At 61.9% G+C, this 45,872-nt stretch carries 66 protein-coding genes and 1 pseudogene; 42 read left to right on the top strand and 25 right to left on the bottom strand.

Annotated features, from left to right (window positions below):
• Nucleotides 1–82 precede the first annotated feature (82 nt).
• The 3 genes from minE to minC all read right to left on the bottom strand — a co-directional run bounded on the left by minE (nt 83) and on the right by minC (nt 2,035).
• A complete protein-coding gene (gene minE / locus APH30_RS08035; protein WP_009682849.1) occupies nt 83–337 on the bottom strand; it encodes a cell division topological specificity factor MinE in 255 nt (84 codons plus the stop codon).
• A gap of 3 nt (nt 338–340) precedes the next feature.
• A complete protein-coding gene (gene minD, locus APH30_RS08030) occupies nt 341–1,153 on the bottom strand; it encodes a septum site-determining protein MinD (RefSeq protein ID WP_003252574.1) in 813 nt (270 codons plus the stop codon).
• A gap of 120 nt (nt 1,154–1,273) precedes the next feature.
• Nucleotides 1,274–2,035, bottom strand: a complete 762-nt coding sequence (gene minC, locus APH30_RS08025) for a septum site-determining protein MinC (protein WP_009682850.1) — start codon at nt 2,033–2,035, stop codon at nt 1,274–1,276.
• Nucleotides 2,036–2,146: 111 nt separating this feature from the next.
• On the opposite strand from minC, the gene APH30_RS08020 reads away from it, so the two are divergent.
• Nucleotides 2,147–3,082, top strand: a complete 936-nt coding sequence (locus APH30_RS08020; RefSeq protein WP_054912172.1) for a lipid A biosynthesis lauroyl acyltransferase — start codon at nt 2,147–2,149, stop codon at nt 3,080–3,082.
• 25 nt (nt 3,083–3,107) lie between these two features.
• On the top strand, nt 3,108–4,259 hold the full coding sequence (locus tag APH30_RS08015) for a patatin-like phospholipase family protein (protein ID WP_054912171.1): 1,152 nt from the start codon (nt 3,108–3,110) through the stop codon (nt 4,257–4,259).
• A 54-nt stretch (nt 4,260–4,313) separates the two neighbouring features.
• On the opposite strand, the gene APH30_RS08010 is transcribed toward APH30_RS08015, so the two are convergent.
• Nucleotides 4,314–5,141 (bottom strand): VacJ family lipoprotein, encoded by an 828-nt coding sequence (locus APH30_RS08010; protein WP_009682854.1) that lies wholly within the window; start codon nt 5,139–5,141, stop codon nt 4,314–4,316.
• Nucleotides 5,134–6,432, bottom strand: a complete 1,299-nt coding sequence (locus tag APH30_RS08005) for a serine/threonine protein kinase (RefSeq protein ID WP_054912170.1) — start codon at nt 6,430–6,432, stop codon at nt 5,134–5,136. Before APH30_RS08005 ends, APH30_RS08010 begins: the two co-directional genes overlap by 8 nt.
• A 190-nt stretch (nt 6,433–6,622) precedes the next feature.
• Between APH30_RS08005 and APH30_RS08000 the strand changes: the two genes are divergently transcribed.
• Entirely contained in the window at nt 6,623–6,991 is a 369-nt protein-coding gene (locus APH30_RS08000) for a hypothetical protein (protein WP_054912169.1), read from the top strand.
• Nucleotides 6,992–7,031: 40 nt separating this feature from the next.
• On the opposite strand, the gene APH30_RS07995 is transcribed toward APH30_RS08000, so the two are convergent.
• Nucleotides 7,032–8,597, bottom strand: coding sequence for a hypothetical protein (locus APH30_RS07995; protein WP_054912168.1), 1,566 nt, complete (start codon nt 8,595–8,597; stop codon nt 7,032–7,034).
• A 197-nt stretch (nt 8,598–8,794) separates the two neighbouring features.
• Between APH30_RS07995 and APH30_RS07990 the strand changes: the two genes are divergently transcribed.
• The 3 genes from APH30_RS07990 (at nt 8,795) to APH30_RS07980 (ending at nt 11,867) form a co-directional block, all read left to right on the top strand.
• On the top strand, nt 8,795–9,655 hold the full coding sequence (locus APH30_RS07990; protein WP_009682858.1) for a glycine betaine ABC transporter substrate-binding protein: 861 nt from the start codon (nt 8,795–8,797) through the stop codon (nt 9,653–9,655).
• Nucleotides 9,656–9,894: 239 nt separating this feature from the next.
• The gene (locus APH30_RS07985) at nt 9,895–10,206 is read left to right on the top strand and encodes a DUF485 domain-containing protein (protein ID WP_009682859.1); all 312 of its coding nucleotides are present in this window, start codon (nt 9,895–9,897) and stop codon (nt 10,204–10,206) included.
• Nucleotides 10,203–11,867 carry a cation acetate symporter gene (locus APH30_RS07980; RefSeq protein WP_009682860.1) on the top strand — a complete coding sequence of 555 codons (1,665 nt, stop codon included), beginning with the start codon at nt 10,203–10,205 and terminating at the stop codon, nt 11,865–11,867. Before APH30_RS07985 ends, APH30_RS07980 begins: the two co-directional genes overlap by 4 nt.
• A gap of 62 nt (nt 11,868–11,929) precedes the next feature.
• Here the strand turns inward: APH30_RS07980 and APH30_RS27650 are convergent, their stop codons facing one another.
• Entirely contained in the window at nt 11,930–12,082 is a 153-nt protein-coding gene (locus tag APH30_RS27650; RefSeq protein ID WP_009682861.1) for a DUF3309 family protein, read from the bottom strand.
• A 195-nt stretch (nt 12,083–12,277) separates the two neighbouring features.
• On the opposite strand from APH30_RS27650, the gene APH30_RS07975 reads away from it, so the two are divergent.
• Nucleotides 12,278–13,087, top strand: a complete 810-nt coding sequence (locus APH30_RS07975) for an SDR family oxidoreductase (RefSeq protein ID WP_054912167.1) — start codon at nt 12,278–12,280, stop codon at nt 13,085–13,087.
• Between the two features lie 120 nt (nt 13,088–13,207).
• Nucleotides 13,208–13,390, top strand: coding sequence for a carbon storage regulator CsrA (gene csrA / locus APH30_RS07970; RefSeq protein ID WP_009682863.1), 183 nt, complete (start codon nt 13,208–13,210; stop codon nt 13,388–13,390).
• On the opposite strand, the gene APH30_RS07965 is transcribed toward csrA (APH30_RS07970), so the two are convergent.
• The 15 genes and pseudogenes from APH30_RS07965 to APH30_RS07905 all read right to left on the bottom strand — a co-directional run bounded on the left by APH30_RS07965 (nt 13,387) and on the right by APH30_RS07905 (nt 25,006).
• Nucleotides 13,387–13,614 carry a YheU family protein gene (locus APH30_RS07965; protein WP_039603187.1) on the bottom strand — a complete coding sequence of 76 codons (228 nt, stop codon included), beginning with the start codon at nt 13,612–13,614 and terminating at the stop codon, nt 13,387–13,389. The two genes, csrA (APH30_RS07970) and APH30_RS07965, sit on opposite strands and share 4 nt — an antisense overlap.
• A gap of 174 nt (nt 13,615–13,788) precedes the next feature.
• Nucleotides 13,789–14,973 (bottom strand): osmoprotectant NAGGN system M42 family peptidase, encoded by a 1,185-nt coding sequence (locus tag APH30_RS07960; RefSeq protein ID WP_054912166.1) that lies wholly within the window; start codon nt 14,971–14,973, stop codon nt 13,789–13,791.
• A gap of 67 nt (nt 14,974–15,040) precedes the next feature.
• Entirely contained in the window at nt 15,041–16,786 is a 1,746-nt protein-coding gene (ngg, locus tag APH30_RS07955) for an N-acetylglutaminylglutamine synthetase (protein WP_054912165.1), read from the bottom strand.
• 3 nt (nt 16,787–16,789) lie between these two features.
• Entirely contained in the window at nt 16,790–18,577 is a 1,788-nt protein-coding gene (locus APH30_RS07950; RefSeq protein WP_054890563.1) for an N-acetylglutaminylglutamine amidotransferase, read from the bottom strand.
• Nucleotides 18,578–18,613: 36 nt separating this feature from the next.
• On the bottom strand, nt 18,614–19,804 hold the full coding sequence (locus tag APH30_RS07945) for a site-specific integrase (RefSeq protein ID WP_054912164.1): 1,191 nt from the start codon (nt 19,802–19,804) through the stop codon (nt 18,614–18,616).
• A 187-nt stretch (nt 19,805–19,991) separates the two neighbouring features.
• Nucleotides 19,992–20,630 (bottom strand): ead/Ea22-like family protein, encoded by a 639-nt coding sequence (locus APH30_RS07940; protein ID WP_054912163.1) that lies wholly within the window; start codon nt 20,628–20,630, stop codon nt 19,992–19,994.
• Complete coding sequence (locus APH30_RS29455) at nt 20,627–20,761, bottom strand: hypothetical protein (protein ID WP_256221970.1); 135 nt, start codon at nt 20,759–20,761, stop codon at nt 20,627–20,629. Before APH30_RS29455 ends, APH30_RS07940 begins: the two co-directional genes overlap by 4 nt.
• A 2-nt stretch (nt 20,762–20,763) precedes the next feature.
• Nucleotides 20,764–21,495 (bottom strand): metallophosphoesterase, encoded by a 732-nt coding sequence (locus APH30_RS07935; RefSeq protein WP_054912162.1) that lies wholly within the window; start codon nt 21,493–21,495, stop codon nt 20,764–20,766.
• Nucleotides 21,492–22,022: a hypothetical protein gene (locus APH30_RS29300; RefSeq protein ID WP_218186803.1), complete on the bottom strand. Its 531-nt coding sequence runs from the start codon at nt 22,020–22,022 to the stop codon at nt 21,492–21,494. Before APH30_RS29300 ends, APH30_RS07935 begins: the two co-directional genes overlap by 4 nt.
• Complete coding sequence (locus APH30_RS07925; RefSeq protein ID WP_054912161.1) at nt 22,019–22,756, bottom strand: hypothetical protein; 738 nt, start codon at nt 22,754–22,756, stop codon at nt 22,019–22,021. The genes APH30_RS29300 and APH30_RS07925 overlap by 4 nt, the downstream gene beginning before the upstream one ends.
• Nucleotides 22,753–22,896 (bottom strand): hypothetical protein, encoded by a 144-nt coding sequence (locus tag APH30_RS29020; RefSeq protein WP_177333715.1) that lies wholly within the window; start codon nt 22,894–22,896, stop codon nt 22,753–22,755. The genes APH30_RS07925 and APH30_RS29020 overlap by 4 nt, the downstream gene beginning before the upstream one ends.
• The gene (locus tag APH30_RS29885; RefSeq protein ID WP_371262799.1) at nt 22,893–23,333 is read right to left on the bottom strand and encodes an Arc family DNA-binding protein; all 441 of its coding nucleotides are present in this window, start codon (nt 23,331–23,333) and stop codon (nt 22,893–22,895) included. Before APH30_RS29885 ends, APH30_RS29020 begins: the two co-directional genes overlap by 4 nt.
• A 106-nt stretch (nt 23,334–23,439) precedes the next feature.
• Nucleotides 23,440–23,631 (bottom strand): annotated as a pseudogene (gene csrA / locus APH30_RS29450) (carbon storage regulator CsrA); the annotation flags it as partial.
• Nucleotides 23,632–23,720: 89 nt separating this feature from the next.
• Nucleotides 23,721–24,119 (bottom strand): LuxR C-terminal-related transcriptional regulator, encoded by a 399-nt coding sequence (locus APH30_RS07910; protein ID WP_054912159.1) that lies wholly within the window; start codon nt 24,117–24,119, stop codon nt 23,721–23,723.
• Nucleotides 24,120–24,247: 128 nt separating this feature from the next.
• Nucleotides 24,248–25,006, bottom strand: a complete 759-nt coding sequence (locus APH30_RS07905) for a helix-turn-helix transcriptional regulator (RefSeq protein WP_054912158.1) — start codon at nt 25,004–25,006, stop codon at nt 24,248–24,250.
• A 98-nt stretch (nt 25,007–25,104) separates the two neighbouring features.
• Here APH30_RS07905 and APH30_RS27645 point away from each other — a divergent pair, with 98 nt between their 5' ends.
• The 14 genes from APH30_RS27645 to APH30_RS07840 all read left to right on the top strand — a co-directional run bounded on the left by APH30_RS27645 (nt 25,105) and on the right by APH30_RS07840 (nt 32,997).
• On the top strand, nt 25,105–25,434 hold the full coding sequence (locus APH30_RS27645; RefSeq protein ID WP_082416123.1) for a YdaS family helix-turn-helix protein: 330 nt from the start codon (nt 25,105–25,107) through the stop codon (nt 25,432–25,434).
• A 133-nt stretch (nt 25,435–25,567) separates the two neighbouring features.
• Nucleotides 25,568–25,885, top strand: a complete 318-nt coding sequence (locus APH30_RS07900; RefSeq protein ID WP_054912157.1) for a hypothetical protein — start codon at nt 25,568–25,570, stop codon at nt 25,883–25,885.
• Entirely contained in the window at nt 25,885–26,154 is a 270-nt protein-coding gene (locus APH30_RS07895; protein ID WP_054912176.1) for a hypothetical protein, read from the top strand. Before APH30_RS07900 ends, APH30_RS07895 begins: the two co-directional genes overlap by 1 nt.
• Nucleotides 26,151–26,630, top strand: coding sequence for a Cro/CI family transcriptional regulator (locus APH30_RS27640; RefSeq protein WP_256221969.1), 480 nt, complete (start codon nt 26,151–26,153; stop codon nt 26,628–26,630). Before APH30_RS07895 ends, APH30_RS27640 begins: the two co-directional genes overlap by 4 nt.
• Entirely contained in the window at nt 26,627–27,340 is a 714-nt protein-coding gene (locus APH30_RS07885) for a Rha family transcriptional regulator (protein ID WP_082416122.1), read from the top strand. Before APH30_RS27640 ends, APH30_RS07885 begins: the two co-directional genes overlap by 4 nt.
• Nucleotides 27,337–27,954, top strand: a complete 618-nt coding sequence (locus tag APH30_RS07880) for a hypothetical protein (RefSeq protein WP_054912156.1) — start codon at nt 27,337–27,339, stop codon at nt 27,952–27,954. The genes APH30_RS07885 and APH30_RS07880 overlap by 4 nt, the downstream gene beginning before the upstream one ends.
• On the top strand, nt 27,951–28,181 hold the full coding sequence (locus tag APH30_RS07875; RefSeq protein ID WP_054912155.1) for a hypothetical protein: 231 nt from the start codon (nt 27,951–27,953) through the stop codon (nt 28,179–28,181). Before APH30_RS07880 ends, APH30_RS07875 begins: the two co-directional genes overlap by 4 nt.
• On the top strand, nt 28,178–28,960 hold the full coding sequence (locus tag APH30_RS07870) for a helix-turn-helix domain-containing protein (RefSeq protein WP_256221966.1): 783 nt from the start codon (nt 28,178–28,180) through the stop codon (nt 28,958–28,960). The genes APH30_RS07875 and APH30_RS07870 overlap by 4 nt, the downstream gene beginning before the upstream one ends.
• Nucleotides 28,957–29,730 (top strand): ATP-binding protein, encoded by a 774-nt coding sequence (locus APH30_RS07865; protein WP_054912154.1) that lies wholly within the window; start codon nt 28,957–28,959, stop codon nt 29,728–29,730. Before APH30_RS07870 ends, APH30_RS07865 begins: the two co-directional genes overlap by 4 nt.
• On the top strand, nt 29,727–31,133 hold the full coding sequence (locus APH30_RS07860) for a replicative DNA helicase (RefSeq protein ID WP_054912153.1): 1,407 nt from the start codon (nt 29,727–29,729) through the stop codon (nt 31,131–31,133). The genes APH30_RS07865 and APH30_RS07860 overlap by 4 nt, the downstream gene beginning before the upstream one ends.
• Nucleotides 31,120–31,626 (top strand): hypothetical protein, encoded by a 507-nt coding sequence (locus APH30_RS07855; protein WP_054912152.1) that lies wholly within the window; start codon nt 31,120–31,122, stop codon nt 31,624–31,626. Before APH30_RS07860 ends, APH30_RS07855 begins: the two co-directional genes overlap by 14 nt.
• Entirely contained in the window at nt 31,623–31,910 is a 288-nt protein-coding gene (locus APH30_RS07850; RefSeq protein ID WP_054912151.1) for a hypothetical protein, read from the top strand. The genes APH30_RS07855 and APH30_RS07850 overlap by 4 nt, the downstream gene beginning before the upstream one ends.
• Nucleotides 31,907–32,296: an antiterminator Q family protein gene (locus APH30_RS07845; protein WP_054912150.1), complete on the top strand. Its 390-nt coding sequence runs from the start codon at nt 31,907–31,909 to the stop codon at nt 32,294–32,296. The genes APH30_RS07850 and APH30_RS07845 overlap by 4 nt, the downstream gene beginning before the upstream one ends.
• 191 nt (nt 32,297–32,487) lie before the next feature.
• Nucleotides 32,488–32,997, top strand: coding sequence for an acyloxyacyl hydrolase (locus tag APH30_RS07840; RefSeq protein ID WP_054912149.1), 510 nt, complete (start codon nt 32,488–32,490; stop codon nt 32,995–32,997).
• A 44-nt stretch (nt 32,998–33,041) separates the two neighbouring features.
• On the opposite strand, the gene APH30_RS07835 is transcribed toward APH30_RS07840, so the two are convergent.
• Together APH30_RS07835 and APH30_RS07830 are read right to left on the bottom strand one after the other, a co-directional pair.
• Nucleotides 33,042–33,269, bottom strand: coding sequence for a hypothetical protein (locus APH30_RS07835; RefSeq protein WP_054912148.1), 228 nt, complete (start codon nt 33,267–33,269; stop codon nt 33,042–33,044).
• Complete coding sequence (locus tag APH30_RS07830; RefSeq protein ID WP_054912147.1) at nt 33,266–33,499, bottom strand: DUF6555 family protein; 234 nt, start codon at nt 33,497–33,499, stop codon at nt 33,266–33,268. The genes APH30_RS07835 and APH30_RS07830 overlap by 4 nt, the downstream gene beginning before the upstream one ends.
• Nucleotides 33,500–33,620: 121 nt before the next feature.
• Here APH30_RS07830 and APH30_RS07825 point away from each other — a divergent pair, with 121 nt between their 5' ends.
• Entirely contained in the window at nt 33,621–33,983 is a 363-nt protein-coding gene (locus APH30_RS07825) for a hypothetical protein (RefSeq protein WP_054912146.1), read from the top strand.
• A gap of 6 nt (nt 33,984–33,989) precedes the next feature.
• Nucleotides 33,990–34,307, top strand: a complete 318-nt coding sequence (locus APH30_RS07820; protein ID WP_054912145.1) for a hypothetical protein — start codon at nt 33,990–33,992, stop codon at nt 34,305–34,307.
• A gap of 60 nt (nt 34,308–34,367) precedes the next feature.
• On the opposite strand, the gene APH30_RS07815 is transcribed toward APH30_RS07820, so the two are convergent.
• Complete coding sequence (locus APH30_RS07815; RefSeq protein ID WP_156326387.1) at nt 34,368–34,571, bottom strand: hypothetical protein; 204 nt, start codon at nt 34,569–34,571, stop codon at nt 34,368–34,370.
• 46 nt (nt 34,572–34,617) lie between these two features.
• Between APH30_RS07815 and APH30_RS07810 the strand changes: the two genes are divergently transcribed.
• From APH30_RS07810 to APH30_RS07730, 18 genes are all read left to right on the top strand, one after another.
• Nucleotides 34,618–34,848 carry a hypothetical protein gene (locus tag APH30_RS07810; protein WP_054912143.1) on the top strand — a complete coding sequence of 77 codons (231 nt, stop codon included), beginning with the start codon at nt 34,618–34,620 and terminating at the stop codon, nt 34,846–34,848.
• Between the two features lie 237 nt (nt 34,849–35,085).
• A complete protein-coding gene (locus APH30_RS29015) occupies nt 35,086–35,265 on the top strand; it encodes a hypothetical protein (RefSeq protein ID WP_177333716.1) in 180 nt (59 codons plus the stop codon).
• A complete protein-coding gene (locus APH30_RS27635; RefSeq protein WP_082416121.1) occupies nt 35,256–35,636 on the top strand; it encodes an HNH endonuclease in 381 nt (126 codons plus the stop codon). The genes APH30_RS29015 and APH30_RS27635 overlap by 10 nt, the downstream gene beginning before the upstream one ends.
• A 147-nt stretch (nt 35,637–35,783) precedes the next feature.
• The gene (locus APH30_RS07800; protein WP_054912141.1) at nt 35,784–36,266 is read left to right on the top strand and encodes a phage terminase small subunit P27 family; all 483 of its coding nucleotides are present in this window, start codon (nt 35,784–35,786) and stop codon (nt 36,264–36,266) included.
• Nucleotides 36,263–37,987, top strand: coding sequence for a terminase large subunit (locus tag APH30_RS07795; RefSeq protein WP_054912140.1), 1,725 nt, complete (start codon nt 36,263–36,265; stop codon nt 37,985–37,987). Before APH30_RS07800 ends, APH30_RS07795 begins: the two co-directional genes overlap by 4 nt.
• Nucleotides 37,987–39,387 (top strand): phage portal protein, encoded by a 1,401-nt coding sequence (locus APH30_RS07790; protein WP_054912139.1) that lies wholly within the window; start codon nt 37,987–37,989, stop codon nt 39,385–39,387. Before APH30_RS07795 ends, APH30_RS07790 begins: the two co-directional genes overlap by 1 nt.
• Before the next feature lie 14 nt (nt 39,388–39,401).
• The gene (locus tag APH30_RS07785; protein WP_054912138.1) at nt 39,402–40,283 is read left to right on the top strand and encodes a head maturation protease, ClpP-related; all 882 of its coding nucleotides are present in this window, start codon (nt 39,402–39,404) and stop codon (nt 40,281–40,283) included.
• A gap of 2 nt (nt 40,284–40,285) precedes the next feature.
• The gene (locus tag APH30_RS07780; RefSeq protein WP_054912137.1) at nt 40,286–41,500 is read left to right on the top strand and encodes a phage major capsid protein; all 1,215 of its coding nucleotides are present in this window, start codon (nt 40,286–40,288) and stop codon (nt 41,498–41,500) included.
• 41 nt (nt 41,501–41,541) lie between these two features.
• Nucleotides 41,542–41,787, top strand: coding sequence for a hypothetical protein (locus APH30_RS07775; protein WP_054912136.1), 246 nt, complete (start codon nt 41,542–41,544; stop codon nt 41,785–41,787).
• 2 nt (nt 41,788–41,789) lie between these two features.
• Entirely contained in the window at nt 41,790–42,266 is a 477-nt protein-coding gene (locus APH30_RS07770) for a head-tail connector protein (protein ID WP_054912135.1), read from the top strand.
• A complete protein-coding gene (locus tag APH30_RS07765; RefSeq protein ID WP_054912134.1) occupies nt 42,266–42,607 on the top strand; it encodes a phage head closure protein in 342 nt (113 codons plus the stop codon). Before APH30_RS07770 ends, APH30_RS07765 begins: the two co-directional genes overlap by 1 nt.
• Nucleotides 42,600–43,064 carry an HK97-gp10 family putative phage morphogenesis protein gene (locus APH30_RS07760; protein WP_054912133.1) on the top strand — a complete coding sequence of 155 codons (465 nt, stop codon included), beginning with the start codon at nt 42,600–42,602 and terminating at the stop codon, nt 43,062–43,064. Before APH30_RS07765 ends, APH30_RS07760 begins: the two co-directional genes overlap by 8 nt.
• A 6-nt stretch (nt 43,065–43,070) precedes the next feature.
• A complete protein-coding gene (locus APH30_RS07755; protein WP_054912132.1) occupies nt 43,071–43,439 on the top strand; it encodes a DUF3168 domain-containing protein in 369 nt (122 codons plus the stop codon).
• A 52-nt stretch (nt 43,440–43,491) separates the two neighbouring features.
• On the top strand, nt 43,492–43,983 hold the full coding sequence (locus tag APH30_RS07750) for a phage tail tube protein (RefSeq protein WP_054912131.1): 492 nt from the start codon (nt 43,492–43,494) through the stop codon (nt 43,981–43,983).
• A gap of 9 nt (nt 43,984–43,992) precedes the next feature.
• Nucleotides 43,993–44,331 (top strand): phage tail assembly chaperone family protein, TAC, encoded by a 339-nt coding sequence (locus tag APH30_RS07745; protein WP_054886651.1) that lies wholly within the window; start codon nt 43,993–43,995, stop codon nt 44,329–44,331.
• Between the two features lie 29 nt (nt 44,332–44,360).
• Nucleotides 44,361–44,615, top strand: coding sequence for a hypothetical protein (locus APH30_RS07740; protein WP_054912130.1), 255 nt, complete (start codon nt 44,361–44,363; stop codon nt 44,613–44,615).
• Nucleotides 44,616–44,650: 35 nt separating this feature from the next.
• Nucleotides 44,651–45,031 carry a hypothetical protein gene (locus tag APH30_RS07735; RefSeq protein WP_054912129.1) on the top strand — a complete coding sequence of 127 codons (381 nt, stop codon included), beginning with the start codon at nt 44,651–44,653 and terminating at the stop codon, nt 45,029–45,031.
• A gap of 7 nt (nt 45,032–45,038) precedes the next feature.
• On the top strand, nt 45,039–45,872 hold an 834-nt coding region (locus APH30_RS07730; RefSeq protein ID WP_256221965.1), incomplete at its 3' end, for a tape measure protein.

Genomic DNA, 45,872 nt, shown 5'->3' with positions numbered 1-45,872 from the left:
CCCACAGGGGAGTGCATAACCCTTGTGGGAGCGGCCTTGTGTCGCGAAAGGGCTGCAACGCAGCCCCGGCTTTTTTGCCGAATCACCGATCCGGCAAGGTAATGTTCAGCTCCAGAATCGAGCAGCTGCCCTGGTTCTCCAGCTCGATATGCACGTCGTCATTGCCGATGTTCACATACTTGCGGATCACTTCCAGCAGTTCTTTCTGCAGCTCCGGCAGGTAGTCCGGCTCGCTGCGCTGGCCGCGCTCGTGCGCCACGATGATCTGTAGACGCTCTTTCGCCACCGACGCGCTGGTCTGTTTCTGTCTGCCACGAAAGAAGTCAAAAAGGTTCATGGTTTATTTGCTCCCGAAAATGCGCTCGAAGAATCCTTTCTTCTGTACATCGATGAAGCGCATTGGCTTCTCTTTGCCCAACAGGCGGTCGACTGCATCGCTGTAGGCCTGGCCAGCGTCGCTCTGGTCATCGAGGATGACCGGGATACCCTGGTTGGAAGCCTTGAGCACAGCCTGAGACTCCGGGATGACGCCTTTGAGTTTGATCGACAGGATTTCTTCGACGTCGGCCACGCTGAGCATTTCGCCCTTCACCACGCGCTCGGGATGGTAGCGGGTGATCAGCAGGTGCTCCTTGATCGGCTCTTCGCCGTTCTCGGAACGGCGCGATTTGCTCGACAGGATACCCAGCATGCGGTCCGAGTCGCGTACCGACGACACTTCAGGGTTGGTCACGACAATCGCTTCGTCGGCGAAATACATCGCCAGGTGCGCGCCTTTCTCGATACCGGCCGGCGAGTCGCAGATCACGTACTCGAAGTCCTTTTTCAGGTCCATCAGTACCTTTTCCACGCCTTCCTGGGTCAGCGCGTCCTTGTCACGGGTCTGGCTGGCGGCCAGCACGTACAGGTTCTCGAGGCGCTTGTCCTTGATCAGGGCCTGCTGCAGGTTGGCTTCGCCGTTGACCACGTTGACGAAGTCGTACACCACGCGGCGTTCGCAGCCCATGATCAGGTCGAGGTTACGCAGGCCCACGTCGAAGTCGACGATGACGGTCTTGTGGCCGCGCAGTGCGAGGCCGGTACCAATGGCGGCGCTGGTGGTGGTCTTGCCCACACCCCCCTTGCCGGAAGTAACCACGAGAATCTTGGCCAAGGTGTTTCACCCCTAAAATAGTCGGGACACTTGTCCCTGCAAAAAACTGAAATAGCTTTAATAGCTCAAATAAAAGGCAACTGTAAAAAAAGTTGCACTAAAAATGCTGGCAAGTATCCGTTAAAGACGGGTGATGTTCAACACGTCACCAGACAGGCTGACTTGCACGCCGGTGCCCCACAGCGGGTCGCGGCGCAGGTCTTCGCAGACCTTGTACTGGCCAGCGATGGAGACCATTTCGGCGGTCATCTGCTGGCAGAAGATACGTGCCTTGGTATTGCCTTTGATGCCGGCCAGGGCGCGGCCGCGCATGGCGCCGTACACATGGATGTTGCCATCGGCCAGAAGTTCCGCACCCGGGCTGACCGAAGCCGTGACTATCAGATCGCCACCTTGGGCGTAGATCTGCTGGCCGCCGCGTACCGGCGAAGTGATGATGCGGGTCGGGCGTACCTCCGGCTCCGGGGCGGGGGGCGGTACTGGGGCGGGTTCGGGTTTTTTCACCGCTTCGGGTTCGGGCTCCAGCGGCCGCTCACGGGCGCCGGACGGCGGCAGCACGGGCAGGTCGATGGCGATGGCTGCGGCGATGTCCTCGATGCGGCTGGCACGAATGGCCAGCGTGCGCAGGCCATGGTGGCGGCAGATCCGCATCAAGCCGGGCAGGTCGATTGCCCCTTCATCGGCAGGCAGCTTGTCCAGCGCCAGCACCAGCGGCGTGTTACTGAAGAAGTTCGGCGCCTGGGCGACTTTGGCCGCCAGCTGGCGGTCCAGGGCTTCAAGGTCATTGCGCGCCAGTTCCAGTACGGTGATGGCAAGCATGCTGCCCTTGAGCTGGAACACGGAAGCGGTGTCGGGTGTGTGGTTTGGGCTCATGGTCTGCATAGACGGCTTGTTGCGGAAAAAGTGCCCTGACTTATAACGAGAACACCGGTTGCCCGCAACATGCGCTGATCCGTTGTAGAATGCGCAGCCTTTGTCTTTCCGGATGCTTCAATGGAACGCCCGCGTTTTCGTCGCTATTACCTTCACCCAAAGTTCTGGGGCCTGTGGCTGGGCCTGGGCCTGCTGTGGCTGGTAGTCCAGTTGCCGTACCGGGCGCTGTTGAAAATCGGTGCCGCGCTGGGCGCGGTGATGTACCACTTTGCCGGCGAGCGCCGGCGCATTGCTGCGCGCAACCTGGAGCTGTGCTTTCCGGAGCTGTCAGTCGACGAACGGCAGCGGTTGCTGAAGGCCAACTTCGCGTCCACCGGCATCGCCTTTTTCGAAATGGCCATGAGCTGGTGGTGGCCCAAGGCGCGGCTGGCACGCCTGGCCCATGTCGAGGGCCTGGAGCACCTGCAAGCCGCGCAGCAGGCGGGGCAGGGGGCCATCCTGATGGCGGTGCACTTCACCACCCTGGAAATCGGCGCGGCGCTGCTGGGCCAGCAGCACACCATCGACGGCATGTACCGCGAGCATGGTAACGCGCTGTTCGATTTCATCCAGCGCAGCGGGCGCGAGCGTCACAACCTCGATTCGCTGGCGGTGGAACGCGAGGATGTGCGTGGCATGCTCAAGCTGCTGCGTTCGGGCCGGGCGATCTGGTACGCGCCGGACCAGGACTACGGCACCAAGCAGAGCCTGTTCGTGCCGCTGTTCGGCATACCCGCCGCAACGGTCACGGCCACCACCAAGTTTGCCCGGCTGGGCAAGGCGCAGGTCATTCCGTTCACCCAGAAACGCCTGGCCGATGGCAGCGGCTACCGGCTGGTGATCCACCCACCGCTGGCGGGCTTCCCCGGGGAAAGCGAAGAGGCCGATTGCCTGCGCATCAACCAGTGGGTCGAAAGCGTGCTGCGCGAATGCCCCGAGCAGTACCTGTGGGCGCATCGCCGGTTCAAGTCGCGGCCCGAAGGGGCTGAGCGGCTGTATGACAAGAAAAAGCGTTGAACCCTGTGTCGTCGGGAAGCACGCCATGGCCCCACCTGCGGTAACCGGCCTTATCCTGTCTGGCGGTGGCGCCCGCGCCGCCTATCAGGTCGGCGTACTGGCCGGCATCGCCGAGCTGTTGCCGGCCAGCGCAGCCAACCCGTTCCCGGTGATCGTCGGCACTTCGGCAGGGGCCATCAACGCCGTGACCCTGGCCAGCGGTGCCGGCCAGTTCAACAGCGCCGTGCAACGGCTGACGCACTTCTGGCAGAACATTTCCAGCCACCTGGTGATCCGCAGTGACTGGCCTGGGGTGGTGCGCCAGGCCAGCCGGTTTGTCGGCCACAACCTGCTTGGGCTGGGCGGCCAGGCGCCCGTGGCGTTGCTCGACAGCCGCCCGCTGCGCACCTTGCTGGAGGCGCAGCTGAACCTGGATGGCATTGGCCAGGCCTTGGCCGCCGAGCAACTGCGCGCGGTAGCGGTAACCGCGTTCGGTTACGAGTCCGGCCAGGCGGTGACCTTCTACCAGGGCCGAGGCTCGATCGAAGCCTGGTTGCGCCACCGCCGCATCGGCGTGCCCACGCCGCTGGGCATCGACCACCTGCTGGCCAGTGCGGCGATCCCGCTGCTGTTCGCGCCGGTGCAGCTGGGTGACGAGTATTACGGTGATGGTGCGGTGCGGCAGTCGGCGCCGATAAGCCCGGCCCTGCACCTGGGTGCCAGCCGGGTGCTGGTGGTCGGCGTCAGCGGCAACCCGCAGCGGCCTGCGACACCCTTGCCGCCCCAGCGGGTATTCAGCGGGCAGCAGCCAAGCCTGGCGCAGATCGGCGGGCACCTGCTCAACAGCACCTTCATTGACAGCCTGGAAGATGACATCGAACTGCTGCAGCGGCTCAACCACCTGGGCCGGCTGTTGCCAGCGCACCTGGACGCACGCCGCCTGGGCCTGGCACCGATCGATGTGCTGGTGGTTGCGCCCAGCCAGCCGCTGGACGAGATTGCCGCGCGCCACCGCCGCGACCTGCCGGCGGCGCTGCGCCTGTTCCTGCGCGGGCCGGGGGCAACCCGTACCAGTGGCGCGGGGGTGTTGAGCTATCTGCTGTTCGAAGCCGGTTATTGCAGTGAGCTGATCGAGTTGGGGCGCCGCGACGCCTTGGCCAAAAAGCGCGAGCTGTGCCAGTTCCTGGGTATCGGATAACGCCTGCGCCGGCCCTTTCGCGGCATTGCACCGCCGCCAAAGGGCCGGGCCGGGTTAGTCGGCTATCTGCAGCTTGCGCGACTGGGTATACACGTAGCGCACTTTTTCATACTCGAACGGCGAGTTGAGCTGGCCATAGCGGAATTTGGTGTTGTAGCGCTTGTCCACCACGCGCAAGGCGAAGATCTCGGGGTGGTCCTTGCTGGCGTCGGCCACGTTGAGGTAGTTGATGCTCTGCTCGCCGGCGTAGTCCACTGCCAGGCCGGTGGTATCGCGCAGGTTTGAGGGGCCCAGCAGCGGCAGCATCAGGTACGGCCCTTCGGGTACCCCGTAGAAGCCCAGCGTCTGGCCAAAGTCTTCGCTCTGCCGTGGCAGGCCCATGCTGGTCGCCGGGTCCCACAGCCCGCCTACGCCAATGATGGTGTTGAACATCAGCCGTGCGGTGATCTCGGCGGAGCGTTTGGCCTTGAGCTGCAGCACGCTGTTGAACAGGTTCGGCACATCGCCCAGGTTATTGAAGAAGTTGCTGACCCCGGTGCGGACGAAGCTTGGCGTAACGTACTGGTAGCCGTTCACCAACGGCAGCAGCACCCACTGGTCGAGGCGGTAGTTGAAGTGGTAGATGCGCCGGTTGACCGACTCCAGCGGGTCGTACACGTTCAGCGCCTCCAACGTGGAGCGCTCGAACTCCCGCTGGTCCAGGCCGGGGTTGAATTTCAGCTCGCGCAGCGGGTCGAGAAAACCGTCGGACTCGGGCACCAGTGGCGCTGTGCCAACCACCTGCGGGTCGGCCTCGACCACGCTGGCCCGCGGTGCGGTTTCGGCGGCCAGGGTGTGGCCGGCGGCTAGCAGGGCAGTGGCGAAGAGGAGTTTGTTAACCACGGAAGAACTCCAGCATGGCGTCGCTGTTGACGCGGTAGTTGAGGTTGCCGCAATGGCCGCCATGGGGGTAGAGGGTCAGCCGGTCACCAAAGACCTTGCGCAGGAAGCCGATGTCGCCCGGGCCGAGGATGACGTCGTCGGCGTTGTGCATCACCGCGATCTTGTCGCTGCTGTGCAGGTAGTCTGCCAGCGCGTACAGGCTGACCTGGTTGATCAGTTGCAGGATGCTGTTGCCGTCGGTGCGTGCACGCCACATGGGGATTACCTGCTCGGTCATGTAGCAGTCGAAGTCACACTGCAGGGCACGTTTGAAGAACGGCGTGAGGCTGCTGCCTTCGGTGATCGGGTACTTCGGCGGAATGATCAGGCCGCGACGGTTGATCAGGTCGGAGGTAAAGGCAATGTCGGCCGCCGAGAAGCGGAACGAGGTGCCGATCAACATGGCCATCTGTTCGTTGGACAAATGTTGTTTCGACTGCTGGAAGTCGTATAACAGGGCATCGTTGAGGTCGATGTAACCCTTGTCCTGGAAGTAGCGGGTGAGCTTTTGCAGCATCAACTCGTAGAAGGTGGTGCTGCGGTCGATGCCCTTGACCTGTGTTTGCACCAGCTTGTCGAGGTTGTTGATCGAGGTGTACAGGTTGACCGGTGGGTTGAGCAGCAACACGCGCTTGAAGTTGAAGCTGCGGCGGGTTTCGTCCAGGTGGCTGACGAACGCCGCGTCGAGGGCCCCCAGGCTGTAGCCGGTCAGGTAGAACTCGCTGACCGGCAGGCGCGGGTGCTGGGCCCGCACGGCCTGCATGACCCGGTACAGGTCTTCGGCGTCTTCCTGGGTGATGCCGGGGGTGGCAAAGCGCGAGGCGGCGCTTATGAAGTCGTAGCTGGTAGGCGACGACAACTGCACCACGTGGAAACCGGCCTGATAGAACAGCTTCTTCAGGTATTCGTTGATGGTGCTGGTATAGGCGGCCCCGGTGCCGGCGATGATGAAGATCAGCGGCGCCGCGTGGTCCTGGCGGGCCAGGCGGTACTTGAGCTTTTTCACCGCCCAGAAGTTGTCGGGCAGGATGAACTCGCGCTCCGGGCGCAGGTTCAGGCTGTAGTCGGACTGGTCGATGTCTTCATCGCTGGGCAGGGTCGGGCGCTGCTCCGGCGGTGTGGTGGCGATGGTGGCCTCGAACGGGTTGGTCAAGGGGTAGCCATAGCTGGCGGCGTCGATATCGCGCGCTGAAGCGGCCACAGCCATGAGCAGGCCACCGAGCAAGGCAGCGAGGCGCAAAGTACGAAGCATGTAATCCCCCAAAAGAACGCAAGGTCAAGCGTATGCAGGCTAGGACCACTGCGGGCTGAACAAAGTTGCCTGGCGTAGTGGCCTTTGGTGTTCTTGTTATCTGCAACATAGCTGCAGGCCGACAATTTTGCCTTATCAGGGGCGATGGGTGATCATCGTTTTCTTCAATAGTGACTGTAGGGAAAACAGGATGTCTCGTGCCTTGCCGGCAGCCATGGTCATGCTGTTCATCGGGCTGTGGCTCGCAGCCAGTTATGCGGTGCGTTACGGGCTGATGGAAGACGGCCAGTGGGTCGGCCTGTGCACGTTACCGGCGGCGTACTGGCAGTGCGAGGTCCGGTCGTTGCTGGGGCTGGGCATTCACCACCAGGTGCTGGCCTGGGGCGGGTTGGGCCTGGCCCTGTTGGCGCAGGTGGTCGCAGGCCGTGCAGGCAGGTGGCTGGCCTTCCTGGCCCTGGTGTTCGCGGTGCCGGCGCTGGTGCTGTATACCGCCAGCATTGCGGTGTTTGCGCTGGTGCTGGCGGGCTTGCGGTTGGTCCGCTCGCAGCAGCGGGCCTGACCAGGCCAACCGCCGCATTAAAGGTGCGCCGCGGCCGCCATTACACCGCGCGCAGCCGCAAGCTGCGCCACAGCGCCACGGTCATTACCACGCTCACCACCGCCCACCCCCAGGCCTGGCGGTTCTGCAGCCCTTCGACAAACAGCTGTGGCGCCACCCCGGCACCCACGATAAACGCCAGCAATGCCACCTCCGCCCGCGGCGCGCGCACCGGCCACAGCGCGTACACCAGCGCCGGCAACGCCAGCGCCGCAGTGGGGAAGCTGCGGTAGCGCGGGTCGAACACCAGCGCCAGCATGCTCACCGCCGCAGCGAAGCCTGCTGCCAGCAACAGCCAGCCGGCGCGCGCCTGCAACCCGGCGAACAGCCGCTCGCGCCAACCGGCGCGCTGCGCCTGGGCCAACACGGCATGGGCCAGCACCAACAGGTTCAGTGCGACCAGCGCCAGCGCCCACACCCATTCCCCGGCGAAGCGCGCATGGGTGCGCACCAGCTCGCCCCACAGGCCCAGGCAACCCGCCCCCAGCGCAGCCAGCAGCGGTAACAGCAACGCCGCCCGCAGGGTGGCGGGGCGCCCGGCCAGCACCAGCATGACCAGCATCAGCGCGGCGCTGCCCAGCAACCACTGCGGCCAGTAGTGCAGGTTGCTCACCGGCCCTTCCAGCACGCCCTTGTCCTGCCGGTCGGCATCGTACAACCCCCAGTACCCGCCCACCGCACCTTCGTTGGCACGCTTCCACGGCTGGTCGAAGGCCTCGATCAGGTTGTAGTGCCAGCCATTGGCCTCTGCCATGCTCACAAAACCACGAATGAAGCGCGCTTCATTGACCCGGCTGGGCACTGCCGTCTCGCGCTGGCGGCCTTCGCTGGGCCAGCCGGTTTCACCAATCAGGACGTCCTTGGGCGCAAAGCGCGTACCGAACACCCGGCGTACATCGGCGACATGGGCCAAGGCCTGGTCGATGCCACGGGGGTTGTCCTCCCAGTAGGGCAACAGGTGAATGGTGAGGAAGTCCACCGCCGGTGCCACCTGCGGGTGCTGTAGCCAGAATTCCCAGACATCGGCGTAGGTCACCGGCACGTGCACCTGGCTTTTCACCCGGGCGATCAGCGTGGCCAGGTGCGCACCGGTCACCTCCTTGCGCAGCAGGGTTTCGTTGCCGACGATCACTGCGCTGACCACGTCGGGGTTGGCGTTGGCGGCGGCGATCAGCAGGTTGATTTCCCGCTCGGTGTCGGCGGCGTGCGCATTGACCCAGGCCCCCAGCATCACCTTCAGGCCGTGCTTGCGCGCCAGCGCCGGTATTGCTTCAAGACCGGTCATGGAATAGGTGCGAATGCACTGAAAGCGTTCGGCCAACAAGGCCAGGTCGGCATCCATGCGCTGCGGGCGCAGCCGAAACGGTTGGTCGTAGGGCGACTGGTCCTTGTCGAACGGTGTGTACGAGGCACATTGCAGCTTGTGTGCAGGGCTCGCGGCATCGGGCAGTTGCAGCGGCTTGCCAAGCCCGTACCAGAGCGCTCCCAGCCCCAGCAGGGCGAACAGGCAGGCAAACAGGTACAACGGCAGCAGCGCGCGGGCAGAACGGGGCATCAGGCGGTCCATCGTCAGGCACAAAGGGATAGATAGTAGCCCGGCGCCAAAGCTTTGGCATGCAAGGATCGCGCAGGTCGTGGTGGGCATATGGCGCTAATGGCACAGTGCTGTCGCATATGGGGCAGGTACAGGTCGCAGCTGGATCAGGTCGCCCGGGGTTGCAGGCAGATGATGGAATCTCCAAGACCTGACGAGGGGATGCTTTGATGGCGACTTTGAAAAAAATGCGACGTTTCCTGGGCGTGGGCACCGCCCTGGTACTGGGATTGAGCGCAGCACAGGCAATGGCCAAGGAAGTGAGCATTGGCTACGTGGACGGCTGGGCCGACAGCGTGGCAACCACCAACGTGGCGGCCGAAGTAATCAAGCAGAAGCTCGGCTACGATGTGAAGTTGCAGGCCGTTGCCACCGGGATCATGTGGCAGGGTGTGGCGACCGGCAAGCTCGATGCCATGTTGTCGGCCTGGTTGCCGGTGACCCATGGCGAGTACTGGGCCAAGAACAAGGATAACGTGGTCGACTACGGCGCCAACTTCAAAGATGCCAAGATCGGCTTGATCGTGCCTGAGTACGTCAAGGCCACCAGCATCGCCGACCTCAAGACCGACAACAGCTTCAAGCAGAAGATCGTCGGCATCGATGCAGGCTCGGGCGTGATGATCAAGACCGAACAGGCCATCAAGGACTACGACCTGACCGGCTACAAGCTGCAAGCCAGCTCGGGCGCCGCGATGACCGCCGAACTGGGCCGTGCCTACGCCAAGCAGCAGTCGATTGCAGTGACCGGCTGGGTGCCGCACTGGATGTTCGCCAAGTGGAAGCTGAAGTTCCTCGAAGACCCGAAAGGCGTTTATGGCGCGTCGGAAACCGTAAACAGCATCGGCAGCAAAGAACTGGCGACCAAGGCACCGGAAGTGGCCGAGTTCCTGAAGAAATTCAGCTGGCAGTCCAAAGACGAGATTGGCGAAGTGATGCTGGCCATCCAGGAAGGCGCCAAGCCTGAAGCGGCGGCCAAGGATTGGGTGGCCAAGCACCCGGACCGCGTCAAGGAATGGACTGGCAAGTAACAACCTGAAGGGCCGGTTTTGTTGCTTCGCGGGTAAACCCGCTGCCGCAGGGCTATCACAAGGCTGAACCTTGTGGTGGGCCCTATGGCAGCGGGTTTTCCCGCGAATGGCCCGGCACTTTGTTACGCAAACGGTAAAACACCGTTGCATCTAAGACTAAGGTCGTCTGGTTGGCGTCCATCGGCAGCATAAAGTAAGGGTGTGGGTGTTTCCCTACTTGTGCTGCTAGGACAAAAACAATGAACGACAGCATTTACCTCTCGATACAAAACAGCCCTCGCTTCAAGGAGCTGGTCAGCAAACGCGAACGGTTCGCCTGGATCCTCTCGGCGATCATGCTCGGCTTGTACTGCGCTTTCATCCTCCTCATTGCCTACGGTCCTCACATACTGGGCGCAAAGCTCAGCCCTGAGTCGTCGATCACCTGGGGTATCCCCATCGGCGTCGGCCTGATCGTCTCGGCATTCGTCCTTACCGCCATCTACGTGCGCCGCGCCAACGGCGAGTTCGATGAGCTGAACAAGGCCATCCTGAAGGAGGCGCAACAATGATTCGCCACGCCAAAGCCCTGGCCATACTGGCCTGCGGAGCCTTCGCACCCGCCGTGTGGGCCGCCGATGCCCTGACCGGCGAGGTGCAGAAGCAACCGCTGAACGTCTCTGCCATCGCCATGTTCGTGGCGTTCGTCGCCTTCACCCTGGGCATTACCTACTGGGCCTCCAAGCGCAACAAGTCGGCGTCGGACTACTACGCCGCCGGCGGCAAGATCACCGGTTTCCAGAATGGCCTGGCGATTGCCGGCGACTACATGTCGGCAGCCTCGTTCCTGGGCATTTCCGCACTGGTGTTCACCTCTGGCTACGATGGCCTGATCTACTCGATCGGCTTCTTGGTCGGCTGGCCGATCATTCTCTTCCTGATTGCCGAACGCCTGCGCAACCTGGGCAAGTACACCTTCGCCGACGTGGCTTCGTACCGCCTCGGGCAAAAGGAAATCCGCACCCTGTCGGCTTCCGGCTCGCTGGTGGTAGTGGCGTTCTACCTGATCGCGCAGATGGTCGGTGCCGGCAAGCTGATCGAGCTGCTGTTCGGCCTGGACTACCATGTGGCGGTGATCCTGGTGGGTATCCTGATGTGCCTGTACGTGCTGTTCGGCGGCATGCTGGCCACCACCTGGGTACAGATCATCAAGGCCGTGCTGTTGCTGTCCGGTGCCAGCTTCATGGCGCTGATGGTGATGAAACACGTGGGCTTCGACTTCAACACGCTGTTCTCCGAAGCGATCAAGGTGCACGCCAAGGGCGAGGCCATCATGAGCCCGGGCGGCCTGGTCAAAGACCCGATCTCGGCGTTCTCGCTGGGCCTGGCGCTGATGTTCGGTACGGCCGGCCTGCCGCACATCCTGATGCGCTTCTTCACCGTCAGTGACGCCAAGGAAGCCCGCAAGAGCGTGCTGTACGCCACCGGCTTCATCGGCTACTTCTACATCCTCACCTTCATCATCGGCTTTGGCGCCATCCTGCTGGTCAGCACCAACCCTGACTTCAAGGACGCCGCCGGCGCGCTGCTGGGCGGCAACAACATGGCCGCGGTGCACCTGGCCAATGCCGTGGGTGGCAGCGTGTTCCTCGGCTTCATCTCGGCAGTGGCGTTCGCCACCATCCTGGCGGTGGTCGCCGGCCTGACCCTGGCGGGTGCCTCGGCAGTGTCCCACGACCTGTACGCCAGCGTGTGGCGCAAGGGCAAGGCCAACGACAAGGACGAGATCCGCGTGTCGAAGATCACCACCGTCGCCCTCGGCGTACTGGCGATCGGCCTGGGCATCCTGTTCGAGAAGCAGAACATCGCCTTCATGGTCGGCCTGGCGTTCTCCATCGCCGCCAGCTGCAACTTCCCGGTCCTGCTGCTTTCGATGTACTGGAAAAAGCTGACCACCCGTGGCGCCATGATCGGCGGCTGGCTGGGCTTGGTCAGCGCAGTGACGCTGATGATCCTTGGCCCGACCATCTGGGTGCAGATCCTGGGCCATGAAAAGCCGATCTACCCGTACGAGTACCCGGCGCTGTTCTCGATGGCCATTGCCTTCGTCAGCATCTGGTTCTTCTCGGTCACCGACAAGTCCAAGGCCGCAGAAAACGAACGCGCGCTGTTCTTCCCGCAGTTCGTCCGTTCGCAGACTGGCCTGGGGGCTTCGGGTGCCGTGTCGCACTGAGCCCGCCCGCCCATAAAAAAACCGCGCCGAAGCGCGGTTTTTTTATGCCTAGCGTGGCGCCGCTAGATCCTGCCCAGCAGTAACAACACCAGCAGGACCACCAGTACCACGCCGACGATGCCGGACGGGCCGTAGCCCCAGCTGCGCGAGTGTGGGAAGACCGGTAAGCCACCAATCAACAGAAGAATCAGGATGATGATGAGGATCGTGGTCATGTACGTGTCCTTGCGTGGTTGGGGGTCAAGGGCCTCGGGTTGCCGGCCTCTTGTAAGTTCGGACTGGTGGGCAATGTGAAAGATTCCATTTTGTGCCGGTTCATGCCCCCACATTCACTACCCTGATGAACCCTGCCCTTGGCCAGCCCCTTGTTTAGACTCGTTTCATTCCTCAACGAGACAGGGCCAGCCACCATGCACAACCGCATCATGATTACCGGAGCCGGCTCAGGCCTCGGGCGCGAGATTGCCCTGCGTTGGGCACGTGAGGGGTGGCGCCTGGCGCTGGCCGATGTCAACGAAAGCGGCCTGCGCGAAACGCTGGACCTGGCCCGTGCGGCCGGCGGTGAGGGTTTCGTCCAGCGCTGCGACGTGCGCGACTACAGCCAGCTCACAGCCCTGGCCCAGGCCTGTACCGAGCAGTTCGGTGGCATCGACGTGGTGGTCAACAACGCCGGGGTTGCCTCGGGCGGGTTCTTTGCCGAGCTGTCGCTGGAAGACTGGGACTGGCAGATTGCCGTCAACCTGATGGGCGTGGTCAAGGGCTGCAAGGCCTTCCTGCCCCTGCTGGAGCGCAGCAAGGGGCGCATCATCAACGTCGCGTCGATGGCTGCCCTGATGCAGGGGCCGGGCATGAGCAACTACAACGTCGCCAAGGCCGGCGTGCTGGCGCTGTCGGAGAGCCTGCTGGTGGAATTGCGCCAGGTGGAGGTGGCGGTGCATGTGGTGTGCCCGTCGTTCTTCCAGACCAATCTGCTGGACTCGTTTCGCGGCCCGAACCCGGCCATGAAGGCACAGGTCGGCAAGTTGCTGGAAGGGTCGCCGATCAATGCGGCGGACATTGCCGACTACATCCACCGGCAGGTCGCTGCTGGCGAGTTCCTGATTCTGCCGCATGAGGCCGGGCGGCAGGCTTGGGAATTGAAGCGGCAAGCCCCCGAGCGGCTCTACCAGGAAATGGCCGAAATGGCCGTGAAAATGCGTGCCAAAGCTGTTTCGCGATGAAATATCTGTAGGGCGAATTACCAGTAGATGTAGGGCGCTTCTGAATCGCCGCGGAGCTATTGAGTAGCCTGATCCTGACGATGCAGTCTCCGGTTTTACCTTGTGCAGGAGGACCGGAACATGCTGGTGATAGGGCGCGAAGTGGGCGAGGTCATCATGATCGGTGAGAACATCCGCCTCGTGGTGGTCGAAACCCGTGACGGGGTGGTGCGCTTTGGCGTGGACGCCCCACGGGAAGTGCCGGTGCACCGGTCCGAGGTGTACAAGCGCATCAAGGAAGCCAAGAAAGCCGAGGCCGGCTAGTCGAGCAGTTCCCGCGGCACGTCATGCTTGGCCAGCAACTGGCACTGCTGGCTTTCGGGGTCGAAAAGGATGAAGGCCTGGCCCTTGGCCAATGCCTGGCGTACCCGCAGTACCCGTGTTTCGAGCGGGGTATCGTCACCATTGTCGGTACCGTCGCGGGTGACGAAGTCTTCGATCAGGCGGGTCAGTGTTTCGGCTTGCAGGTGCTCGTAGGGGATCAGCATGGGGCGGTGTCTCGGGTTACGGTGGGGGCATGCTACGCGAAACTTTGGGGGTTTGGGGCCGCGTTGCGGCCCATCGCGACACAAGGCCGCTCCTACAACGACAGTGCAATTTTTGAGCTGTGGGAGCAACGGTCTTGTATTGCCTGCGATGGGCCGCAAAGCGGCCTCAGGGCCTCAGGCCTTGTTACCGACCAGGCTGTCGACCGCCGGCACGCGCGTGTCGCTCTCCATCTGCGCATCGTGTTCCAGCTGGTGGCTGAAGCGCTCCAGCGAGGCATTGGCCGGCTGCGAATCGCTGGCAAACACCGGCGGGCTGAGCAGGTACGCCGATAACAACTGGCTCAGGGCCGCCAGGCTGTCGATGTGCGTCCGCTCATAGCCGTGGGTGGCATCGCAGCCGAACGCCACCAGCGCGGTGCGAATGTCGTGCCCGGCCGTTACCGCCGAATGGGCATCACTGAAGTAGTAGCGGAACAGGTCGCGGCGTACCGGCAGGTCGTGGTCGCCGGCCAGTTTCAGCAAGTGCCGCGACAGGTGGTAATCATAGGGCCCCGACGAGTCCTGCATGGCCACGCTCACGGCGTGCTCGCTGGAGGCTTGCCCGGGCGCCACCGGCGCAATGTCGATGCCGACGAACTCGCTGACGTCCCAAGGCAGGGCACCCGCTGCGCCCGAGCCGGTTTCCTCGGTAATGGTGAACAGCGGGTGGCAGTCGATCAACGGTTGCTGGCCGCTCTCCACCACTGCCTTGAGCGCGGTGAGCAGCGCCGCGACACCGGCCTTGTCATCCAGGTGACGGGCGCTGATGTGGCCGCTGTCTGTGAACTCGGGCAGTGGGTCGAAGGCCACGAAGTCCCCAATGCTCACCCCCAGCGCCTCGCAATCGGCGCGGGTGGCGCAATAGGCGTCCAGGCGCACTTCCACGTGTTCCCAGCTGACCGGCATCTGGTCGATGGCGGTGTTGAAGGCGTGCCCACTGGCCATCAGCGGCAGTACGCTGCCGCGGAACACGCCGGTGTCGGTGAACACGCTGACCCTGCTGCCCTCGGCGAAGCGGCTGGACCAGCAGCCAACCGGCGCCAGGGCCAGCCGGCCGTTGTCCTGCAGTTGGCGCACGCTGGCGCCGATGGTATCGAGGTGCGCGGATACGGCGCGGTCGGGCGAGGTTTGCCGGCCCTTCAAGGTCGCGCGAATGGTGCCGCGACGGGTCAGCTCGAAGGGGATGCCCAGTTCGTCCAGGCGTTCGGCCACGTAGCGCACGATGGTGTCGGTGAAACCGGTCGGGCTGGGGATGGCCAGCATCTCCAGCAGCACGCGCTTGAGGTATTCGAGATCGGGTTCGGGGTGTCGCTCGGACATGGTTGAGTACTCCTTGCTCCTGTGCCGGCCTTTTCGCGAGTGAACCCGCGAAGAGCCCGGCACTGGTTTACGCCAAAGGCCGGCTATGCGGGAACAGCAGGTCGATGAAACGCTCGGCCGTTGGCTGCGGTTCGTGGTTTGCCAAGCCGGCGCGCTCGTTGGCTTCGATGATCACGTACTCGGGCTGTTCGGCATCACGCACCATGAAATCCAGCCCGACCACCGGAATTTCCAGCGCCCGGGCAGCGCGCACGGCGGCGTCGGCCAGCACCGGGTGCAGGCGGGCGGTAACGTCTTCCAGGGTGCCGCCGGTGTGCAGGTTGGCGGTGCGCCGCACGGCCAGGCGCTGGCCGGGGGGCAGTACGTCGTCGTAACCCACGCCAGCAGCGCGCAGGGTACGTTCGGTTTCTTCATCCAGCGGGATACGGCTTTCACCCGCCGTAGCGGCCTGGCGACGACGGCTTTGGGCCTCGATCAACTGGCGCACACTGTGCTTGCCGTCACCCAGCACCTGGGCCGGGTGGCGAACGGCCGCTGCCACCACTTCATAGCCGATCACCACGATGCGCAGGTCGAGGCCGGCATGGAAGCTTTCCAGCAATACCCGGCTATCGAACTGGCGGGCATGGGCGACCGCCTGGGTCACGTCGTCGATGCAGGTCAGGTTTACCGCTACGCCCTGGCCTTGTTCGCCGTCAACGGGCTTGACCACCACCGCGCCATGCTCGTCGAGAAAGGCCAGGTTATCGTCGGCATTACCGGCCAATTGTTGCGCCGGCACCTGCAGCCCGGCAGTGCGCAGGGCATGCTGGGTCAGGCGCTTGTCCTGGCACAGGGTCATGGTCACGGCGCTGGTCAGGTCGCTGAGCGACTCTCGGCAGCGGATGCGCCGGCCGCCCAGGCTGAGGGTGAACAGCCCGCCGGCGGCGTCATCCACATGTACCTCGATGCCGCGGCGCAATGCCTCGTCGACGATGATGCGTGCATAGGGGTTGAGGTCGGCCTGTGGGCCGGGGCCGAGGAACAGTTGCTCGTTGATGCCGTTCTTGCGCTTGACGGCGAAGGTGGGCAGGTTGCGAAAGCCAAGCTTCTGGTACAGGCGCTTGGCCTGGCGGTTGTCGTGCAGCACCGACAGGTCGAGGTAGGCCAGGCCGCGGCTCATGAAGTGCTCGATGAGGTGGCGCACCAGCACTTCACCCACGCCGGGGCGGGTGCAGTGCGGGTCGACTGCCAGGCACCACAGGCTGCTGCCGTTCTCGGGGTCATCGAAAGCCTTGGCATGGTTCAGGCCCATGACGCTGCCGATCACCGCGCCGCTGTCTTCGTCTTCAGCCAGCCAGTAGACCGGGCCGCCCAGGTGCCGAGGGGTGAGCAAGTCGGCATCGACCGGTAGCATGCCGCGCACCTGATACAAGGTGTTGATGGCCTGCCAGTCGGCCGGGTTCTGCGCCCGCCGCACGCGAAAGCCGCGGAATACCCGCTGCGCCGGGCGGTAATCGGTGAACCACAGGCGCAGCGTGTCGGATGGGTCGAGGAACAACTGTTGTGGCGCCTGCGCCAGCACCTGCTGCGGTGCTGCCACATACAGCGCGATATCGCGTTCGCCTGGGCACTCGCCCAACAGGTCGTCGGCCAGGTCGGCCGGCGCGGCATAGGTGTGGCCAATCAGCAGCCGGCCCCAGCCGCAGTGCACGGCACGCGGCTGTTGGTGGGGCTGGCTGCCGTCGCCGGCCAGGCGCGCCTGCAGGCGCTCGTAGGACGGCGCCTGGCCACGCAGCAGGCGCTGACCGTAGGCGATTTCGTGGGGTTTCATCGGTCAGAGTCCTTGTTCGCTCAGCCACAGGTTCAATGCTGCCAGTTGCCACAGCTTGGAACCGCGCAGTGGCGTCAATTGGCCGTGCGGGTTGCTAAGCAGGCGGTCGAGCATGGCTGGGTTGAACAGCCCACGGTCCTGGCTGGGGTCGGTCAGCAGTTCGCGTACCCAACCCAGTGTGGCGCCTTCCAGGTGCTTCAGGCCCGGTACCGGGAAGTAGCCCTTCTTGCGATCGATCACTTCATGCGGGATCACCCGCCGTGCGGCTTGCTTGAGCACCTGTTTACCGCCGTCTGGCAGCTTGAAGCGCGCCGGAATGCGTGCCGACAGCTCTACCAGGCGGTAGTCGAGGAACGGGGTGCGTGCCTCCAGGCCCCAGGCCATGGTCATGTTGTCGACCCGTTTGACGGGGTCGTCGACCAGCATCACGGTGCTGTCCAGGCGCAAGGCCTTGTCCACCGCCTGCGGCGCGCCGGGGCGGGCGAAATGCTCGCGCACGAAATCGCCAGCGGCATCGGTATCCAGCAACCATGGCGCCTGCACGGTATCGCGGTACTCGTCGTGGCTGCGGTCGAAGAAGGCGTTGCGGTACGCCGCGTAGGCATCGTCGGCGCCGTCCACCTGCGGGTACCAGTGGTAGCCGGCGAACAGTTCGTCGGCGCCCTGGCCGCTTTGCACGCCCTTGCAATGCTTGGCCACTTCCCGCGACAGCAGGTAGAAGGCGATGCAGTCGTGGCTGACCATCGGCTCGCTCATGGCGCGGAAGGCGGCAGGCAGCTGGTCGATGATTTCGTGCTCGGCAATGCGCAACTGGTGGTGGCGCGTGCCGTAGTGCCGGGCGATCAGGTCGGAGTACTGGAACTCGTCGCCGCGCTCGCCGCCGGCATCTTCAAAGCCGATGGAAAAAGTCGACAGGTCGTCCACACCGACTTCACGCAGCAGGCCGACCAGCAGGCTGGAGTCGACACCGCCGGACAGCAGCACGCCCACGTCCACGGCGGCACGCTGGCGGATGGCCACGGCTTCGCGGGTCGCGTCCAGTACGCGGGTGGTCCAGCCTTCCAGGTCCAGCTCACGCTCATCGGCGTTGGGCCCGTATTGCAGTTGCCACCAGGTCTGACGCTCGATTTCGCCGTGGCGGTCGATACGCATCCAGGTGCCGGGTTCCAGCTTTTGCACGTTCGCCAGCAAGGTGCGCGGTGCCGGCACTACGGCATGGAAGTTGAGGTAGTGGTTGAGCGCCACCGGGTCGAGCATCGGGTCGATGTCGCCGCCCTTGAGCAGCGCTGGCAGGGTCGAGGCAAAACGCAGCCGCTCGCCGTTGCGTGACAGGTACAGCGGCTTTACGCCCAGGCGGTCGCGGGCCAGGAACAGGCGTTGGTTATCGCGTTCCCAGATGGCCAGGGCGAACATGCCGTTGAGTTTCGGCAGTAGCGCCGCACCCCAGGCGTGGTAGCCCTTCAGCAGCACTTCGGTGTCGCCGTCCGACCAGAACTGGTAGCCCAGGGCCTGCAGCTCCTGGCGCAACTCGGGGAAATTGTAGATGGCACCGTTGAACGCCAGGGACAGGCCCAGGGTGTTGTCGACCATGGGCTGCGCCGAGCCGTCGGACAGGTCCATGATTTTCAGGCGGCGGTGGCCGAGGGCTATCGGGCCCTGGCTATGGAAGCCCCAGGCATCCGGGCCGCGTGGGGCCAGGTGATGGGTAATGCGCTCTACCGCAGCCAGGTCGGCTGGGCGTGGCGCTTGGCCGATGGGGGTGAAACGTAACTCTCCTGCTAATCCGCACATGTAACGTAAACCCTTTGAGTTTCGGCACTCATGGCGCTACTGGCTTTTGCTCCGTACCAATTTTGTACCACTTTCCAGCGATTTCAGCTTATCAAGCTCAGCCCAGTCGTTCGGCGAGTTGATCCACTTCGCATATGTCGAAAGCAGCACCTGCACGCTGTGCCCGAGTTGCGCGGCGATGAATGCCGGGTTCATGCCGGCCATCAGGCACATGGTCGCGTACGTATGGCGCGTGTCGTACATCCTGCGGCGGCGAATACCAAGCTTCCGCAGGGCTGCAAGCCAGTAGCGTTTTTGACTCGTCTCGGAGCGGATGAACATCTCCGAACGGTCGCCCGTCCCACTGGGCGCGAACACGTAATCTGAACGCGCCTCTGTGAGCGGTCTGGCTTTTTCGAGCGCATGCATGGCGCGATCGTTCAATAAGACGCTCCTGGAGCGCTTCGTTTTGGTGCGATCCTCGATCACTCCCCGGATCTGAATCCGGCAGACGTGCGCGATTTTTGATCGCCTGTCAATCTCGCTCCAGCGCAGCGCCATCACCTCTCCCGGGCGCATCCCAGTGTAAAAACAGAACTCGAAATAGGCGGCGTAAATCACGGTTAGACCGCTCGTCGATTCATATAGGTGAGCTATCAGTGAGTCGGCCTCTTCCTTGGTGAAGGGGTCAACCTCGCGTTTGGGTACCTTCGCCCCAGGTATGGAAAGTGCTGGGTTACGCGTGACAAGCTCGTCGGCCAGCGCCTGCTGGAAGATGGATACCAGAATGCCCACCACGCCTTTGCGGCGGCTGGGTGAGGTCCATTCGATCTCGTTCATGATCTTGCGTAGGCGGACAGACGTGATGGTGTCGATTGGAAGCTCCGCCAGGTACGGTATCCAGTACGTCTGCAGCGCCGATCTGTATCCCGACCTGGTGCCCTCAACGATCTGCAGGCTGTTCAGCCAGTCCTGGGCATAGTCGAAGAAGATCGGCACGGGCTGCTCCTGCACCACCACGCTGCGCGTGTTGGGGAACAGCTCGGCGTACTTCTCTGCGGTAAGTGCGCCGAGCTTATCAAGGCCCTTTACTTGAGCACGTAGACTCGCGGCTGCTGCGATCCCTTTCGCGGTCTGAGGGAGGGGGAGCGTCTCGCAGTAACGCTTCTTGTTCCAGGTGAAGCGGATTCGGATTGATCGCCCGACAAATTCAACCCCGGCCGGCAGGTCCACAGGCTTTCGATCCATTCGTCATATCTCCTTTTGCTGTACATGATCCTGCCGTTGATCTTCATCCACACCCAGTTGGGGATGATGCCCTTCTCACGCTTCCGCTGAAGCGCCTTCGCTGTACACCCCACCAGCTCGCCCATCCGCTTTTCGGTGACCTTGTCGTGCACATGGTCTTCGGGAAGATTCTCTGCTGCTGCCATCGCTATTCCTCCTGATTCGTCAGGTTCTGGTTGTCACGCCGATCTGTCACGTCAGCCTCTGCTGCCATGGCAGCGTCGATGTGCGCATCCGTATGGTTCATTGGCACATCAGCAGCCTCTTTCCACGCTCTTGAGCGCTGCAGCTTCAGCCACCTATACCGCTGGGCATCCTGTCGTAGGGCCTCAACGGTTGTGACCAGATCATCAAACGGTCCGACACCAGCCGCCAGTTTGGCGTTGTCCAGGTGGCGCCGGCGCGCATCGTTGGCTGAGGAGAGCGCTTCGTTCGCTGCCCTGACCCGGTCAATCTCCACCAGCGCAGCAGCCCAGCAGTCGAAGCCGTGCGCCTCACGCAGGTCGACCAGGTGTTGCTTGTGCTCGTGCAACCGCTCGATTTCCGCGAGCAGGGCCAGGATATTGGCCGGGTTCGCGCTCGCGATGAAGGCAGCATTGGCGCGGCACTCCGCATCCGTTTTAACGCGGCAGTTGGCGAAGGCCTGGGCGATCATCCCGCTGTTCTCATGCGCCACGTAGACGTGCAGGAGGTGGCCGTGTTGATTGATGTGCTCGCCTTCTGTGACCCACTGGCCGCCGGTAGCGGCTTGGGCCAGCGCCCGCAACTTGGCTCGATCTATGTTCATGACATGCTCCAGCGGCGGTTGAAATTGCACATGGACGCGTCAGCCTGCGCCTTCGCCTGATCGTGGTTCAGCCCACGTGCCAGGGCGGCGGCGTAGCAGCGGCTCCAGTGCTGGCACCTGAGTTCGTTCATGGTCACGGTCTATCCTCCCAGTCCCAGCTCAGCTTGGGGTCGATCGGCGGGTTCGCCAGCAGGGTATGCAGGTCCAATAGCGTGAAGTGGCCATCCATCCAGCCGCCAGTTTCGATGTGGTAGACGTTGCCCAGCACGGCAGGGCGCTTGACCGGCGTGTGCCCCACCACCACCGCGCGCACGCCGCCGACACCGTGGTGCTGCTCATGGGTGATCCGGCTGCGCGACCACTGCACCGCTTCCTCAACGTTGCGCATTCCCGGCATGCAGCCATCAGCCCAGGATTCGAGCATGCCCCAGGTCGGGAATGGGCAATCGGCGTGCACGATCCCGATCAGGCCCTGGGGCGTCATCACTTCGATGATCAGCGGCAGGTCGGCCAGCAGCTCGACATAGCACGCCTGCTCCACGGAGGATCTGGCATAGAGCCAGGCCCCGCCGTTGAAAAGGTGTACGTCACCGATGCGGCCGGACGGATCGAACCGGTACGCCTCAATTGCCATCTGCTCGTGGTTGCCGCGCACGGCATGGAACCATGGCTTGGCCAGCCACGTATCCACCTGGTCAGACTCGGGCCCGCGGTCGACCAGGTCGCCCACCGAGAACAGCCGATCAGCAGCAGGGTTGAATCCGACCGCGTCCAAGACGCGCTGCAGGCGAGTGAAGTGGCCGTGGATATCGCCCACGGCGAAGTCGCGGCCGGCGGTGTTGATGGTAAATCGTTGCAGGATCATGGCCGCTGCCCCAGTGCTTGCTTCATCAGCAGGTATGTCTTTGGTGCCCGTTTGCTCGCCGACCAGTCCAGGCCCGCCTCGCTTAGGAAGGACTGAACGATCTCGTCCCAGCGCGCCGCCAGGCCGGACCACATCACGCCGTGCTGAGCCATTTCCCCGATTCGCGGCTTCCACTCAGGGATCAGCTCGAGCAGCAGCAGGCAGCGATTCAGGTCGTCAGGATCGAGCGGATAGTCGAGGTAGCCGCACCTCGGCGTCAGACCCAGCATGTGATCGTGAATGGCCCGCGACGACATACCGACCTCGCCGTCGCGCATCCACGCCGCTGCACGCTGCTCGACGGTCTTGTCAGCGCCCGGCATCGTGGTGTCGTATCCCAGTGGGCAGCCTGCCGCCGCGATTGCGTCTACGCAGGCCTGCTCGAACTTTTTCTGGCTTACCCGGCCCTGAATCAGGTCATTCATGACCGGGGTGATAGCGTCCAGCTGACGCTGGTTCAGCTTGTAACCCTGCAATACGATGCTCATGCGCGACCTCCCGCCAGCGCAGCCAGCTCCGCCACCAAGGCATCGGCGCGCCCGTAGAACTTCCCGGCGTCCTCATTCACGAATCGCTCGAGCACGGTGGCCACCGCTTGCTGATTGGCCAGGCCGCGTAGGTCCGCCTCGGCGAGCGGTGTGTCAGTCGATGGTGCGTGCACGAAAGCTTCCTGCCTGATCAGCAGGGTGCGCACTGGCCTGATGCCTTTCACACGGCTCACCCAGTTCGTCTCGGGCGTGCACCATGGCAGCATGGCCATGTACCAGGCCGTGGCCGAGTTGGCCTTTTGGCTGCTGGTCCAGTAGTCGTGGGCGCAAACGAAGGCCTGGGCGGCTTCCTTGTTCTGGCCGAGGCCCTGCCGCCCCCAGTCGGGCAGTTGGAGCAGGTTGCAGCGCAGCACCTGCAGTTCCTCGATCGACGGGATGTGCCAGCCCCAGGTGCCACGGATGTTCATGCCCAGCACCTTTCGGGCGATGGCACTGCCCTCGGCGGCCATCGCCTGGGTGTTGGCCATGCCGTCGAAGCGAGACGTGGCGCCACGGATACGCGGGCGAGGGCCTTCCTCCTGCCACCAGTGGGCGGCCACCTCGAAATCCCGGCCTGCATCGATCACCGCGTGTTCGGCGCCGTCGAAGAAGATCCGGCCGGCGTAGAATCCGCCGCTCAGGGGCTGGCCCACGGCGGGGAGGGCGGCGGGGTTGATTGCTCGACGCTTGTTCATGAGAGCCTCCGGAAGTGGTCGGCCAGCACGCGGCGTCCATCCAGACCGCAAGCGGCCGATAGAGCGGCGACCTGACCGAAGGTGGTTTCGCGATGCTGGAGGGCATCCCACAGTTGCAGCAGTAGGGATGCGCGGCTCATGGCTGCTGCTCCTGCGCCGCTGTTTGCAATGCGGCCTGGAGGCGTAGAGCTGCGTCAATCTCGCTATCCATTTGGGAGAAGTCGAGGCTGTCTCGCCTGCTCAAAGCCAGGAGAGTGGCGTATGCATCCTGGAGGCGGCCATGCTGGCGTAGCCACCGATACCGGCGCGCATCGGCAGCCATGCGGACGTGCTCGTCGATGTCGAAGGCGCACCCGGGTTGGTCGACGAGGACCGAGTCTTTCACCTCAGCAGCAAGCACCAGGGCGTCGAGCAGTGCGTTGGCCTTTTGGCCACGATCCAGATACTCGCGGATCGCGATAACTATCAGGCCGTTCATCGAGCGCTCATCGGCTTGCGCAGTTGCTGCAACCTGGTCGCGCATTCCGTCCGGCAGGCGGACAACGAATTTGTCGAGGCTGTGGCTATCAAACGCCATGTTGCACCTCCTGCCCACTGGTACGCGCTGCAGCTTCTTCGGCCAGCAGCTGGCGCCATTCGGGCTCAGTGCGATTGCCATAGAGCGGCTCTGAACGATCCGGCCCTGGCGCAGCTGCTGGCGCTGGCAACTTCTCGCCAGCCTGGATTCGCTCGTAGATCTCCTGACGGTGCACGGCCACACCTTCCGGTGCGGCAATGCCCAGGCGGACCTGCATACCGTTGACGCCCAGCACTGTGACGCTGATGTCATCGTTGATGCGGATGGTTTCGCCTATGCGGCGAGTGAGGATCAACATGGTCAAACTCCTTTTATTCAGGCAAGCCGAGGGCCTGCCGCGGTTGTTGGCTTTCGCAAAACTGGTTTGGTCAAATCAGGTGGTAGGCGTCACGCCACCGGCAGGGCGCAGTCGACGCGCCGGGTTGCAACTCGGGTTTCCACCCGGCGCTCGCCGCTGTTACCGCTGCGCCGGACGCGAAGCATATGGTCGTCGCCGATCAGTCCGTGTATGGCCATCAGCAGGGCCAGGGCGGTAGCGGCTGGGCTGATGATCCCGCGCCTAAATGCCTCAGCCAGCAATGCAGTACGCTTGGTCATGCCCCACTTGGTTCCGAGTGCCAGCATCCGTTTCTTGACGCCGTCCTCGCTGATCCCAAGCGCCCGAGCAACTTCTTTACCCGAAGCACCGCCCGCGATCGCCAGCAAGCACTCCAGCTCACGCGGCGCTGCGCCTTGGCCCAGGAGCCCTTGCCAATTACCGATGGTGATTGAGGTTGCTGCAGTCATAGTGGTAGCTCCGTGCTGGTTGGCTATGTGGCAAAGAGTACCAATTGGATAATTTTGGTCAATCCTTTTGGTAAATATTTTTTCCAAAAAAAAGGCCCGCTCATCGGCGGGCCCTTTACCGGCAGGGATCAAACCCTGCTTCCACTCCACACAAATACCACCCTTCCTAGGATCTGCACTCGCTCCTCCAAGTCCTCTGGGACTACGATTTCTTTGTACTTTGGGTTGTCGGACACAATCCGTATGCCCGATACCTCCCGCTGGATTCTCTTTACCAGCAATGACGTGCTCATGGCTATCAGGTAGACGGCGTCGTAAGAAACCGAATTCACACCAGTATCAATGAGAAGCAGATCACCATGCTTGATCGTGGGCGACATCGATTCGCCCATTCCGGTGATGATTCTGAGGTTCGATATATCGGTCATGGCTACCGTGCGTCGCAGCCATTCGACCTCAAGGGACATTCTGCTAGCCACTACCTCGGTCTCCGGAGCGAAGCGACCTGGGCCCATCGACGCCTCAACATCCATCACGGGGATATCAATATGCCCGCTGTATCTCTCGATCTTTTGGGCCAGGCGAACTGGTATATCCAAGTGAACAGGTGAAATCGAATCTGGGTTAGTCGCCGGGTCCCATGCCCCGCCAGCCTCAAGCTTTGTAAGAGGCATATCAAGGTAGCCAGGATCTACTCCCAGTGATCTCTCAATCTCTCGCGCCATGGTTTCTCCAATGTTCCTTGAGTGGGCGGGATTGTCTGAAAACAGCCTCGAAACGTACGAAGCAGGCTTGCCAATGGCCTCGGCCAGAGAGGACTTACGCCCGCTGAACATGGTGAGAAGGAGCTTATGAAGGCGGTGGCGCCGGATGTCTTTGATTTCCATACCTGAAATGTACCTTTTATTTCCCATGAGGGAAATTACCTTGAAATGGTACATTTTCTGAGTAAGCTAGGACGAAAATGCACCATTAGGTAAATTCAATGAACCTGGCTGACTACCTAGAAACCTTGCCTAGGGGCGGAAAGAAACTACTCGCCTTGCGGCTTGGTGTGACCGCCTCCTATTTGTCTCGCCTCGTTTCAGGTGATCGATCTGTAACCGCTGAGCGGGCCATCCAAATCGAAGAAGCTACTGACGGGGCTGTTACTCGCTTTGAGCTTCGACCAGACATCCAGTGGGTGATTCCCAAGCGACCCAAGCGTAATGCCAAGTTGCCCACACGGGAAACAAATGTACAGACAGACCCACGGCAATACAGCTCCACCTACAGGGCTGTTAATCCATCCAGTACTGCGCAGGCCTCTCCATGACGGCCCCGGCATCCTTGTTTTTGTTGTCCGGCTGACTTTTCTCCAGGCAACAAAAAACCCGCTGCCAGGCGGGTTCTTAACCGACCTCTGCCAGGAGGTCTTGCAACATCACCTTGTCTTAGGAGGATGCGCTATGTCGCACCCGAAAAATACCACCACGCCTTCACAGGCGCAACTGCCTCTTCTTCGCCCCATGGATTTCGGCTCGCATGAGCTTGAGGGTGATGCGGTGTTTGGCATCAAGGCCGACGTTGGCCTGATGGAGGGAATGGCGCTTGCTGTTGGGCTGACCGAAGGCATTCACCAGATCGCACATAGGCTCGAACTGGCCGCGAACATGGGTGAAACCATTCGCACCAATGAACTAAGGGCCCTGGCCTTCCTGGCTGATGCCGCGAATACGCTTAACCGTAGCGCCCAGGTCGCACTGGAAAAATGGGAGGCGCGGTGATGAAAACCCCACCAGTTACCTCGGCATGTCCTTTCGCTAATTACGGCACCGACGACGTGCTGGAGGCCTCTGAAGGCATCCCTGTGCATGTCTCATTGAATGCCGCGACCGACCGTCTGGAAGCAGTCGTGGCCGGGCTTCGCGAGCTGATGCAGGAACCTGCAGTGACGCAGCTCGCGACCCTGACCTTCTACGCAGCCGAGGCGGCGCTGGCGCTTGTTTACGCGTCGCATGCTGGCGTCGAGTCCCGCCAGGGAGGCGCCGCATGAGCATGGATGAACTCGAAACCATCGCGCACGACGCCACCTTTCAGATCCAGTGCGCCATGACCCATATCGACTGGCTGCGTGCGGTCCTGCGCGTGACCGAAGATCGGCTGAAGCTCGCTGGCGACAAGCATGGAGCCACGGTCGTGAATTTGGCCGTCTACCACGCCGATAGCTGCCACAACGATCTGGACTGCGAGCGCGAAAACCTGGAGCGCCGCATCGACGCAGCGACCGCCGCGCCACGAAATTCAGAATTGGCAATTTGTGGCGCGGGCGAACCTGAGCGTTTGTCCCTGGTGGATTTTGCCAAGGGTCGCCAGCACGAAGCGGCTAGGGATCTTGGCATTCAGCAGGCCGCGATCAGCAAAGCAATCCGAGTTGGGCGCAAGATCTTCGTTATTCGCGAGGCTAATGGTTCCTGCAGAGCCATTGAGGAGAAGCCATTCCCCTCTCCGCAGTTTGGAGGTGGAGCATGAATCTGATCACTACCACCGCGCTCACCATGTCTTCGCAAGAGATCGCCGATCTCGTCGGGTCACGTCACGACAACGTAAAGCGTGCCGTAGAGCGGATCGCCGGCAAAGGCGTAATTCAACTCCCTCCAATGGAGGAAGTTAAAAACCACCTCGGCCAGGCCGTCGAGCAGTACCTGTTCTCAGGAGAGAAGGGGAAGCGCGATTCGATTGTGGTCGTCGCCCAGCTCAGCCCGGAGTTCACTGCCGAGCTGGTTGATCGCTGGCAAAAGCTCGAGGAGCAAGTGGCAGTACCTGCCCTGCCCACCGACTACATCACGGCTCTAGAGCACCTGCTGGCCTCGAAACGCTCCGAGCAGTTGGCGCTCGAGCAGCGTGACCATGCGATCGCGACCAAGGCCGAGATCGGCAGCCGACGTGAAGCCACGGCCATGGCCAAAGCGTCTGCCGCTGTCCGTGAGGCTGCCAAGCTCCGGGATGAACTCGGCTTCAGCACCAGGCACGCCACAATTCTCAAGGTCGAGGCCGCAACCAACCGCCGCTTCAGCTTCGTCAACCTGCGCCGGTGGTGCAAGGCAAATGGCGTAACCCCTGAAACCGTTCAAGACAAGCGATATGCCGAGGGCGTGAAGGCATGGCCTGCCGCTGCCTGGGCTGCTGTCTTCGACATCGACTTGGCCGAGCTTTTCGGCACAGCAGGAGAGCACGAATGACCCTCATCAAACTCAAGATCGCCGAGAAACTCGCCAAGATTGCGCGTAGGCCTGACCACTCGCCGAGCGCCATGTTGATTCTGACTCAGCGAATGGTGCGCATCAGTTTGGCGAAGCTGGCTGAAATCCGAGCAGAACGCCGGGTATTCAGGCGCGAGGCTGCAAAGCTGCGGGCGTACCCGTTCAGTCAGCAGCAGATGGATAAGCTTGAGGATCTGTCCCGCATCCACCGCGAGAACGATTTCCAAGACATCAAACGGGGTCTTATTGGCATGGGGTATCACCTCATTAAGGATACCGACAACAGCTACGACGCCATCGGGTTCGACGCTCTCTGCGACTTGTTGAGTATTAACCCAGTGCACCGCCCGGCGATTCCATGCGACGAGCGGGGTCTGGCGGGCTTGATCTACGTCGCTCGGCTCGAAAACAGCGTAAGCCCTCAATCGGATGAGTGGGGGAGGGGCGGGCCGCTGTTCGAGGCTTGCTTCTTGACCATCATCGATTGGATCAAGACGGCACCGGAGGGTGATCTACCCGATCTGTTCGGGCCTGGGTCGCCGTTCGCTGGCGCTCAGATCGTTCCAGCCAAGCCAGGGGAGACTCTCCAATGACCCCGACCCCTAAGCCTGTCCAGGCGCCCCAGCAGCGCGCTGGCGCGTTAATCATGCCGAGCGGATGGCCTTGCTGCGATCTGTTCAAGCTGTTCCCGGAAGAAGCCCGCTGGCAGTTCTACGAGTGGGTGAAACAGCAGCGGGCGTTTCTTGAGAAACATGGCTGGATTTTCGAGGAAGCGTACGACCAATACGTGCGTCGTGTCACAGAGGAGCTTGACCTGTGAGCACCATTCTGATGACCGCCTGCTGGCCGCTCGAAATGAGCGCCGCCCAAAAGTCGGTACTGATCTCGTTGGCTGACAATGCCAACGACGACGGCGTTTGCTGGCCCTCGATCGCGAGGATCTGCGAGCGCACTTGCCTCAAAGAACGGGCGGTGCGTAATGCAATTCGGTGGTTGGAAAGCGTCAGCCTGCTGGTGGCAAAAGAGCGCGCCGGGCGGTCGACCTACTACGTCGTAACCCCGGCATCTTATGCCCCCGGCATTAAATGCCCCCCAGCACCAGATGCCGGGGACCCCGGCACCGCGTGCCCCACCCCCCGGCACCAGATGCCGGACACCCCGGCACCAGATGCCCCCAGAACCGTAATAGAACCCAAAGGTGAACCATCAAAGAACCGTAAAAGGGGAACTGATGGGTTCACGGTTGAGCAGATGCTCGAATTGGCACCCGCTGATCTGAGCGAGCAAACCGCCCGTGATTACTTCCAGTTCCGGAAGAAGAAGGGGCAGCTCAATACCACTATCTGGAACACCGTGCTGAAGGAGCTGGAAGTCTCTCGCGCTGCCGGGATTGATGCCGATACCGCGCTGGCTGAGGCAATGACGGCTGGCTGGCAGGGGTTCAAAACAGCCTGGTTGGTTGACCGCCTCAAGAAAGCCGCCTGGATGTCAGGTACCCGAGGGGCGGGCCAATCGCATCACACCGACCTCGACAAGATTGACCACACCGAAGGCCTGGTACGCCAGCCAAACGGTACTTACCGGGTAGCACGATCATGAACACACCAAAAACACTGGATTACCAGCCTGGCCAGTGCCGTGTGCACGGCGATTTCACTGACGAGCTGATCGAATCGTTCTCGGGCGATCACTTCTGGCAGGGCTGCACTCGCTGCCAGTTCGATGCGCTGCATTCGGCTGATGAAGCGGTGCGCAAGCCGGCGCAGGCTATTCGGCGTGACCGCGCGATGAACGTCAGTCTGATGGCCTCTGATATCCCGCTGCGCTTCCGGGGTGCCACTTTGGACGCCTACCGCACCGATACCGAAGGGCAAGCCGTGGCGTTGACTGAGTGCCGTGACTACGTGCACGGGTTCGAACGCAACTGGGAGCTGGGGCGCTCGATGATGCTGCTGGGTGACGTTGGTACCGGCAAGACTCACTTGGCCTGTGCCGTTGCCCAGCAGGTGATCCGCGCCTATGGGGCGTCTGCGCGTTACACCATGGCCATCGAGATCATCCGCGACCTCAAGATGACCTTCGACAAGAAATCCGAGCGGACCGAGCGCGATGTTTACGCCGCTCTGCTGGCGCCTGACCTGCTGGTGATCGACGAGGTGGGCGTTCAGCACGGCAGTGACTTCGAGCGGCAGGTGCTTTTCGAGGTGATCGACTCCCGGTACCGCCAGCTCATGCCGACCATCGTGATTTCCAACCTGGGCCTGGCCGGCTTGCGCAAGTGCCTGGGGGACCGTGCAGTTGATCGTCTGACCGATGCCGGTGGCCCAGCCGTCCTGTTCACCTGGGCCTCGGCGCGAGGTGAGGCATGAGCGAATTTGTGATGGGCTACCCCGAGGCCGAGCACGGGGTCTTGGGGGCGATCATGCTTGCGTCTCTCGATGGCAACACCGCGCTGGTGGACGAAATCGTGAGCCAGATGACCAGCGCAGACTTCCTCTACGACGACCACGCGGCCCTGTTCGACGTGATCCGTGATTGCCTGCATCGTGGCCTGCCAGTTGATGCGGTTACGGTCGGTGATGTGCAGCGCACTCTGCCGAGCGGGCTAGGCACCTTGGCATTCGCAGTGGACCTCTGCCGGAACGTGCCCTCGGTGGCCAACGCGATGGCGTACGCAAAACAGGTCAAGCAGTGGGCGGTGATCCGCCAGGTGGTCGACATCGGCCATTCCGCGAAGGCTGCTGTTGCAAACGGCCTAGTGCCGGACGAGATCATTGCCCAGGCCCAGCAGTCCATTGCTGACCTGCGTGACCTGCAGGGTGCTGAGAAGGCCGGATACAAGCGAATGGCCGAAGTTCTGCCCAAGGTGTTCGACGGAATGCAGGAGGTGCTGGACGACCGCGCCCCGCCAAAGCTTTCCACCGGCCTGGCCGACCTGGACAAGCTGATCGGCTTCCTGCGCCCCAAGAGCATGGTGGTCATCGCCGGCCGCCCAGGCAGCGGCAAGACCATGCTGGGCCTGCAGATCGTCAACCACATCGCCATCCGTGGCGCCGGGGTTGGCCTGATCTTCAGCCTGGAAATGGACGAGAAGGAACTGACCGTCCGCACCATCGCTTCCCAGGGCGGTATCGACTTGCGCCGCATGGAGGAGGTCAAGAGCCTGGACGAGGACGAATGGCAGCGCATCGGGACCGCTGGCAGCAAGATCGAGGCCGCGCAGCTCTACCTGAACGACACGCCCGGCATGACCATGAGTGCCATTCGCTCGGAGGCTCGCAAGCTCCAGCGCGAACAGGGCCTCGACATCTTGATGATCGACTACTTGGGGCTGGTGGGCACCGAAGGCAGGAATCAGAACCGCGCCGATGCCGTGGCGAAAGTCTCCATCGCCCTGAAGAACCTGGCCAAGGAACTGGGTGTGCCAGTGCTGGTGCTGGCGCAGCTCAACCGCAACCCCGCGAGCCGTCCCGGCAAGAAGCCTCAGGCAAGCGACCTGCGCGACTCTGGCCAGATTGAGCAGGACGCCGACGCGGTAATCCTTGTGCACCACGACCCTGAGTCGGAAGCGGGTGAGCAGGGTGTCACCGAGCTGATCCTGGATAAGGGGCGCCAGGCCCCGCAGGGCTCTTGCCTGGTACAGCGCCAAGGGCAGTACGCCCGATTCGTCAACTTCGCCGGAAGCCGCCTCCCACCTGACGACGAAGTCGAGATGGGCCGCGTCCTGAATTTCTCCAAGCACCGTAAGGGGAGCAAGCATGAAACTTTCTGATCTTTGGACAGGCCACAAACCGCCAGCACGTACGCCTGCAAGCCCGGTCGTCTCGGTAACCGTCACCAAGCGTGCTGGCGCTGAACAGCCCACTGCCAGTGGCAACACCCCAGCGCCAAGCACTGGCCTGCGCGGGCCTATGCCACTACCAGCCACCCTGGTCGAGTGCGAGGCGCTGGAAGAAATCCTGGCCCGCGACGCCATCCGCCTTGAGTGCCAGATCGGCCAGGCCAAGGGCAGGGCGGTATCCGAAGGCAAGTACGCCAACCCCGACTGGTACCACCGCGCCAAGGCAGCGCTCAAGCACATCAACCGGGACCGCCAGCGCTTGGTACAGCACATGCGAGCGCTGCGGGTGGAGGAGCGGCGCAACTGCCCAGCCTGGCAGGCACGTGACAAGGCCATCCTGCGCGAGCTCAATGCCAGGGTATCCAAGGAGCTGTATGACGAGTGCGTGCGGGTAGTGGACCAAGACCTGGAGGCAATTCGATGAGCAAGGTAAACGCGGTCGCACCGCAGAAGATCCTCACGCCGGTCGAGCGAGAGTTCCTGAAGAAAGGCAACCGGATGATGCTTGACCAGCCCAATGGCCGCATTGGCGCGGCTGCCTTGATGGATATCGTGGTGGACTGGCTCGGCTCGCGCTCCAACCACGGATTCGAGCAGTTCGCAAAGGCCTGGATCATCCAGGGTGGCGCCAAGAACAAACACGCCTACAAGCTGCTGTGCGAGCTGTTCGGGCTAGACACCGACCCTACGCCCCGGAGGGCTGCATGAAGAAACGAACCTACGTGGACAAGGCCCTCGGTGACACCGAATACATGCTCGAGCAGTGGGGTTGGTGGCGGATGTGCGAGATGGGAGTACCTCGCTACGTGTCACCGCTATACGCGCTTATGCGCGACAACGTGCCCATCGAGGGCGGTATTCGGCAGCACGTCATCACCGACGATCTGGCGCTGATCATCGATGGCGCCGTGGCCAGGCTGACAAAGCGCAACCAGCAGATGGGTGACTTTGTGTGGGCCTACTACGGCTCAAAGCACCCAGCTATGCGGGTCGGAAGGGAGGCGGGCATGTCCGAGCGAAAGGCAAGGGAGATTATCAAGGCTGGCGTGGCATGGATCGATTGCGCGCTCGAAGAAATTCGAGAGGCTGCGTAAAAAGTTCTATGCGGGCGGATAAACACCTGTTTTCATAGCAGCGTGTCCAGCTTGCAAGCAACGTGACACTCAAAAGCCCCAGCAATGCCGCTGGGGTTTTTGTTTTTGGGTTTTTTTACAAACGGCGGAACGAATTGATGGCACTATCGTTCTGATAGTTTGCTCAGAAAAACCATTAGGATTCCGTGATCATGAAAAAAATCATCGCTGCTGCGGTGTTCTCCCTATTGGCCACCGGGACACAGGCTGCTGATCTATCTGGCGCAATCGGTGCGACTAGTCAGGGCGGCTTGACCGCTCGCGCAGCTGTAGGCTTTGACTGGGATAAGAGCTGGTTAGAAAGCAGCACTGGCCGCCTAACCGGTTATTGGGATGCTGGCTACACCTATTGGGAAGCAGGAGATGCTTCTGGTGGGGCCCACTCGTTGTCCTTTGCACCCGTGTTCGTTTATGAGTTTGGCAGCGGTAACGTGAAGCCTTTCATTGAAGCGGGCATCGGTGTTGCAGTGTTCTCCGGTACATCAGCAGGCGACCAAGACTTTGGTTCATCCTTCAACTTCGAAGATCGCATCGGGGCAGGCTTGAAGATCGGCGAGACGCAGAAGGTTGGTATCAGAGCGATCCACTACTCCAACGCTGGCATCAAGCAGCCGAACGACGGCATCGAGTCATACTCGCTGTTCTATAGCCACCGGATTTGATTTGGATAGTCCCGTCTCGTCCGCCATGCGCGGACGTTACGGGTTTAGGCATAGAGCGTGATGCGCACATCGGAAATGCCCAAATCGGCAACCGCCATGGCCAAATCTTCACGAGCGACCGGGAGCGGCACGCGCATTGCCGTCAGGGGATCTGTATGAGCATGCAGCCGCAGAAGCACAGCAAGAGCATCATCCTGGCGAAATGACGTCGGCGAATCGCAAACCCAAAATCGGGCATGTCCTCTGAGGTTGTAGTCGATTTTATATTTCATGCGATGCTCGATTTTTTCCAATGAACATCCGTAATGCCGTAGCGCTCTGCCAAGGGCCGCGAGATTTTTTTTAAGTCAGCCGTTCTGAACCTGGGAATTACCCCAACGCCCGCATCACAGGCGGCCCAATGCCAGGCTTCCGCGTTATCCATTTTTTCTGTACGGATGATAAAACTACGCGCCTCACCATGAAGCTGATACTCAATGAGGAATAGCGCTTGATTGAGCATTTCCATTTCCTGTAAGAGGCCAGCCCGGCCATCGATACTTTTAGCGTTTAGGTGAAGGTAAGGCAAGGGCAATTGCCCCACGCCGACTATCTATGCGCTCTACGTCATAGTTTGGAGAAAAATGGACCCGACCGACCTCGGCCCAGGCACAGCCACCTGGCTGGGCGGTAGTGGCATCGTTGTTACGGGCGCACTGCTTTGGGTGCGCCGCTTCCTGTCGAAAGATGCAGCTGATCGCGCCATGGACACTGCCGACATCGGCACAGTCCGCCGACTGAATGAGCTGCTCGACTCCGAGCGTGAGGCCCGTAAGCTTGCAGAGGCCCGCGCCGACCAGTTCGCCAAGGAGCGGAACGACCTCGCCGCTACCGTCGGGCGCCTTGAGGGCAAGATCGAGGCGCTGACCGGCCAGGTCGGACAGCTCACCAAGCAAGTCACAGCGCAGAGCGAGGAGATTGCTCGCTTGCGTGAAGCCCGGAGGTAAATCGTGATGGACACATGCGCGCTGCAATTCATCGCCCGGCGCTGGTGGCGTAGGGCTGAGGTCTGGTTCATCGCTGGGCTGCTGGTTGCTGGTGGGGCTGCGCTGGGTTGGCAGTCGGCCTATTGGGCCATGACCACCGCCCAGGCCAACCAGGTGAAGCAGATCCGCGATGCCTATGACGCCGCGATGGCTGAGCGCGACAAGCGCTTGTCTGAATTGACAATCAAGGCCGAAAGCGCTGCGACCAAGGCATCCAAGGCGGCGACCACTGCGACTCAGGCGGCAGACAAGGCTGATGAGGCTCTCAATCGGGTATCGCCGTAAGCGCGGCACATCGCCTACAGGTGCTGTTTCATGGCGCGAAGCTGACAACAGATCAGTCACCTATCTTTTGGCGCCGGTCGAAAATGGAGATCGCCAGCCTTTTTCCCTGACGACCGCCTGTTCTAGCTGGTGAATTCGATAGTCAAGCCGCATGACCGCTAATGGATCGGTGCTGTCTGAGTGATCGTGCAGCATGCTGGACAGCCGCTTGAGTTGGCTAATCAGCTCCAAATGTTTTGTGGCGAGATCCTTTTTACCGTCCATAGCGTCCTTCTCCATTAATCCTTACAAACAGTATAGAGGATCACCCGTGGACAACCAGCACAAGAAAATTACCGGGTACCGCGACCTCACACAGAGCGAGATCGACGGTATGAACTCGATTAAGGCTCTGGAGGCTGATGCCGGTGAGCTGTTCAAGCAGATCGGCCAAATCGAAGGCGTGGATCAGCGCACCTTGGCCTTGGCCAAGACCAACTTGCAGCAGGGTTTAATGTGGTTCATGCGCTCGATTGCCAAGCCCGCTGACCCGTTCGCCTGATGGCCTGTAGTGGATGCGCCGCCCGGCGCGATTGGTTGAACAAATGGTCCAAGGTGGCATATGAGCGAGCAAGAAATCTTTTCACGCCAGATCGAGAGCCTGAGCCCGAAGAAGGGCGATCTCCTGGTGATCAGCGTTCCATTCCCAATCAAAGCGGAAGTACGCGAGCGGCTGACTCAGCACCTGGCGGGGACGGCTGATCGACTCCAGTGTGAGCTGGTCGTGCTTGAGGCGGGCATCACTGCCCAGTTGCAACCAAGCGTGAGCGACCTGCTGGCCGAGCAGCAGAAACAGACCGCGCTTCTCGAGCAGATCGCTACACAGAACCTAGCGCTGATTGAGGCGCTGGCTGACGGTGATGATATGGATCCAGACTCCGAGCCGCGAACCTACTTGGACGGAACGCCGTGCCGCTGAGACCACAACGCCCGTGCAAGGCCCAGGGATGTCGGGCACTCCACCGTAATGCCAGCGGCTACTGCGATACCCACGCTGAGCAGGTAAAGCGCTACGCCAAAGAGAAGCCGCGCGAAAGCTCGACAGCTCGCGGGTACGGGTACAAGTGGCAGCAGGCTCGTGCCGGGTTCTTGGCCAAGCATCCACTGTGCATCAAGTGTCAGGCCCGCGGCTTGGTAGTTGTGGCCACGGACGTTGACCACATTGAGCCTCACAAGGGTGACATGGTGGTGTTCTGGGATCGGTCGAATTGGCAGGCCCTGTGTGCCTCATGCCACTCGACCAAGACGGCCGGTGAGGATGGTGGTTTCGGCAATTCTCGGCGGAAATGATCAAGAATCGATCAAATTAGCAGTTAATGAGATTGATTCTCCCAAAGGGGGAGGGGGAGGGTAGAAAGTTCAGGCCCTTTCGTTTCTAGACCGCGCCCTCAATCGTTTTTTTACACCCGCGAAATATAAAGTTTAGTGGAGGCGCCGATGCCAGGGGTTGCCGGGCGCTCCGGCCGTCGCCCAAAACCCACGGCCCAGAAGGCGCTGGCCGGGAATCCTGGCAAGCGCAAGCTGAACAAGGATGAACCGGACTTCGCTCTGGTGACCAACGTCGATCCGCCGGAATGGTTGTGTGAGCACGCCACTCGGGTGTGGCAGATGCTGGTGCCGGAGCTGCTCCGTGCCAAGGTTCTCGCGCTCACCGATATGCACAACGTCGAGGCGTTTTGTACTGCCTACGGCAACTGGCGGATGGCTCAGGAGTCAGTGCGCACCCACGGCATCGTGGTCGCGGGAGCCACAGGAGGTCCGGTTAAAAATCCGGCACTCACTGCTGCCAACGAAGCGATGCGTCAAATGGTCACTTTCGGCTCGATGCTGGGCCTGGACCCCGCCAGCCGAACCCGAATCATCGGCGGCAATAAGCAGAAAACGACCAACCCCTTCGCCGGCCTCTTGAGTGACCCATGACCAGAACCAAGTACACCAACGTCGACAAGGCGATGGTGTGGGCAAAGTCCGTCCTCAAGGGCAAGTTTCCGGCATGCCGCTACATCCATCAGGCGATCGAGCGGCACTTCGAAGACGTCGCGGCCAGCAAGTCCAAGAGCTACCCCTACAAGTTTGACCCGGCCAAGGCCGAGAAGAAGTTGCGGCTGATGCAGCTGCTGCCGCACACGAAAGGCGAGTGGGCCTTCAAGCGGCAGCTGATCACCCTGGAGCCGTGGCAGCTGTTCGGCCTGGCCTGCACCTTCGGGTGGGTGCGGAAGAAGGGCGGGTACCGGCGCTTTCGCGAAAGCTACTGGGAGGTGCCGCGCAAGAACGGCAAGTCGGTGATCGCCGCCGGCGTCGGCATCAGCATGTTCGTCGCCGACAACGAGTTCGGCGCCGAGGTCTACTCCGGCGCGACCACCGAGAAACAGGCGTGGGAGGTGTTTCGCCCGGCCAGGCTGATGGTCAGTCGCTCGGCCATGCTGATGGAGGCGGCAGGTATCGAGGTGAACGCCTCGAACCTGAACATCCCGTCCAACGGCAGCCGCTTCGAGCCGCTGATTGGCAACCCTGGTGACGGTGCATCGCCGTCCTGCGCGATCATCGACGAATTCCACGAACACGACAGTGCGGCCCAGTACGACACCATGCTCACCGGCATGGGCGCCCGCCGCCAGCCGCTGATGTTCATCATCACCACGGCCGGCGCGAACATTGAGGGCCCGTGCTACGACAAGCGCCGCCAGGTCATCGAGATGCTGAACGGCACCGTCCCTGATGACGAGTTGTTCGGCTACATCTGGACCTTGGACGAGGGCGACAACTGGACCGACCCGAAGAACCTGGCCAAGGCTAACCCCTGCATGGGGGTGTCGGTGTTCCAGGAGTACCTGGAGAGCCAGCTGGCCAGGGCGATCCGCTCGGCGCGTTTCACCAACACGTTCAAGACCAAGCACCTGAACCTGTGGGTGAGTGCCAAGTCCGGCTTCTTCAATATGGAAAGCTGGAAGGCCTGTGAGGACAAGACTCTCACGCTTGAGCAGTTCGAGGGCCAGGAATGGGTTGCTGGCTTCGACCTGGCGCGGAAGCTGGACATGAACTCTCGGGCTCGCCTGTTCTGGCGGGAGATCGATGGCAAGACTCACTACTACAGCGTGGCGCCGGCGTTTTGGGTTCCTGAAGACACGGCCAACGACGTGGACAGTAAGCGGATGACCGAGCGCTTCCAGGCCTGGATCAACACCGGGCACTTGACCGCCACGCCTGGCGCCGAGATCGATTACCGGGAAATCCTCGAAGACACCAAGGAAGCCAACAAGCTGGCGCCTATCAGGGAAAGCCCGATTGACCCGCACGGTGCCACCGGCCTGAGTCATGAGCTCGACGACGAAGGTTTCAATCCGATCACGATCACGCAGAACTACACCAACATGTCGGACGCCATGAAGGAGCTGGAGGCAGCCATCGAGGCCGGGCGGTTCCATCATGACGGCAACCCAATCATGACCTGGTGTATCGGCAACGTGATTGGCAAGTTCCTGCCGGGCAACGATGACGTGGTGCGCCCGATCAAGCAGGGCGACGACAACAAGATAGACGGCGCAGTCGCGCTGATCATGGCCATCGGGCGAGTGCTGGCGAACGCCGGCGAACCGGACGCAAGCGGCTTCTTTGAAAACCCGATCATGGTGGGACTGTAATGGCACGCGAAAAGAAACCAGGGCGGATCAAGTCTGCTGTGCTGGACTGGCTGGGCGTGCCCATCAGCTTGAAGGATGGCGCATTCTGGCAGGAGTGGTTCGGTACCTCGGCAAGCGGGCAGCACGTAACGGTCGATAAGGCGTTGCAGCTGTCCACCGTCTGGGCCTGCGTACGGCTGCTGTCGGAGTCGGTGTCGACCCTCCCGCTGAAGCTGTATCGCCGGATGCCCGACGGGTCGCGAGAAACCGCCAAGGATCACCCGCTGTTTCGGCTGCTATGCCGGGTGCCAAACAGTGAAATGACTCCACAGCGCTTCATGCTGCTGGTGGTGGCGAGCATCTGCCTTCGAGGCAATGCCTTCGTCGAGAAGAAGTTCATTGGCAACCGCCTGGTCGCGCTGGTCCCGCTGCTGCCTCAGTGCATGAAGGTGAAGCGACAGGACAACGGCAGGCTCAAGTACACCTACGTTGAAAACGGTACCGACCGGGACATCCCCGAAAAGAGCTTGATGCACATCCGTGGTTTCGGCCTGGATGGTGTGTGCGGAATGCTTCCCGTGACTACAGGCCGTGACATTTTCGGCTCAGCCATGTCGGCGGAGGAGGCCGCTGCGAAGGTGTTTGCCCAAGGCATGCAGGCCTCCGGCATCCTCAGTAGCGAGACACTCCTGAAGCCAGAGCAGCGTGAACAGCTGAGGGCCAGCCTTGGCGCCTTCATGGGTTCCAAGAACGCCGGCAAGATCATGGTGGCCGAGGCTGGCATGAAGTATCAGGGCATCACGATGAATCCTGAAGCTGCCCAGATGCTGGAATCCCGCTCGTTCAACGTTGAAGAAATCTGCCGCTGGTTCCGCGTTCCGCCGTTCATGGTCGGGCACATGGACAAGCAATCCAGCTGGGCCAGCTCGGTGGAGGCGCAGAACCTGCACTTTCTGACCAACAGCCTGCGACCGCTGCTCGTCAACATTGAGCAGGAAATCACCCGCTGCCTGATCGGCGAGGCTGACGCCGATGAGTTCTTTGCTGAGTTCGCGGTAGAGGGGCTGCTGCGCGCCGACAGCGCGGGCCGTGGGGCCTGGTACAACACAGCCCTGCAGAATGGCTGGATGAGCCGGAACGAAGTGCGGCGCCTCGAGAACCTGGCCCCGATCCCCGGCGGCGACACCTTTACGGTGCAGTCGGCGCTTGTGCCGCTCGATCAGCTGGGCAAACAGTCGGCTGGCATGTCGCCGGCGGCCACCGCTTTCATGCTGCGCATCGCCGCCGCCAACCAGAGCGGGGACAAAGGTGCGATCAGTGATGCGTTCGACCTGGCGTCCAAGGCGCTGGAGTCTGGAAATCCTGACGGCCCAGTGATGGCCCATGCCCTGATCTCACTGCCACTGCTCAAAGCAGCCTGACCCTGGAGTAACTCATGACACTGAAGACCATTCCGGAGGCTCCGGCGGCACGCCCGCGCGCGCAGATCCACTGCGATCTCATGCCGCTGGCGCTGGAGCGCTGGAACCCGTCGATCAAGGCAGCAGCGACCGACGACAACACCATCACCATGTACGACCCCATTGGCTTCGACTGGTGGACTGGCGAAGGCGTAACGGCCAAGCGCATCAGCGCCGCGCTGCGCTCCATTGGCGACAACGATGTGACCGTGAAGATAAACAGCCCTGGTGGCGATGTCTTCGAAGGCCTGGCCATCTACAACCTACTGCGCGAGCACAAGGGCAAGGTGACCGTTCAGGTGCTGGGCCTGGCTGCCTCGGCCGCATCCTTCATCGCGATGGCCGCCGATGAAATCCAAGTCGCCCGGGCTGGGTTCCTGATGATCCACAACAGCTGGACCATGGCTGCCGGTGATCGCAACGAGATCCGCGAGGTGGCCGACTTCCTTGAGCAAATTGACGGAACCCTGGCCGATATCTACTCGGTTCGCACCGGCGACAAGCCGGAGGCGATGCGCAAGCTGATGGACGTGGAGACCTGGATGGGCGGGAGCGCCGCGATCGAGGCGGGCTTCGCCGACAGCCTGCTTGCTTCAGATGCCATCCAGGAAGATCCCCAGGCGTCCGCGCCTCACCAGGTGGCCGCCCGCCGCCTGGACGTGATCCTTGCCAAGCAAGGCATGTCGCGCACCGACCGGCGCGCGCTGATTCAAGACCTCAAAGCTGGTACGCCTGGCGCTACCAGCTCCGGCAAGCAGAACGCTGCCGAAACACCGGCCGACCTGGCCAACCCCATCGCCGACCTACAAGCCGCACTCGCGCGGTTCTCGGCAGCAGCTATCCAAACCGGAGCATAACCATGAGCGAATCCACCGCAGAACTGCTGAAAAACGTATCCGCTGAATTGAAGAAGGCGACCGACGAATTCAGCAAGCAGGCCGAGAATGCCCTGGCAGAAGCCAAGAAGGCTGGCTCTCTGTCGAACGAGACCAAGGCAACCGTCGACGAGCTGGCCACCAAGTTCAACTCGCTGACCGAGGCCGAGAAGCAGCTGAAAGCGCGCTTGGGTGAAATGGAGCAGGAGCTGGTGCGCAACCCTGGCAACAGCGCCGCCACTCCTCGCGACACCGTTGGTGGCGTCGTGATCAAGAGTGAAGCGCTGAAGCAGTTCGCAGCCAGCATCGAAGGAAATCGCCGCGTGAGCGTTCCGGTGCAGGCCGCCCTGATCAGCTCCGGCGTCGCCGAAGGCGTGGTCGAGCCGCAGCGCCTGCCTGGCATTGATGCCGAGCCGAAGCAGCGCCTGTTCATTCGCGACCTGATTGCCCCGGGCCGAACCACCTCTCCCGCGATCTTCTGGGTGCAGCAGACCGGCTTCACCAACGCCGCGCGTGTCGTGGCTGAGAACACCGCGAAGCCTTACAGCGATATCCAGTTCGCTACCAAGATCACCCCGGTGAGCACCATCGCTCACATGTTCAAGGCGTCCAAGCAGATCCTGGACGACTTCGCGCAGCTGCAGTCCACCATCGACACCGAGATGCGCTACGGCCTGAAGTACGCCGAAGAGCAGGAAATTCTGTTCGGTGACGGCACCGGCGTTCATCTGCACGGCATCGTGCCGCAAGCCACTGCTTTCGCGGCGGCGTTCGAAGTCGACCAGCGGTCCGGTATCGATGATCTGCGCCTGGCAATGTTGCAGGCGCAGCTGGCGCGCCTGCCTGCCTCGGGTCACGTGCTGCACTTCATCGACTGGGCGAAGATCGAACTGACCAAGGACACGCTTGGCCGCTACATCCTGGCCAACCCGCTGGGCCTGACCGGTCCGCTGCTGTGGGGTCTGCCGGTCGTTGCCACCGAGATCGCCGCCTTCCAGGGCAAGTTCCTGACCGGCGCTTTCCAGACTGGCGCTCAGCTGTTCGATCGCGAGGACGCCAACGTGGTGATCTCGACCGAGAACGCCGACGACTTCGAGAAGAACATGATTTCGATCCGCTGCGAGGAGCGGGTCGCACTCGCGGTGAAGCGTCCCGAGGCCTTCATCTACGGCAACTTCACCGCTCCAACCACCCCTTGACCTGAACGGGCCGCCCGCGCGGCGGCCCACCGGAGGCTGTCATGAAGATGAAGACCTTGAAACCGCTCTACCTGGGTGGAAAAACTCTGGTTGAAGGTAGCCCGTTCATCACTGATGAGCAGCACGGCCGAGAGCTTATCCAGAAGGGCTATGCGGAAAAGCATGATGGCGACGATGAAGCGCAGGTCGACCTGACCCTGGGTGATGCTGCTCCAGCCGCGACGACTTCGGCATCTGTTTCGACCGGTACCAAGCCCAAGGCCGCTACCAAGAAGAAGGCAGACTGACCATGTCCGTGATCGCCATCGACCTGGCCATGCACCACCTGCTGGCCGAACCTGACGACCGGGTGCTGGTCCAGGCGCAGCTCGATGCCGCGGAGGAGGCGGCTATGCAGTTCCTCAACCGCCGTTTTTACCTTGACCAGGTGGCCCTTGATGCTGCCCGCGCTGGTGTGCCAGCGGCAATGCAGCAAGCCAAGGAAGCCAACGCAGCAGCCGTAGCTGCCGCTGAGGCGGAGCAGGACCACACCCTGCGCTGCCGGCAGCTGGAATACGCACGCAAAGCGCTGGCGGACGCCTACGACGTGGCGGATTCCATCGCCTACGGCATGGTGCTGAACCCTGCCATCCAGGCGGCTTGCCTGCTCAAGCTGGGTCACCTGTTCGCCAACCGCGAGGAAGTGGTGACGGGTACCACGGTGGCCGAGCTGCCGTTGTCCTCTCAGCACCTCTTGATGCCCTACCGCATGCGGATGGGCGTGTAATGCAGGCCGGCAAGCTCCGACACCGAATCGACATTCAGGAGCTCACCACTGCCCGAGATCCAGTCACCGGTGAGTTCGGCGAGGAACAGTGGGTCACCCGCTGGCCGCGGTGCCCGGCGCGGGTGGCGCCACTGTCTACCCGAGACTTGGTAGCCGCCCAGGCGGGCCAGTCCCAGGCTACATGCCGGATGATCATCCGGTACCGACCTGGCGTGGTTTCGGCGATGCGCATTCTGTACCGCGACGAGGTGTACAGCATCGAAGGCCCGCCGCTGGAAGATCCTGAGTCGGGCAAGGATTACCTGACGCTGCTCGTATCCAAGGGGGTGAAAGATGGCTGACCAAGTCACAGCACGCTTGCAGGGCGCGAAAGCCACTATCGACAAGATGCTGGGTCTCGCGCCCAAGCTCAAGCGCAGTGCTTTGCGCAAAGCCGCCCGGCAGGCCATGAACGTCGTGCGGGACGACGCGCGTACTCGAGCTCGGGCACTGGACGACCCGGCCACCGCTGAGCGGATCTTCCGCAACATCGTTACCCAGGAGGCGGGGCGCCAGGGTCGGCGCGAGGGCGGAGTGGTGATGAGGGTCGGCGTTCGTGGCGGCGCCAGTTCGAACCAGTACAGCAAGGATGCCAGCAGCAACCCAGGCGGCGACACAAGGCACTGGCGTTATCTGGAGTTCGGCACGCAGCACACGCCACCGGCGCCGTTCATGCGGCCGGCGCTGTCGTCCAACGTCACTGCTGTTACCGATCGGTTCATCCAAGTGCTGAGCCGGGAGATCGACGCAGCACTGTGAGGCCCTATGGAACCCCCCATTTTCTCCGTTTGCTCCGGCCACCCGTCCGTGGCCGCGCTGCTAGGCGCGGGCGTGAATTGCCGGCTGTATTCATTCGATGAGGCGCCGGACAAGCCCATCAAGCCCTATGTGGTTTGGCACCTGATCTCGGGCAGCCCCGAGAACTACCTGGCCGGCAGGCCAGACACCGACGGCTTCACCCTGCAGCTGGACGTGTATGCCGCAACCGGCGCGCCAGTTCTGGCCGTCACCAAGGCGCTGTGTGCAGCGATTGAGCCGCGCGCCTATGTCGTCCGCTGGGGAGCCACTGACCGCGACCCAGATACCAAGGACTTCCACCGAAGTTTCGACGTGGACTGGATAGTCCCCCGATGAACCCACCGAGCCCGCCATGTGCGGGCTTTCTTTCGCCCGACAGGAGATCACCATGTCGATTTTGACCCAAGGCACCCAGGTGTACACCTTGATGCCGCCCCTCAATGGCGCTGGCCCATCGACCGTGATGGAGGTCGAGTGCGCAACCGCGTTCAGCCCTGGCGGCGCGCCAGCCGAGCAGATCGAGGATACCTGCCTCAGCGACCTTGATCGGACCTACAAGAAAGGTCTGCGCACGCCGGGCCAGGCGTCTCTGACAATCAACGCAGATCCGAACAGCCCAAGCCACATCCGACTTCATCAGCGTTCGGAGGAGAATGGCGACACCACTCAGAAATGGGCGGTTGGCTGGTCTGACGGCACTGCAGCGCCGACCGTCAATTCCGAAGGCGATGACTTCGAGCTTCCGGAGGAAAGAACCTGGTTCGTCTTCGAAGGTTACGTCGCAGACTTCCCGTTCGACTTTGCTGCCAACGCGGTGGTCAGCACTGCGGTCTCCATTCAACGCTCGGGCGGTTCCGCCTGGATCAAGAAAACTGCCTAAGGGGCCATCATGGATCTCGCGCAACTGAAGAAGAAAGGGGGCGTTATCGCCGACGCCCTGGTACCGAAGGAAGTCGAGTGGAAGCACGCCGACAAGAACGGCAAGCCCATCACCGACAAGTTCACCGTGCACGTCCGCCGGCATGCCTTCGGCGTCATGGAGGCCATGTTCGCCGGTGGCGAGGCCGAGCGCTTCAAGAACGCCCGCTACCTGGCCGCCTCGATCATGCTGGGCAAGGACGGCACCGAGGAGCTGCCGTTCGATGACGCCGTCAATCTCGACTCGGCCCTGGGCATCGTCCTGCTCAATGCCGTCAATGAGGTGAATAACCCTCCAGCAAAGAGCTGACCCTGGCCGACGAGCTGTGGCATGAGCTGGTGCTGAACGGGGTCGGCGGCAGCACGATAGCCGAGGCCAAGGCCACGCTTTCCTACGCGGAAGTGCTGGCCTGGGTCGCCTATCGGGACAAGCACGGATCGCTCAACCTTGCGCGCCGAATCGAGCTCACCGGCGCCTTGATTGCACTGCAGGTCAACCGCGGCTCAGGCGGCAAGGCGGATCTGTACGACTTCATGCCGCACCATGCCCGGCCGGGGACGGATCTTGAGCAGGCGATGAGGGAATGGACATGATCTGATAGAGTTCCATCTTTTACGGGAGGGATTCCATGCAGATTGCCATCCTTGCGGTACTTATATTAATCCTGATCGTGCTGGCGCCTTGGCTCCTTGCTGTCGTTGCTGCGGCAGCGGTTGCCTATGGTCTCTGGGTGGTGGTCACTGGAGTGGCGTTCTTCCTGCTTCTGATCGGTGTGACGTGGTACCACGGCGTTAAGTCGCGCAGGCCATTAATATCAAGTAAAACCGAGATGGCAATTCAGCGCGTGAATGAGGAGTTCAGGCGCAAGCAAGCCGAGCATGCTGCCGAAGATGTGCCAAACGAGTCTGCCCAGGAGAAGCCGAGAAGGCTGATTGCCTGTCGATCTTGCTCGGCCAAAATCGAAAAGTTCAGCATGTTCTGTCCAGCCTGCGGCAAAAAACCCATATAGACGAGCAATGCACGAGACCCGCGAAAGCGGGTTTTTTTATGCCCGGAGAAAATCTATGGCAAGCAGATCGCTTGGCACTCTCACCCTCGATCTGATAGCCAGGATTGGCGGATTTCAGCAAGGGATGGATCAAGCAGCTCGCTCCACGCAGAGAAGCATGGGGCAGGTTGCCCGGCATGCCGAATCGGCCTCGGCGAGTGTTGCTGGGTCGTTCAAGACCATTGCCGGTGCGGCAGCTGCATTTTTCAGTGCACAGCAGGTCGTTGAGTACTCGCAGACCTGGGTAGGCGTGCAGAACCGCATAAAGCAGGTTTCCGAGACGTTTGACGAATTCTCCAGGCAGTCGTCTGCGGTGTTTTCGATCGCACAGAACTCGCAGTCCTCCCTGGAGGCTACGGCCGAGCTCTATCAGCGGATCGCTGCTTCATCGGGACAGCTTGGCGCAACCCAAGAGAAGGTCGCCCAAGTCACGCAGAACATCAGCAAGGCGATGTCTGCTAGCGGTGTCTCTGCCGAGGCCGCGCAAGGTGCTCTGGTCCAACTCGGACAAGCATTTGCGTCCGGTGTGCTTCGTGGCCAGGAACTGAACTCGGTTCTCGAACAGGCGCCTGGCTTGGCTCAGGCGATTGCCGATGGGCTTGGCGTGGCCCGCGAATCACTTCGCTCGATGGGCGAGGCGGGCAAGTTGACCTCCAAGGAGGTGTTCTCTGCCATCCTGAGCCAGACCAGGTCGATCGATGATGCTTTCGCGAGGTCCCAGACAACGGTGTCCGGCGCCTTCCAGGTGATGGAAAATAGCGCTGCCAAGTTCTTTGGCACGCTGGACGAAACGCTTGGCATC

The sequence above is a fragment of the Pseudomonas sp. NBRC 111127 genome (genome assembly GCF_001320345.1).
GTDB lineage: Bacteria > Pseudomonadota > Gammaproteobacteria > Pseudomonadales > Pseudomonadaceae > Aquipseudomonas > Aquipseudomonas juntendi.
This window is presented reverse-complemented; position numbering and strand designations above follow the sequence as displayed.

Coding starts and splice junctions, on each gene's coding strand:
- minE (WP_009682849.1), bottom strand. CDS start 337: ATGAACCTTTTTGACTTCTTTCGTGGCAGACAGAAACAGACCAGCGCG.
- minC (WP_009682850.1), bottom strand. CDS start 2,035: ATGCAGACCATGAGCCCAAACCACACACCCGACACCGCTTCCGTGTTC.
- APH30_RS08020 (WP_054912172.1), top strand. CDS start 2,147: ATGGAACGCCCGCGTTTTCGTCGCTATTACCTTCACCCAAAGTTCTGG.
- APH30_RS08015 (WP_054912171.1), top strand. CDS start 3,108: ATGGCCCCACCTGCGGTAACCGGCCTTATCCTGTCTGGCGGTGGCGCC.
- APH30_RS08005 (WP_054912170.1), bottom strand. CDS start 6,432: ATGCTTCGTACTTTGCGCCTCGCTGCCTTGCTCGGTGGCCTGCTCATG.
- APH30_RS08000 (WP_054912169.1), top strand. CDS start 6,623: ATGTCTCGTGCCTTGCCGGCAGCCATGGTCATGCTGTTCATCGGGCTG.
- APH30_RS07995 (WP_054912168.1), bottom strand. CDS start 8,597: ATGGACCGCCTGATGCCCCGTTCTGCCCGCGCGCTGCTGCCGTTGTAC.
- APH30_RS07990 (WP_009682858.1), top strand. CDS start 8,795: ATGGCGACTTTGAAAAAAATGCGACGTTTCCTGGGCGTGGGCACCGCC.
- APH30_RS07985 (WP_009682859.1), top strand. CDS start 9,895: ATGAACGACAGCATTTACCTCTCGATACAAAACAGCCCTCGCTTCAAG.
- APH30_RS07980 (WP_009682860.1), top strand. CDS start 10,203: ATGATTCGCCACGCCAAAGCCCTGGCCATACTGGCCTGCGGAGCCTTC.
- APH30_RS27650 (WP_009682861.1), bottom strand. CDS start 12,082: ATGACCACGATCCTCATCATCATCCTGATTCTTCTGTTGATTGGTGGC.
- APH30_RS07975 (WP_054912167.1), top strand. CDS start 12,278: ATGCACAACCGCATCATGATTACCGGAGCCGGCTCAGGCCTCGGGCGC.
- csrA (WP_009682863.1), top strand. CDS start 13,208: ATGCTGGTGATAGGGCGCGAAGTGGGCGAGGTCATCATGATCGGTGAG.
- APH30_RS07965 (WP_039603187.1), bottom strand. CDS start 13,614: ATGCTGATCCCCTACGAGCACCTGCAAGCCGAAACACTGACCCGCCTG.
- APH30_RS07960 (WP_054912166.1), bottom strand. CDS start 14,973: ATGTCCGAGCGACACCCCGAACCCGATCTCGAATACCTCAAGCGCGTG.
- ngg (WP_054912165.1), bottom strand. CDS start 16,786: ATGAAACCCCACGAAATCGCCTACGGTCAGCGCCTGCTGCGTGGCCAG.
- APH30_RS07950 (WP_054890563.1), bottom strand. CDS start 18,577: ATGTGCGGATTAGCAGGAGAGTTACGTTTCACCCCCATCGGCCAAGCG.
- APH30_RS07945 (WP_054912164.1), bottom strand. CDS start 19,804: ATGGATCGAAAGCCTGTGGACCTGCCGGCCGGGGTTGAATTTGTCGGG.
- APH30_RS07940 (WP_054912163.1), bottom strand. CDS start 20,630: ATGAACATAGATCGAGCCAAGTTGCGGGCGCTGGCCCAAGCCGCTACC.
- APH30_RS29455 (WP_256221970.1), bottom strand. CDS start 20,761: ATGAACGAACTCAGGTGCCAGCACTGGAGCCGCTGCTACGCCGCCGCC.
- APH30_RS07935 (WP_054912162.1), bottom strand. CDS start 21,495: ATGATCCTGCAACGATTTACCATCAACACCGCCGGCCGCGACTTCGCC.
- APH30_RS29300 (WP_218186803.1), bottom strand. CDS start 22,022: ATGAGCATCGTATTGCAGGGTTACAAGCTGAACCAGCGTCAGCTGGAC.
- APH30_RS07925 (WP_054912161.1), bottom strand. CDS start 22,756: ATGAACAAGCGTCGAGCAATCAACCCCGCCGCCCTCCCCGCCGTGGGC.
- APH30_RS29020 (WP_177333715.1), bottom strand. CDS start 22,896: ATGAGCCGCGCATCCCTACTGCTGCAACTGTGGGATGCCCTCCAGCAT.
- APH30_RS29885 (WP_371262799.1), bottom strand. CDS start 23,333: ATGGCGTTTGATAGCCACAGCCTCGACAAATTCGTTGTCCGCCTGCCG.
- APH30_RS07910 (WP_054912159.1), bottom strand. CDS start 24,119: ATGACTGCAGCAACCTCAATCACCATCGGTAATTGGCAAGGGCTCCTG.
- APH30_RS07905 (WP_054912158.1), bottom strand. CDS start 25,006: ATGGAAATCAAAGACATCCGGCGCCACCGCCTTCATAAGCTCCTTCTC.
- APH30_RS27645 (WP_082416123.1), top strand. CDS start 25,105: ATGAACCTGGCTGACTACCTAGAAACCTTGCCTAGGGGCGGAAAGAAA.
- APH30_RS07900 (WP_054912157.1), top strand. CDS start 25,568: ATGTCGCACCCGAAAAATACCACCACGCCTTCACAGGCGCAACTGCCT.
- APH30_RS07895 (WP_054912176.1), top strand. CDS start 25,885: ATGAAAACCCCACCAGTTACCTCGGCATGTCCTTTCGCTAATTACGGC.
- APH30_RS27640 (WP_256221969.1), top strand. CDS start 26,151: ATGAGCATGGATGAACTCGAAACCATCGCGCACGACGCCACCTTTCAG.
- APH30_RS07885 (WP_082416122.1), top strand. CDS start 26,627: ATGAATCTGATCACTACCACCGCGCTCACCATGTCTTCGCAAGAGATC.
- APH30_RS07880 (WP_054912156.1), top strand. CDS start 27,337: ATGACCCTCATCAAACTCAAGATCGCCGAGAAACTCGCCAAGATTGCG.
- APH30_RS07875 (WP_054912155.1), top strand. CDS start 27,951: ATGACCCCGACCCCTAAGCCTGTCCAGGCGCCCCAGCAGCGCGCTGGC.
- APH30_RS07865 (WP_054912154.1), top strand. CDS start 28,957: ATGAACACACCAAAAACACTGGATTACCAGCCTGGCCAGTGCCGTGTG.
- APH30_RS07860 (WP_054912153.1), top strand. CDS start 29,727: ATGAGCGAATTTGTGATGGGCTACCCCGAGGCCGAGCACGGGGTCTTG.
- APH30_RS07855 (WP_054912152.1), top strand. CDS start 31,120: ATGAAACTTTCTGATCTTTGGACAGGCCACAAACCGCCAGCACGTACG.
- APH30_RS07850 (WP_054912151.1), top strand. CDS start 31,623: ATGAGCAAGGTAAACGCGGTCGCACCGCAGAAGATCCTCACGCCGGTC.
- APH30_RS07845 (WP_054912150.1), top strand. CDS start 31,907: ATGAAGAAACGAACCTACGTGGACAAGGCCCTCGGTGACACCGAATAC.
- APH30_RS07840 (WP_054912149.1), top strand. CDS start 32,488: ATGAAAAAAATCATCGCTGCTGCGGTGTTCTCCCTATTGGCCACCGGG.
- APH30_RS07835 (WP_054912148.1), bottom strand. CDS start 33,269: ATGAAATATAAAATCGACTACAACCTCAGAGGACATGCCCGATTTTGG.
- APH30_RS07830 (WP_054912147.1), bottom strand. CDS start 33,499: ATGCTCAATCAAGCGCTATTCCTCATTGAGTATCAGCTTCATGGTGAG.
- APH30_RS07825 (WP_054912146.1), top strand. CDS start 33,621: ATGGACCCGACCGACCTCGGCCCAGGCACAGCCACCTGGCTGGGCGGT.
- APH30_RS07820 (WP_054912145.1), top strand. CDS start 33,990: ATGGACACATGCGCGCTGCAATTCATCGCCCGGCGCTGGTGGCGTAGG.
- APH30_RS07815 (WP_156326387.1), bottom strand. CDS start 34,571: ATGGACGGTAAAAAGGATCTCGCCACAAAACATTTGGAGCTGATTAGC.
- APH30_RS07800 (WP_054912141.1), top strand. CDS start 35,784: ATGCCAGGGGTTGCCGGGCGCTCCGGCCGTCGCCCAAAACCCACGGCC.
- APH30_RS07795 (WP_054912140.1), top strand. CDS start 36,263: ATGACCAGAACCAAGTACACCAACGTCGACAAGGCGATGGTGTGGGCA.
- APH30_RS07790 (WP_054912139.1), top strand. CDS start 37,987: ATGGCACGCGAAAAGAAACCAGGGCGGATCAAGTCTGCTGTGCTGGAC.
- APH30_RS07785 (WP_054912138.1), top strand. CDS start 39,402: ATGACACTGAAGACCATTCCGGAGGCTCCGGCGGCACGCCCGCGCGCG.
- APH30_RS07780 (WP_054912137.1), top strand. CDS start 40,286: ATGAGCGAATCCACCGCAGAACTGCTGAAAAACGTATCCGCTGAATTG.
- APH30_RS07775 (WP_054912136.1), top strand. CDS start 41,542: ATGAAGATGAAGACCTTGAAACCGCTCTACCTGGGTGGAAAAACTCTG.
- APH30_RS07770 (WP_054912135.1), top strand. CDS start 41,790: ATGTCCGTGATCGCCATCGACCTGGCCATGCACCACCTGCTGGCCGAA.
- APH30_RS07765 (WP_054912134.1), top strand. CDS start 42,266: ATGCAGGCCGGCAAGCTCCGACACCGAATCGACATTCAGGAGCTCACC.
- APH30_RS07760 (WP_054912133.1), top strand. CDS start 42,600: ATGGCTGACCAAGTCACAGCACGCTTGCAGGGCGCGAAAGCCACTATC.
- APH30_RS07755 (WP_054912132.1), top strand. CDS start 43,071: ATGGAACCCCCCATTTTCTCCGTTTGCTCCGGCCACCCGTCCGTGGCC.
- APH30_RS07750 (WP_054912131.1), top strand. CDS start 43,492: ATGTCGATTTTGACCCAAGGCACCCAGGTGTACACCTTGATGCCGCCC.
- APH30_RS07745 (WP_054886651.1), top strand. CDS start 43,993: ATGGATCTCGCGCAACTGAAGAAGAAAGGGGGCGTTATCGCCGACGCC.
- APH30_RS07735 (WP_054912129.1), top strand. CDS start 44,651: ATGCAGATTGCCATCCTTGCGGTACTTATATTAATCCTGATCGTGCTG.